Origin of the sequence: Actinoplanes sp. NPDC051861, assembly GCF_040681145.1 — a bacterium.
Classification (GTDB): domain Bacteria; phylum Actinomycetota; class Actinomycetes; order Mycobacteriales; family Micromonosporaceae; genus Actinoplanes.
Genome location: NZ_JBFAYE010000001.1, coordinates 277195 through 334012 on the forward strand (window position 1 = coordinate 277195; position 56818 = coordinate 334012).

54 protein-coding genes, 2 tRNA genes and 2 pseudogenes (1 of these 58 cut by a window edge) are annotated in these 56818 nt (G+C 69.7%); 40 read left to right on the top strand and 18 right to left on the bottom strand.

Annotated elements, in window-relative coordinates; translation table 11 throughout:
* Both AB0M02_RS01505 and trxA read right to left on the bottom strand, forming a co-directional pair.
* Window positions 1–1029 carry the 5' portion of an intein-containing Rv2578c family radical SAM protein gene (locus AB0M02_RS01505; RefSeq protein ID WP_364219709.1) on the bottom strand. It extends 966 nt beyond the left edge of the window, so the window shows 1029 of its 1995 coding nt (coding positions 1–1029); the start codon lies at window positions 1027–1029; the stop codon falls past the left edge of the window.
* A 278-nt stretch (window positions 1030–1307) separates the two neighbouring features.
* A pseudogene (trxA, locus tag AB0M02_RS01510) lies at window positions 1308–1655 on the bottom strand (thioredoxin); the annotation flags it as partial.
* A gap of 453 nt (window positions 1656–2108) precedes the next feature.
* Between trxA and AB0M02_RS01515 the strand changes: the two are divergent.
* The 7 genes from AB0M02_RS01515 (at window position 2109) to AB0M02_RS01545 (ending at window position 7008) form a co-directional block, all read left to right on the top strand.
* Entirely contained in the window at window positions 2109–2741 is a 633-nt protein-coding gene (locus AB0M02_RS01515) for an RNA methyltransferase (protein WP_364219712.1), read from the top strand.
* A gap of 78 nt (window positions 2742–2819) precedes the next feature.
* Window positions 2820–3482: a DUF6758 family protein gene (locus tag AB0M02_RS01520; RefSeq protein WP_364219715.1), complete on the top strand. Its 663-nt coding sequence runs from the start codon at window positions 2820–2822 to the stop codon at window positions 3480–3482.
* A 131-nt stretch (window positions 3483–3613) separates the two neighbouring features.
* Window positions 3614–3772: a hypothetical protein gene (locus tag AB0M02_RS01525; RefSeq protein WP_014447648.1), complete on the top strand. Its 159-nt coding sequence runs from the start codon at window positions 3614–3616 to the stop codon at window positions 3770–3772.
* 10 nt (window positions 3773–3782) lie between these two features.
* Entirely contained in the window at window positions 3783–4544 is a 762-nt protein-coding gene (locus AB0M02_RS01530) for a PH domain-containing protein (protein ID WP_364219718.1), read from the top strand.
* A gap of 19 nt (window positions 4545–4563) precedes the next feature.
* Complete coding sequence (locus tag AB0M02_RS01535) at window positions 4564–5424, top strand: PHP domain-containing protein (protein WP_364219721.1); 861 nt, start codon at window positions 4564–4566, stop codon at window positions 5422–5424.
* Window positions 5425–5475: 51 nt separating this feature from the next.
* Entirely contained in the window at window positions 5476–6093 is a 618-nt protein-coding gene (locus tag AB0M02_RS01540) for a MarC family protein (RefSeq protein ID WP_364219724.1), read from the top strand.
* Window positions 6094–6183: 90 nt separating this feature from the next.
* The gene (locus AB0M02_RS01545) at window positions 6184–7008 is read left to right on the top strand and encodes a PD-(D/E)XK nuclease family protein (protein WP_364222461.1); all 825 of its coding nucleotides are present in this window, start codon (window positions 6184–6186) and stop codon (window positions 7006–7008) included.
* Window positions 7009–7401: 393 nt separating this feature from the next.
* Here AB0M02_RS01545 and AB0M02_RS01550 read toward each other — a convergent pair whose 3' ends face one another.
* Together AB0M02_RS01550 and AB0M02_RS01555 are read right to left on the bottom strand one after the other, a co-directional pair.
* Window positions 7402–8256, bottom strand: a complete 855-nt coding sequence (locus AB0M02_RS01550) for an oxygenase MpaB family protein (protein ID WP_364219727.1) — start codon at window positions 8254–8256, stop codon at window positions 7402–7404.
* A gap of 207 nt (window positions 8257–8463) precedes the next feature.
* Window positions 8464–8898 carry a Fur family transcriptional regulator gene (locus AB0M02_RS01555; RefSeq protein WP_364219730.1) on the bottom strand — a complete coding sequence of 145 codons (435 nt, stop codon included), beginning with the start codon at window positions 8896–8898 and terminating at the stop codon, window positions 8464–8466.
* 154 nt (window positions 8899–9052) lie between these two features.
* Here AB0M02_RS01555 and AB0M02_RS01560 point away from each other — a divergent pair, with 154 nt between their 5' ends.
* Entirely contained in the window at window positions 9053–9532 is a 480-nt protein-coding gene (locus AB0M02_RS01560) for a DUF2231 domain-containing protein (protein WP_364219733.1), read from the top strand.
* A 169-nt stretch (window positions 9533–9701) separates the two neighbouring features.
* Here AB0M02_RS01560 and AB0M02_RS01565 read toward each other — a convergent pair whose 3' ends face one another.
* Window positions 9702–10034, bottom strand: coding sequence for a translation initiation factor 2 (locus tag AB0M02_RS01565; RefSeq protein ID WP_364219736.1), 333 nt, complete (start codon window positions 10032–10034; stop codon window positions 9702–9704).
* A gap of 64 nt (window positions 10035–10098) precedes the next feature.
* Between AB0M02_RS01565 and AB0M02_RS01570 the strand changes: the two genes are divergently transcribed.
* Window positions 10099–10278 carry a hypothetical protein gene (locus AB0M02_RS01570; RefSeq protein ID WP_364219739.1) on the top strand — a complete coding sequence of 60 codons (180 nt, stop codon included), beginning with the start codon at window positions 10099–10101 and terminating at the stop codon, window positions 10276–10278.
* Between the two features lie 931 nt (window positions 10279–11209).
* Window positions 11210–11389 carry a hypothetical protein gene (locus tag AB0M02_RS01575; protein ID WP_364222627.1) on the top strand — a complete coding sequence of 60 codons (180 nt, stop codon included), beginning with the start codon at window positions 11210–11212 and terminating at the stop codon, window positions 11387–11389.
* Window positions 11390–11403: 14 nt separating this feature from the next.
* Here the strand turns inward: AB0M02_RS01575 and AB0M02_RS01580 are convergent.
* Both AB0M02_RS01580 and AB0M02_RS01585 read right to left on the bottom strand, forming a co-directional pair.
* Window positions 11404–11574: pseudogene (locus tag AB0M02_RS01580) on the bottom strand (FmdB family zinc ribbon protein); the annotation flags it as partial.
* Between the two features lie 37 nt (window positions 11575–11611).
* Complete coding sequence (locus AB0M02_RS01585; RefSeq protein ID WP_364219742.1) at window positions 11612–12394, bottom strand: 5-formyltetrahydrofolate cyclo-ligase; 783 nt, start codon at window positions 12392–12394, stop codon at window positions 11612–11614.
* A gap of 81 nt (window positions 12395–12475) precedes the next feature.
* Here AB0M02_RS01585 and AB0M02_RS01590 point away from each other — a divergent pair, with 81 nt between their 5' ends.
* From AB0M02_RS01590 to AB0M02_RS01620, 7 genes are all read left to right on the top strand, one after another.
* A complete protein-coding gene (locus tag AB0M02_RS01590; protein ID WP_364219745.1) occupies window positions 12476–14443 on the top strand; it encodes a diguanylate cyclase in 1968 nt (655 codons plus the stop codon).
* 45 nt (window positions 14444–14488) lie between these two features.
* Window positions 14489–15397, top strand: a complete 909-nt coding sequence (locus AB0M02_RS01595) for a UTP--glucose-1-phosphate uridylyltransferase (RefSeq protein ID WP_364219748.1) — start codon at window positions 14489–14491, stop codon at window positions 15395–15397.
* Window positions 15394–16698 carry a gephyrin-like molybdotransferase Glp gene (gene glp, locus AB0M02_RS01600; protein WP_364219751.1) on the top strand — a complete coding sequence of 435 codons (1305 nt, stop codon included), beginning with the start codon at window positions 15394–15396 and terminating at the stop codon, window positions 16696–16698. Before AB0M02_RS01595 ends, glp begins: the two co-directional genes overlap by 4 nt.
* Window positions 16699–17334 carry a GNAT family protein gene (locus tag AB0M02_RS01605; RefSeq protein ID WP_364219754.1) on the top strand — a complete coding sequence of 212 codons (636 nt, stop codon included), beginning with the start codon at window positions 16699–16701 and terminating at the stop codon, window positions 17332–17334.
* 103 nt (window positions 17335–17437) lie between these two features.
* Window positions 17438–18190 (top strand): hypothetical protein, encoded by a 753-nt coding sequence (locus tag AB0M02_RS01610; protein WP_364219757.1) that lies wholly within the window; start codon window positions 17438–17440, stop codon window positions 18188–18190.
* Window positions 18191–18487: 297 nt separating this feature from the next.
* A tRNA-Ala gene (locus AB0M02_RS01615) sits at window positions 18488–18561 on the top strand.
* 336 nt (window positions 18562–18897) lie between these two features.
* A complete protein-coding gene (locus AB0M02_RS01620) occupies window positions 18898–20604 on the top strand; it encodes an RNA-binding domain-containing protein (protein WP_364219760.1) in 1707 nt (568 codons plus the stop codon).
* Between the two features lie 3 nt (window positions 20605–20607).
* On the opposite strand, the gene AB0M02_RS01625 is transcribed toward AB0M02_RS01620, so the two are convergent.
* A complete protein-coding gene (locus AB0M02_RS01625; protein WP_364219763.1) occupies window positions 20608–21123 on the bottom strand; it encodes a DUF2199 domain-containing protein in 516 nt (171 codons plus the stop codon).
* 136 nt (window positions 21124–21259) lie between these two features.
* Between AB0M02_RS01625 and AB0M02_RS01630 the strand changes: the two genes are divergently transcribed.
* Complete coding sequence (locus AB0M02_RS01630; RefSeq protein ID WP_364219765.1) at window positions 21260–22504, top strand: GAF domain-containing sensor histidine kinase; 1245 nt, start codon at window positions 21260–21262, stop codon at window positions 22502–22504.
* Window positions 22505–22560: 56 nt separating this feature from the next.
* Here the strand turns inward: AB0M02_RS01630 and AB0M02_RS01635 are convergent, their stop codons facing one another.
* From AB0M02_RS01635 to AB0M02_RS01645, 3 genes are all read right to left on the bottom strand, one after another.
* A complete protein-coding gene (locus AB0M02_RS01635; protein ID WP_364222464.1) occupies window positions 22561–24903 on the bottom strand; it encodes a bifunctional polysaccharide deacetylase/glycosyltransferase family 2 protein in 2343 nt (780 codons plus the stop codon).
* A gap of 71 nt (window positions 24904–24974) precedes the next feature.
* Window positions 24975–25667 carry a hypothetical protein gene (locus tag AB0M02_RS01640; RefSeq protein ID WP_364219768.1) on the bottom strand — a complete coding sequence of 231 codons (693 nt, stop codon included), beginning with the start codon at window positions 25665–25667 and terminating at the stop codon, window positions 24975–24977.
* Window positions 25668–26358: 691 nt separating this feature from the next.
* Window positions 26359–27942 (bottom strand): glycosyltransferase family 39 protein, encoded by a 1584-nt coding sequence (locus AB0M02_RS01645; protein WP_364219771.1) that lies wholly within the window; start codon window positions 27940–27942, stop codon window positions 26359–26361.
* Between the two features lie 57 nt (window positions 27943–27999).
* Between AB0M02_RS01645 and rsmI the strand changes: the two genes are divergently transcribed.
* On the top strand, window positions 28000–28857 hold the full coding sequence (gene rsmI / locus AB0M02_RS01650) for a 16S rRNA (cytidine(1402)-2'-O)-methyltransferase (protein WP_364219774.1): 858 nt from the start codon (window positions 28000–28002) through the stop codon (window positions 28855–28857).
* On the opposite strand, the gene AB0M02_RS01655 is transcribed toward rsmI, so the two are convergent.
* The gene (locus tag AB0M02_RS01655; protein WP_364219776.1) at window positions 28858–29685 is read right to left on the bottom strand and encodes a hypothetical protein; all 828 of its coding nucleotides are present in this window, start codon (window positions 29683–29685) and stop codon (window positions 28858–28860) included. It lies immediately after the preceding gene.
* A gap of 132 nt (window positions 29686–29817) precedes the next feature.
* Here AB0M02_RS01655 and metG point away from each other — a divergent pair, with 132 nt between their 5' ends.
* Together metG and AB0M02_RS01665 are read left to right on the top strand one after the other, a co-directional pair.
* Entirely contained in the window at window positions 29818–31620 is a 1803-nt protein-coding gene (gene metG / locus AB0M02_RS01660) for a methionine--tRNA ligase (RefSeq protein ID WP_364219779.1), read from the top strand.
* Window positions 31621–31771: 151 nt separating this feature from the next.
* Entirely contained in the window at window positions 31772–33088 is a 1317-nt protein-coding gene (locus AB0M02_RS01665; RefSeq protein ID WP_364219787.1) for a hypothetical protein, read from the top strand.
* Window positions 33089–33140: 52 nt separating this feature from the next.
* Here the strand turns inward: AB0M02_RS01665 and AB0M02_RS01670 are convergent, their stop codons facing one another.
* Window positions 33141–34175 (bottom strand): hypothetical protein, encoded by a 1035-nt coding sequence (locus AB0M02_RS01670; RefSeq protein ID WP_364219790.1) that lies wholly within the window; start codon window positions 34173–34175, stop codon window positions 33141–33143.
* Window positions 34176–34254: 79 nt separating this feature from the next.
* Here AB0M02_RS01670 and AB0M02_RS01675 point away from each other — a divergent pair, with 79 nt between their 5' ends.
* Window positions 34255–35142, top strand: coding sequence for a TatD family hydrolase (locus AB0M02_RS01675; RefSeq protein WP_364219793.1), 888 nt, complete (start codon window positions 34255–34257; stop codon window positions 35140–35142).
* An 8-nt stretch (window positions 35143–35150) separates the two neighbouring features.
* Here the strand turns inward: AB0M02_RS01675 and AB0M02_RS01680 are convergent, their stop codons facing one another.
* Window positions 35151–35573, bottom strand: a complete 423-nt coding sequence (locus AB0M02_RS01680) for a hypothetical protein (RefSeq protein ID WP_364219796.1) — start codon at window positions 35571–35573, stop codon at window positions 35151–35153.
* An 82-nt stretch (window positions 35574–35655) separates the two neighbouring features.
* On the opposite strand from AB0M02_RS01680, the gene rsmA reads away from it, so the two are divergent.
* From rsmA to AB0M02_RS01705, 5 genes are all read left to right on the top strand, one after another.
* Window positions 35656–36543 carry a 16S rRNA (adenine(1518)-N(6)/adenine(1519)-N(6))-dimethyltransferase RsmA gene (rsmA, locus tag AB0M02_RS01685; protein WP_364219799.1) on the top strand — a complete coding sequence of 296 codons (888 nt, stop codon included), beginning with the start codon at window positions 35656–35658 and terminating at the stop codon, window positions 36541–36543.
* On the top strand, window positions 36540–37115 hold the full coding sequence (locus tag AB0M02_RS01690) for a Uma2 family endonuclease (RefSeq protein ID WP_364219802.1): 576 nt from the start codon (window positions 36540–36542) through the stop codon (window positions 37113–37115). Before rsmA ends, AB0M02_RS01690 begins: the two co-directional genes overlap by 4 nt.
* The gene (locus AB0M02_RS01695; protein ID WP_364219805.1) at window positions 37112–38065 is read left to right on the top strand and encodes a 4-(cytidine 5'-diphospho)-2-C-methyl-D-erythritol kinase; all 954 of its coding nucleotides are present in this window, start codon (window positions 37112–37114) and stop codon (window positions 38063–38065) included. The genes AB0M02_RS01690 and AB0M02_RS01695 overlap by 4 nt, the downstream gene beginning before the upstream one ends.
* 224 nt (window positions 38066–38289) lie before the next feature.
* On the top strand, window positions 38290–40086 hold the full coding sequence (locus AB0M02_RS01700) for an ABC-F family ATP-binding cassette domain-containing protein (RefSeq protein ID WP_364219808.1): 1797 nt from the start codon (window positions 38290–38292) through the stop codon (window positions 40084–40086).
* A 79-nt stretch (window positions 40087–40165) separates the two neighbouring features.
* The gene (locus AB0M02_RS01705) at window positions 40166–40627 is read left to right on the top strand and encodes a DUF4383 domain-containing protein (RefSeq protein ID WP_364222466.1); all 462 of its coding nucleotides are present in this window, start codon (window positions 40166–40168) and stop codon (window positions 40625–40627) included.
* Window positions 40628–40651: 24 nt separating this feature from the next.
* Here AB0M02_RS01705 and AB0M02_RS01710 read toward each other — a convergent pair whose 3' ends face one another.
* Window positions 40652–41254: a TetR/AcrR family transcriptional regulator gene (locus AB0M02_RS01710; protein ID WP_364222469.1), complete on the bottom strand. Its 603-nt coding sequence runs from the start codon at window positions 41252–41254 to the stop codon at window positions 40652–40654.
* Window positions 41255–41362: 108 nt separating this feature from the next.
* Here AB0M02_RS01710 and AB0M02_RS01715 point away from each other — a divergent pair.
* The 9 genes from AB0M02_RS01715 to cysN all read left to right on the top strand — a co-directional run bounded on the left by AB0M02_RS01715 (window position 41363) and on the right by cysN (window position 50737).
* A tRNA-Gln gene (locus AB0M02_RS01715) sits at window positions 41363–41434 on the top strand.
* A gap of 85 nt (window positions 41435–41519) precedes the next feature.
* Complete coding sequence (glmU, locus tag AB0M02_RS01720) at window positions 41520–42962, top strand: bifunctional UDP-N-acetylglucosamine diphosphorylase/glucosamine-1-phosphate N-acetyltransferase GlmU (protein ID WP_364219811.1); 1443 nt, start codon at window positions 41520–41522, stop codon at window positions 42960–42962.
* Between the two features lie 113 nt (window positions 42963–43075).
* Window positions 43076–44056 carry a ribose-phosphate diphosphokinase gene (locus tag AB0M02_RS01725; RefSeq protein ID WP_364219813.1) on the top strand — a complete coding sequence of 327 codons (981 nt, stop codon included), beginning with the start codon at window positions 43076–43078 and terminating at the stop codon, window positions 44054–44056.
* A gap of 308 nt (window positions 44057–44364) precedes the next feature.
* The gene (locus tag AB0M02_RS01730) at window positions 44365–44982 is read left to right on the top strand and encodes a 50S ribosomal protein L25/general stress protein Ctc (RefSeq protein ID WP_364219816.1); all 618 of its coding nucleotides are present in this window, start codon (window positions 44365–44367) and stop codon (window positions 44980–44982) included.
* 69 nt (window positions 44983–45051) lie between these two features.
* Window positions 45052–45657: an aminoacyl-tRNA hydrolase gene (gene pth / locus AB0M02_RS01735; protein ID WP_364219819.1), complete on the top strand. Its 606-nt coding sequence runs from the start codon at window positions 45052–45054 to the stop codon at window positions 45655–45657.
* A gap of 139 nt (window positions 45658–45796) precedes the next feature.
* The gene (locus tag AB0M02_RS01740; protein ID WP_364219822.1) at window positions 45797–47557 is read left to right on the top strand and encodes a sugar transferase; all 1761 of its coding nucleotides are present in this window, start codon (window positions 45797–45799) and stop codon (window positions 47555–47557) included.
* 24 nt (window positions 47558–47581) lie between these two features.
* A complete protein-coding gene (locus AB0M02_RS01745; RefSeq protein ID WP_364219825.1) occupies window positions 47582–48466 on the top strand; it encodes a 3'(2'),5'-bisphosphate nucleotidase CysQ in 885 nt (294 codons plus the stop codon).
* Between the two features lie 61 nt (window positions 48467–48527).
* On the top strand, window positions 48528–49439 hold the full coding sequence (cysD, locus tag AB0M02_RS01750) for a sulfate adenylyltransferase subunit CysD (RefSeq protein WP_364219828.1): 912 nt from the start codon (window positions 48528–48530) through the stop codon (window positions 49437–49439).
* Window positions 49439–50737, top strand: a complete 1299-nt coding sequence (gene cysN / locus AB0M02_RS01755; protein WP_364219831.1) for a sulfate adenylyltransferase subunit CysN — start codon at window positions 49439–49441, stop codon at window positions 50735–50737. The genes cysD and cysN overlap by 1 nt, the downstream gene beginning before the upstream one ends.
* On the opposite strand, the gene AB0M02_RS01760 is transcribed toward cysN, so the two are convergent.
* The 3 genes from AB0M02_RS01760 to galE form a co-directional block, all read right to left on the bottom strand.
* Window positions 50734–51567, bottom strand: a complete 834-nt coding sequence (locus tag AB0M02_RS01760; RefSeq protein ID WP_364219834.1) for an ATP-binding protein — start codon at window positions 51565–51567, stop codon at window positions 50734–50736. The genes cysN and AB0M02_RS01760 overlap by 4 nt on opposite strands.
* A 110-nt stretch (window positions 51568–51677) precedes the next feature.
* Window positions 51678–52820, bottom strand: a complete 1143-nt coding sequence (galK, locus tag AB0M02_RS01765; protein ID WP_364219837.1) for a galactokinase — start codon at window positions 52818–52820, stop codon at window positions 51678–51680.
* Window positions 52820–53794, bottom strand: a complete 975-nt coding sequence (gene galE, locus AB0M02_RS01770; RefSeq protein WP_364219840.1) for a UDP-glucose 4-epimerase GalE — start codon at window positions 53792–53794, stop codon at window positions 52820–52822. The genes galK and galE overlap by 1 nt, the downstream gene beginning before the upstream one ends.
* Before the next feature lie 138 nt (window positions 53795–53932).
* Between galE and trpS the strand changes: the two genes are divergently transcribed.
* From trpS to AB0M02_RS01790, 4 genes are read left to right on the top strand one after another with little or no spacing between them, the layout of a single operon-like run.
* The gene (gene trpS, locus AB0M02_RS01775; RefSeq protein WP_364219843.1) at window positions 53933–54958 is read left to right on the top strand and encodes a tryptophan--tRNA ligase; all 1026 of its coding nucleotides are present in this window, start codon (window positions 53933–53935) and stop codon (window positions 54956–54958) included.
* A 5-nt stretch (window positions 54959–54963) separates the two neighbouring features.
* A complete protein-coding gene (locus AB0M02_RS01780; protein ID WP_364219846.1) occupies window positions 54964–55494 on the top strand; it encodes a 2'-5' RNA ligase family protein in 531 nt (176 codons plus the stop codon).
* A 21-nt stretch (window positions 55495–55515) separates the two neighbouring features.
* A complete protein-coding gene (locus AB0M02_RS01785) occupies window positions 55516–56436 on the top strand; it encodes a YihY/virulence factor BrkB family protein (protein WP_364219849.1) in 921 nt (306 codons plus the stop codon).
* Between the two features lie 14 nt (window positions 56437–56450).
* The gene (locus AB0M02_RS01790) at window positions 56451–56714 is read left to right on the top strand and encodes a hypothetical protein (RefSeq protein ID WP_364219852.1); all 264 of its coding nucleotides are present in this window, start codon (window positions 56451–56453) and stop codon (window positions 56712–56714) included.
* Window positions 56715–56818: the final 104 nt, after the last annotated feature.

Consider the following 56818-nt stretch of genomic DNA (forward strand, 5'->3'; position numbering starts at 1 on the left):
CATGTGCCGGAACCGCAGCGCGGCTTCCAGATGCCGCTCGGTCTCCACCCGGCCGACCGGCAACGAGGCCCGCGCGCCGGACGGAGAAGAGCCGGGCAGCGAAGATCTGGACAGGGAAGCGGCGCGCAACGAGGCCGGTGCCGGAGTCCGTGAGGCCATCCCGAGGTGCGCCAGCGCCTCGGTGATCCGCCGCAGATAGGCCTGGTCGACGGTCTCGAAGACCACGGCCAGCCGGTCCGTCCTGCCGACCGCCCCATACGCCCCGGCGAGAAATCCCCGATACCAATCCGGGGTCGGCATGTCCGGCCAGCGCAGCGCGTCGGCGAGCGAGACGTCGTCGAGGTAGCCGTCGGCGCGGATCCAGGCGTCGCCGTCGCGGGCCGCGCCGCTGCCCGCCGCGTCGCCGCGCAGCAGCCCGCAGAGGAACCCGGTCTGGTAGTCGGGGGACTCCTTGGGCGGCTCGGCGAAGTGGCCCACCCCGAACATCAGGTCACCGACGGCGAGGGCCGGCAGGTGCGGCTCGGTCGGGCTCACGTGCCGCCAGCCGCGGTCGGTGAGGAAGCGGTGGTCGCCGCTGGAGACGAGCCGGGTCCCGTCGGTCAGCGTGACCCGGAACGCGGGCTTGCTCGTGGCCCAGTGGTCGAGCACAGTGGTCGGCACGTAACGACGGTGTGCCCCGGCGCCCATGGTGCCCATCACCGAGTCGCCGGGGCGGATCTGCGCGAGCGGGCGGGTGGACCCGTCGGCGAGCAGGATCGGGGTGTCACCGGCAAGGCAATACGTGCACGCGTGCGAGCAACCGCGGTAGGGGTTGACGGTCCACTCGAACGGCACCCGGGACGCGGACGGGACCCGGTTGATCAGCGATTTGGCCCGCACCTCATAGAAGGTCATCCCGGCGAAGCCGGGGGTGTCGAAGGTGCGGACGGTCGCACCGGGCAGCGCCAGCGGCAGGGGTGAAGCCGCGGGCGCCGCCCTGTCCGGGAGCGAGCCGTCGTCGGTGTGTGCCGACAGGTTGGACCATCGCATGGCGAGTATTCGAACACATGTTCTAGACCGTGTCCATGGAACTCGCCGACGGAAAATCACGGAACCCGCCGACGAAAAAAGGGCCCGCGATCACGCGGGCCCTTCGTTCGGTCCTGAGGTCAGCTGCGGCCTGCGGCCGCGGGCTCCTGCTCGGCTTCCTTCGCCTCGACCGGCTCGTCCTCCGCGGCGGGCTCCTCGGCCTTGGCCTCGGTCTTCGTCGCGGTCTTGGCCTCGACCTTCGCCTCGGTCGGCTCGCTGTGCGCGGCCTTGCGGTGCGCGGCCATCTGCTCGCGGACCTCGTCCATGTCGAGCTGCTCGACCTTCTCGATCAGGCTCTCCAGCGCGGACTCGGGAAGCGCGCCGGGCTGGGCGAAGACGACGACGCCGTCGCGGACCGCCATGATCGTGGGGATGGAGCGGATGTCGAACTTCAGCGCCAGCTCCTGCTCGGCCTCGGTGTCGACCTTCCCGTACGTGATGTCCGGGTGCTTCTCCGAAGACCGCTCGTAGGTCGGCGCGAACCGTACGCAAGGCCCGCACCAGCTGGCCCAGAAGTCGACCAGGACGATGCCGTCCTTGCCGGTGACCTCGTCGAAGTTCGCTGTGGTCAGCGTAACCGTCGCCATGATGCCTCCGTCTGCGGGAATCGCTTTCGTCCGGTGAAACTGCTGGTACCCACTCACCATTCCCGTTCCGGGCGCCTCGACACGTGGCGTACGGCACCTTCGGGTCCGGCCCGGCATTTCGGCCGAGGGCAACTCATGGTAACTGAAGGTAGGCGGACGGTGTCTGATTGCTGACTCGTTACGTCAGAGGAATCCGTCACCATCGCCCGGTATGAGTGCTTTGTCCAGCGAACGTGAAGATCGTGGGAGCGCGACCATCGGACACTTTAAACAGTTAAGAAACCTAAATGTGACCTGTGTCACATCCGAAAGACCTTCACATGGATACGGACGGTAAGGCAGACTCATAACCCAACAGAGCGTGGGCGGCGGGTGCCGGGGAGGGCCCCGCCGCTCATTGCGTCTCCAGCCGGAAATCGGCAGTCCCGCAGCGGATGAGTAGCCTATCGCCTCATGACCGCGGGCGAGGATCAATCTTTTGAAGTGGGCGTCGGCCCGTGGCCCGGCGATTGGCCCGTCGGCGATCACTACGACCCTGAGCTGCTGGCGGAGGGCGATCGCCGCAACGTGGTGGACCGATACCGGTACTGGAGCCGGGAAGCGGTGATCGCCGATCTCGATTCGCGCCGGCACGATTTCCACGTCGCCATCGAGAATTGGCAGCACGATTTCAACATCGGCACGGTGGTTCGCAACGCGAACGCTTTCCTCGCCGCCGAGGTGCACATCGTCGGGCTGCGCCGCTGGAACCGCCGCGGGGCCATGGTCACGGATCGTTATCAACATGTGCGGCACCACCCCACGATCGAGGAGTTCGTCGCCTGGGCGGCCGCCGGCGACCTGCCGGTGATCGGCATCGACAACCTCCCGGGCTCCAGGCCGATGGAGACCGTCACCCTTCCGCGCCGGTGCGTGCTGCTCTTCGGCCAGGAGGGCCCCGGGCTCTCCGACGCGGCGCGGGCCGCGTGCACGGAGATGTTCTCCATCGCCCAGTACGGATCGACGCGCTCGATCAACGCCGGTGTCGCCAGCGGCATCGCGATGCACGCCTGGATCCGCGCCCACGCCGGTTCGCCGCCCGCCTGACCTGGATCGGCCCGTCTTCTGCCGATTCGCTTGACGGGGGCTCGCGCGACCCGCACGGTATGGAGTGTGGGTGTCACGGTGAGTTGCCCCAGATGTGCCGCTCAGGTCCGCAGGCCGGACCTGATGCACAGCAACTGGCGGTGCGACAACTGTGGCGACGTTCCGCCGTTCCACGTCGCCGAGCACATCAGTGCGGAGATCGTCGGAACGGTGCTGCGGGAGTCGGCGTCGAGCGCGGAGCGGATACCGCTCTGGTGCCCATGGCCGCTGCCCACCGGCTGGATGGTCACCGGTGTCGCCTGGTCGGGCGACGAACGGTTCGGCGTACGCGCGACGGCTCTCGCCTGCAGCGGACCCGAGCCGCTCGGCGGCGGGCCGGCCGACCTCGTCCTCATCGCCGAGCAACCCGGCGTCGGCCTCGGTACCCGGTTCGCCGGCATACCCGGCATCGACCCCGGCCACCTGCTCTCCGAGGCGCTCGCCGACCGGGGCTCGCACGCCGGTCCACACGCGAAGATCAAGGCCGCGGGGCATCCCACTCCACTGTGGTGTGTGAAGTCACCCGAAGATCGAAGCGCCTACGTGAGTGAGGCAAAAGGAATGTGGCTCTATGCGGTAGCGTGGCCCGCAAGCGCGGGCTATCTCCTCGCGGAGCATGTCGTCCTGCACGACCTCTCCGAGGGAGTGCCGCCCGAGCTCGTGTTCGGGGCGCCGTCGCCCTACCTGCACGGTCGTGCCTAACCCCATCGGGTGTGACCTGCGGTGATGGCAATCGGCTTTCCGGGCACTTTGTTCACACGAAGCGACGAAGCTGATACCGTCAGTACTGCCGCGGCGCTGAACGTAACCCGCACCGGAGGAGAAGGCCCGCCATGATCAAGAAGGTCCTCACCTGGCTTGGTATTGCATTCTTGATCTTCTTCATCGCCTTCAACCCGAGATCCGCCGCGGCGGTCTTCGAGTCGCTCGGAGGCACGATCGCCGACATCGCACGAGGCTTCGGCACGTTCTTCACCGACCTCGTCGCATAGCATTCACCACATGGATCCTGGTGAGCCGCGCGATCCGCGAGGTGAGGGTGCCCGACGCCCTCGGGATGACGACGACAGTTTCGGGTTCGACGACCCGGCGTTCGACGACCCTTACGGTCAGCGCCGCGACATGTATGACGAACCCGATCAGTACGAGCCGCCCAGCTTCACCGAGGAGGAGCTGGAAGGTCTCGACCGTGGCGGCGGCCCGCGCCGGTTCCTGCCCCTGGAGGACGAACCGACCACACTGGTCGCTCGCTACCTGTTCCCCACCGAGCGTTACCGCGGCGAGTGGAAGCGCCACTGGATCCATCTCTCCGGCCCGCTCGCGATCGGTGCCGGCGCCACGCTGGCGCTGGGATACCTGGCCGGCTTCCTGACCCGCCAGGACGTCGACGGGCTGGTGACCGTCGCGGTCCTCGTCTGGCTCGGCGTGATCAGCTGGGTGGCGTGGAAGGTCTTCGACTGGTACTTCGACCGGTTCATCCTCACCAACAAGCGGGTGATGGTCGTCAACGGCATCGTCACGCGCAAGGTGGCGATGATGCCGCTGCTGCGGGTCACCGACATGAAGTACGAGCAGTCCGCCCTCGGCCGCATGCTCAGCTACGGCACGTTCGTGCTGGAGTCGGCCGGTCAGGATCAGGCGCTGCGCGAGGTCAAGCACCTGCCCAACCCCAACGAGCTCTACCTGCGAGTGGTCGAGGAGATGTACGAACCGCAGGCAGTCGAGGCGCGGCTGGGCAAGGACGACGAGGGAGACGACGCCTGAGCTCCCGCGCGGCGGTAGCGTGGCAGCGGTGACCAGAATCGACCTGCACTGCCACTCGACGGCCAGCGACGGCACGCTCACCCCGGCCGAGCTGGTCCGGGCGGGCGTCGCTGCCGGGCTCGACGTCATGGCGATCACCGATCATGACACCACCGGTGGATGGGCCGAGGCCGAGGCGGCCCGGCCCGAGGGGTTGCGGCTGGTTCGCGGTGCTGAGCCGTCGTGCCGGTGGTTCGGCAGTCAGCCGGCCATCCCGTTGCACCTGTTGGCGTACCTTTTCGACCCGGCGGAACCGGTCCTCGCTGCCGAGCTGGCCCGGCTGCGCGAGGACCGGGAGCAACGCGCCGAGAAGATCGTCGAGAAGCTGCGGGCGGACGGCGTACCGATCACGTGGGGCGAGGTGCACGGGTATGCGGCGGGCGGGTCGGTCGGGCGGCCACACATCGCGCAGGCACTGATCAGGGCCGGACTCGTCCGGACGACCGATGAGGCGTTCGCTTCCTCGTGGCTGGGGTCGCGTTACTTCGTACCCAAGTCTGATCTTGATGTTTTTGCTGCTGTGCGTGCTGTGCGTGCGGCAGGCGGTGTGCCCGTGTTCGCACACCCCCGTGCGACCAAACGCGGTCGTGTGGTGCCGGACGCGCTCATCGCCGACCTCGCGGACGAGGGTCTTTTCGGCCTGGAGGCCGACCACGAGGATCACACGCCCGCTGAGCGGGCACAGATGCGGGCCTTGGCGGATCGGCTCGGCCTTGTCGTCACCGGATCATCCGATTTTCACGGTACGCACAAGACAGTCGAACTGGGAGCGTTCACCACCGCACCCGAGGCGTTCGAAAAGGTCGTCTCGGCCGCGACAGGCGTCCCGGTCCTGGGGTGACGCTCGCCTCGCAAGCCTGCGCGCGGGAGTGCCGAGCCCTACCTTGATCGGGTGAATGTCAAGCTGTTCGGCGAGGTCTTCGTGACCCTGCTGGTGATCGTCGACCCGCCCGGCATGGTCCCGGTGTTCCTCGCGCTCACCGGAACCCTGCCCGCCAAGGCCCGCCACCGGGCCGGCACCCAGGCCGTCCTGCTCGCGCTCGGGGTGATCGTCGGGTTCGCCGTGGCTGGGCAGACGCTCCTCGACTACCTCCACGTGCAGCTGCCCGCCCTACAGGCCGCCGGTGGCCTGCTGCTCGTCCTGGTCGCTCTGCAACTGCTCACCGGCAAGACCGACGCGCCCGAGGAACAGGCCGGCACCAGCAACGTCGCCCTCGTCCCGATCGGCACCCCGCTGCTGGCCGGACCCGGTGCGATCGTCGCCACCATGCTCTTCGTCCAGCGGGCCGAGAGCACCGACGAGTACCTGATCATCGCCGCCGCGATCCTGGCCGTGATGGCCACCGTCTGGGTCGTGCTGCGCTTCTCCGGAGTCATCGTCCGGCTGCTGCGCCCGGCCGGCATCGAGGTGCTCACCCGCATCGCGGGCCTGCTCCTCGCCGCGATCGCCGTCCAGCTCATCGCGGACGCCATCTTCGCCTTCATCGAGCTTTACGCGCCGCGCCTGTAGCGAATTCCTGTCGGGGGGTGCTGGCAGGATTGCCGTGTGCCCCCCACCAGAAACCGCGCCGCCGTCCCCGAGCAACTCGGCTTCGCAGGCATGCCCGAGCGGCTCTTCGTCTGCACACCCAGCAAGCTGGGGGCATACCTCGACTGCCCCCGTCGCTATCGATATTCCTACGTCGATCGCCCCAGCCCGCCGAAGGGTCCGCCCTGGGCGCACAACTCGCTGGGCGCGAGCGTGCACACCGCACTGAAGAACTGGTTCGCGCTGCCGGCTGAGCGACGCGCCGCCGGCTCCCTGCCAACCCTTCTCAAGGCAACTTGGGTACGGGAGGGCTACCGCGACGTCGACCAGGAGCGCGAGGTTTATCGGCGGGCGCTGGAGTGGCTGGAGTCCTACGTGCCGGCCCTCGACGACTCCGAGGAGCCGCTCGGCGTCGAGCGCGTCGTCGCCATCAAGACCTCGGTCCTCGCCCTCAACGGCCGCGCCGACCGCATCGACTCCCGCGTCGGCCCCGAGGGCCCGGAGGCCGTCATCGTCGACTACAAGACCGGCCGGTCCGGCTTGGACACCGACGACGCCCGAGGCTCCCAGGCCCTCGCGCTGTACGCGTTCGCCGCCCAGCGCGTCTTCCGCCGCCCCTGCCGCCGGGTCGAGTTGCATCACCTGCCGACCGGGACGGTGGCCGCGCACGAGCACACGGAGGAGTCGCTGGCCCGGCAGGTGCGGCGGGCGGAGGAGACGGCGCTGGACATCATGGCGGCGGAGAAGGCGGTCGCGGGTGGCGCTGATCCGGACGAGTCGTTCCCGGTGAATCCCGGGGCGCTGTGCGGGTGGTGCGATTTCCGGAAGGTGTGCCCGGCCGGGGCGGGGGTGCAGGCGAAGGAGCCGTGGACGGCGGTGGAGCACCTCGCGGGGTGAGGCGCGGTTTCTTGGGAAGGCGCTGCCTGGGCGGTCGCGCTGTCTCCTGCCGCGTGTGTTGGGTTTGGGCCGCGCGCCGCCCGCCGCCCGCCGCCCGCCGCCCGCCGCCCGCCGCTCTCCGCCCGCCGCTCTCCGCTCTCCGCTCTCCGCTCTCCGCTCTCCGCTCTCCGCTCTCCGCCCGCCGCTCTCCGCCCGTCGCTTTCCGCCCGTCGCTTTCCGCCCGTCGCTTTCCGCCCGTCGCTTTCCGCCCGTCGCTTTCCGCCCGTCGCTTTCCGCCCGTCGCTCTCCGTCTTTCCGGCGCGGTCGCGTTGCCTCCTGTCCGGTGCGTTCAGCGAGGGTCACCTTGTCTGGCGTGGCTTTTGCGCGGATTTGTCGGTGCGGCCGTGGGATCGGCTAGGCGAGGCCGGCTCGTTGCAGGGCGGCTCGGCGCAGTGGGGCTACGCGGTATTCCTTGGGGAGGGTCGTGAGGATTCCGGTCAGGAGGGCGCGGAGGCTGCGGACGGAGAGGCGGGCGGCGAGGTCGGTGGAGGGCCAGCCGGGGCCGCCGTACAGCTTGCGGGCCCACGGCGGCAGCAGGCCGATCGCGGTGCTCGCGACGCCGAGGTAGGCCCAGCGCGGCGGTCCCAGCGTGAGGCCGAGACGCAGAGCGCGGCTGCCCCACGTCTCCGGGACGGGCGGGACCGTGAGGAAGAGGGCGGCCTCGGCGCCGTCCTTGGTGAGGCCGAGCTCGGGGCGGATCGCCTCGAAGTACTCGGCGACCTCGGCGGCGGTCCCGGGCACAGTGGACGGGTCCAGTCCGACCAGTTCGGCGGCGCGCAGCTGCTCGGTGAAGTAGGCGTCGATCTCGTCGTCGGTGAGGCGTACGCCGGCGTGGACAGCGGTGCTCAGGAACGACTCGACCTCGGCGACGTGCACCCAGCGCAGCAGGTCGGGGTCGTCGATCCGGAACTCCTCACCGGTGCGCGGATCGGTCGCGGTCATCCGGGAGTGGAGACGGCGCAGACGGCTCGCGGCGGCGTGCACCTCGGCGGTGGTGCCGTAGACGACGGTCCCCACATAGTTCGACGTGCGGATCAGGCGGCCCCAGGGGTCGGCACGGTATCCGGAGTTCTGCGAAACCCCGGCGACCGCCCGAGGGTGCAGCGCCTGCAGATAGAGCGAACGCAACCCGCCCAGCAACAGGATCGGCTCACTGTGCAGCTTCCAGGTGACCGATCCCGGCCCGAAAAGCCCGACGTCTCCAGCCATGCCAACCAGCGTGCCACGATCTTCCACATCCCCGCCGCGCATGGCCCCCATCCCCAGACGCCGCCGACGCCCGGCCATGAGCTGGTGTGTGGAGTTGCGGTGCGCAGCGGGGCGCAAGTTCACACATGGATCGTTCAGGTGTTTGGGTGGTGTGGTGGTGTGTGGAGTTGGGGTGTGGAGCGGGGCGGAAGTTCACACGGGGTTGGGTTAGGCGACGGTGTCGGCGGTGCGGCGGGTTTGGCAGGAGGGGCAGAGGCCCCAGAAGGTGACTTCGGCCTCGTCGACGGAGAAGCCGTGTGTGGAACTGGGGGTCAGGCAGGGCGGCTCGCCGGTGGCGCAGTCGACGTCGGCCACCTCGCCGCAACCGCGGCAGACGATGTGGTGGTGGTTGTCGCCGGCCCGTGCCTCGAAGCGGGCGGGGCTGCCGGCCGGTTCGATCCGGCGCGCGAGGCCGGCCCGGGAGAGCGCGCCTAACACGTCGTAGACAGCCTGAGTGGAGACGGAGTCGAGCCTCGTCCGTACTCTCCGGGCGACCTCGTCGACCTCGAGATGCCCGCCCGCGTTGAGAACTTCGAGCACCGCGAGCCGCGGTCGAGTCACCCGCAAGCCGTGCGCACGCAGCAGTTCTTCACCGGTGGACATCGGTCCATGACAGCACGTGGGAACCGAATCACCAACCTGTGACGTCCCCAAGGCGCGACCATCGATCCAAAACCGATGCAGAGTTTTTGCCCTGACGGGATGTTTGCGCCGTCACACAACTCCTAAGCTTGCGCACACCCCGGATCGAGGAGGAATGGTGTTCGACCAGGTCAACGGCTTACCGGTACATGCACTGGTGCTACACGCCGCAGTAGTCTTCGTGCCCCTGCTGGCGCTGGGCGCGATCGTCTACGCGCTGGTGACACTCTGGCGCCCCAAGATCGGGTGGGCCCTCGGCCTGCTCGCCGTGATCGCTCCCATCTCCGCCCTCGTGGCCAAGCTCTCCGGCACCGAGCTCTACAACCGCCTGATCGACGAGGAGCGCGTCTCCCCGGCGGGCCGCGCGATCCTCGACCAGCACATGGACTACGGCTCCATGACCGCTTGGATCTCCATCGCCCTGGGCGTGGTCAGCCTCGTCCTCGTGGCCCTCACCTGGCGCAACCCGCGCGCCCTGCCCCGAGTGGCCGACCTGGCCTTCGCCGTCGTGATCGTGGTCCTGGCCGGCCTGAGCGCGTACTACGTCTTCAAGACCGGCGACTCCGGCGCAACCGCCGTCTGGGGCAGCTACTAGCGGTGCACCATCCGGGCGGGGGAGGTCAGGCACGCCTCCCCACCCGGCCCCACCACCCACAGCCCGTCAGAGGCCCACCGGCTCAAGCCCGCCAGAGGACGACGCGGGCGGCGAGGGCACGTCCCGCACCGTTCGTCAGAAACGACGCGGGCGCAGGGAGCGCTGTTGGTCAGAAGACGATGCGGGCACAGAGCAGGCACATGAGGACGAGGGCTACGGCTCCGGCCATCAGCCCGACTCCGTAGGTGACTGTTCGCGCGGAGCCCTCGGCCTCGTCGAGTGCGTCGATGTCCTGGGCGGGCATGCTTCGCGGGGGCGGGGGGTGGGCGATCGTCGGCGGGCGCCAGCCGGCGATCGGGGGTTCGGAATGAGGCGGTCCCGCGTAGCCGGGGGGCTCGGGCGCGGCGGGTTCGCCCCGGGGCGGCCGGCCGAGCGACTCGGCGGACGGGTCGGGCCGTTGCCAGAAGGCGTCGTCGTCCGGAGGGCTGGTGGGGGAGCTCACGTTCACCGACGGTACAGCTGGAGGGGGACGACGGCCGCGCCGCTGTCGGCTTACCCTCGTAGACGTGGACATCCTGGACGAGCCCGAGCGGGACCACGACGCCGAACGCGAAGTGGACTTCGAGTCGGAGGAGGCTCCGCTGCTGCCCGAGCAGACCCGTGACGACACCGAGCGGGGCTGGGGCGAACGCGGCCAGTCGAACGACGAGCGCCTCCTCGAAGACCGTCCCCCGCACTGGGACTGACCACTGAGTTGGACCCGCAGCGGCTACGAGAGGAACCCCGCGTAGCCGTCGGCAGGCGTGCCCGGTGTCAGCCCGGGCGGATCAGGACGGCGAAACCTCGGCCCGCGCCGGTCACGGCTCGTTCGGCCTGGGTGGGGGACAGGGCGAGCAAGAGGCCTCCGGTGAGCGGGTCGTCGGGGTTGGTCACGTCCAGGACAAGGACGTCGGTGGCTATCTGTGTGCCTTTCTGGTCGGCGTCCTCGTGCAGGCGGAGCAGGTCGACGCGATTGCCCGGGCGGACGATCGCGAGCGCTGTCGGGTCGGCGAGCCTGATGGGAAGACCGACGCTGCCCGGTGGGACCGCTGTGCCGGCCGGGGTGGGCGAGCGTGCGGAGCCTGGGCCCGGCGATCCGGAACCGCGTGCGAAGCCCGGATCATCCGGGAACCCGGGAAGACCGCCGGACCCGGGAAGGCCGCGGGAGCTGGGAAGGCCGCGGGAGCCGGGGAAGCCTGGGGGCCCGGGAGAGCCAGAAGCGCCCGGGGAGCCTGAATGGCCTGGGGATGGGGATCCGCCCGGGGGTGGGTTCACGGCGGGGAAGGTTGAGCAGGACTCGGTGGGGTGGATCCACAGGGTGGCGGCGGCTGTGATCAATAACACTGCGACCGTTGTCAGGCGGAGCAGAGAGCCGCGGGTGGGGCTGCGCCAGCGCACTGGGTCCAGGCGCTCGGCTGCCTTCTCGGTGGAACGGAACATCCGCGGCTCCTGACTCGCGCGCGTCGGTGGAAGAGGCCGACGCTAGGCGGTTGGAGGCGGCGGAGCCGGGGGCCCTGTGTACAGGGCGGGAATGTGGATTACCAGCCAGAACTCAGCAGATCTTGGTAACGACGACAAGCGCGCCGGGCCGTGGGGCCCGGCGCGCTTCGTGCGCTGAGAGGTCAGGACGCCGCTGCGGTGGCGGTCGACGAGCTCGACGGCGAGGACGAGGAGGTCGACGGCGAGGACGACGGGGTCGTCGTGGAACTGGTCGTGGAGGAGCTGGAGCCCGTCGAGTTCGACTCGGAGGTCGAGGTGGTGGAGCCGCTGCCCGACTTCTCGGCGCTCACGTTGCCGGAGCGGGAGTCGTTGCGGTAGAACCCGGAGCCCTTGAAGACGATGCCGACCGAGTTGAACACCTTGCGGAGCTTGCCCTGGCAGTTCGGGCACTCGGTCAGTGCGGGGTCGGAGAAGGACTGCACGGCTTCGAGCTGCTCACCACACTCGGTGCAGGCGTACTGGTAGGTAGGCACGGCCCCTCCGGATCGATCGGCTGCTGGCACTCGCCAACTCCGAGTGCCAATGTTGCGGCATCGGAGGTCAATTCGTCCACTCCGGGCCCGGCCTGAGGGAGAACCCGCGGGTGGGCGTGATCACAGCGTGGACCGGGCGGTCGTGGGGCTCGGCGGGTACCGAGTCGACATCCTCGCCGTCGTGGAGCAGAGCGACGACCAGCGGGCCCGGTTGCGGGAGGCGGGCGAGGACCCGGTCGTAGGAGCCTCCGCCCCGGCCCATCCGGATGCCGTCGCGGCCCACGGCGAGCGCGGGGACCAGCACGAGGTCGGCCTCGCGGATCGCGTCCACGCCCAGCCGCCGCCCGGTCGGCTCCAGCAGCCCCCGCGGCCCACCGGCAAGGCCGGAGGGCGGCGGCGCGGGAGAAGTGCCCGACAAGGAAGAAGAGGGAGATGGCGAGGAAGGGGCGGCGGCCGCGGGGGGAGGGGAGCCGAGGATGGGCGAAACGACCTCGGAAGAGGGAGAAGCGGCCCCGGAGAGCGGCGACCCGGTAGAGAGTGGAGTGAAGACCGCCCAGTCCAGGTCGCCGTCCGGAAGCAGAACCGGCAGCAGCAGCTGGCCCCCCGCGGGGAGGGCGGACGCCAGCAGCGCCGGCAGGTCGGGGCCGCCCGGTTCGGAGCCGATCGGGACGTAGGCGGCGATCGTGTGGGGGCGCGTGCGGCGTACCAGAGAAAGGGTTTGATCTTGAATGGCCGCGGCAGCGGCGGCGTGGGCAGCGAGAGCGAGTGATCGACGCGCCGTGAGCAGTCGTGCGCGCAGCGCGATCTTGGTTTGTGGTGATTTTTCGCCATCACCGGCTAAATCCGACATGCAACACCCCCTTTCGAAAAGCGGCAAACGGTGCACACTATGTCAGCATCGCTCCAAAGAGGGCCACTCCCGGGAGGATGTGTGACACTACGTGGCCGGCTCACCAGCGCGTTTCTGGTGGTCGTGCTCGGTCCGGTCCTGCTCGGGTCAATCTTCGTCGCGCTGACCGTCGGCGCCGTCAGCCGGGAGCGGACTGCCGAGCGCCTGGATCATGCCGCGACCACCGTGAGCGCGGCCGTCGGAGCGCTCTGCCGCCAGCTGCAGGCCGTCGCGGACGCCGTCGCGGTGGTGCCAGGTGAGAGTCGATCGCCGGTCGCCGACCAGCTGATCGCCCGCGGCCTCACCACGGACGTCCAGGTGAGCGAGGCGGTGCCGGCGGGGCGAAGCGGCGGTGACGCGTCAGGCCGGGAGGGCTGGGAGGACTGTGCGGCGCCTCGCGGGAACACCGAGGTGACGGCGCTGAGCGCGTCCGCGTACGCCTCAGAAGTGACCGTGATCGCCGCCCAGCGCATCGATCCCGCCCTGCTGGACCGGCTCGGTGAAGCCGGTGGGGTGACCGTCGCGCTCAGCCCGGCCACCCCCGGCCCGGACGGACCCGCGAGCGTGCACCTGGACGCCGGGCCCGGACGGCCCCTGCCGCTCACGCTGAGCGTGCCCGCCGCCGATCCCACCCTCTGGTACGCCATTCTGCTCCTGATAGTCCTTGCCACCGCGATTGCCGCCGTCCTGGCAGCCCGCTGGCTGGCCCGCTCCACCACGCGCCCGCTCGGTGATCTCGCGTGGGCCGCGGACCGGGTGGCCAACGGTGACCTGGACACCCGCGTGCCCATTCCGCGACCGGACGAGCTGGGCAGGCTGGCCGGAACGTTCAACCGGATGACCCGGGAGCTCCAGTCCTATGTGCAGGCGCTGACCGCCAGCCGCGATCAGCTCCGGCGGCACCTGGCGATCCTGGGCGACACCCTGTCGAGCACGCACGACCTGGACCGGATCCTGCCGGTGATCCTGCGTACCGCGATGACCGCGACCGGTGCCCGCGCCGGGCTGATCCTGCTGACCGACCCGTCCGACGGCCGGCTGGCCGCCCGTTGTGGCGCCGGGCTGACCGGTGACTGGGACCTCGCCGACGCCGATCTGACGAAACGCCGTCTGATGCCCGGCCGTGGCGTGCTGGGTACGGTCGCGTCGACCGGCTCACCTCTGCGGGGTACGAACAGCGCCGCCCTCGACGAACCCCGGTGTGAGTCGTATCTCGCCGTGCCCATCTGCGCCCCGCCCGACGACGCGGAGACCGACCCGGATCCCGGCGCGCTCGGTGTCCTGGCCCTCTACGACCGGCTCGGCGCGCAGGCCTTCGACGACGGCGATTTGCGAACAGTGCGCACTTTTGCCGGGCAGGCCGGTGTCGCCGTGCACAACGTCCGTGTTCACGAGGAGGCGCAGCGGCTGTCGCTGACCGATCCGCTCACCGGTTTGTGGAACTACCGTTACCTCCGCGAGGTGCTTCGCCGGGAGGTCGAGCGGGCCAGCCGGTTCGGCCGGATGCTCACCGTTCTCGTCCTGGATCTGGATCACTTCAAGGAAGTGAACGACACTTACGGGCACACGGCCGGCGATCAGGTGCTGAGCGAGTTCGCGAGGCGGATCCGGATCGGGTTGCGCGAGGTCGACGTGGCGTTCCGTCAGGGTGGGGAGGAGTTCGTGGTGCTGCTTCCGGAGACCGACGCGTACGGCGGGGCGATCGTGGCCGAGCGGCTCGGCTCCGCGGTGCGGGAGTGGCCGGTGCCGGTCGACCCGCGGCGGCCCGGCCTCGATGACCGGATCCCGATCAGCGTCTCCATCGGCATCGCTGTCTTCCCGGAGCACGGCAGCACCGCCCAGGAGGTGCTCGACGCCGCCGACGAGGCGCTGTACGCGGCGAAGAACGCCGGACGTGACACCTATCGCCTCGCCGAGGGGGTTTCCCGGGGCGTACCCGAGGGGCATTTCGATTCCACGGCGGCGGTCACCGGTGGGCCGCAGCCGCCCCGGCATGGTCGTGGCCGATAGTCTCGCGGCATGTCCGGGAGGAACCAGCGAAGGTGCGGTGACTGAATGACGACGAACTCGCAGGGCACGAGCAAGCGCGCGGTGAAGGCGGTGATCCCGGCGGCCGGGCTCGCCACGCGCTTCCTGCCGGCGACCAAGGCGGTTCCCAAGGAACTGCTGCCGGTCGTGGACCGCCCGGTGCTGCAGTACATCGTCGAGGAGGCCGCCGCGGCCGGGATCACCGACGTCCTTCTGGTCACCGGACGGGGCAAGACCTCGATGGTGGACCACTTCGACCGTCGCCCCGATGTGGAGCAGCGGTTGGAGGACAAAGGGGACCGGCGGCGTCTCGAGGCGGTCAGGCGAACCAGCGAGTTGGCGGACATCTACACAGTTCGTCAGGGCGAGCCGTTGGGTCTCGGCCATGCTGTCGGGACGGCCGCCTCACATGTCGGGCAGGAGGCTTTTGCGGTCCTCCTCGGCGATGAGTTCGTGGATGAGGAAGAGCCGCTGCTCCCGGCCATGCTCGACCTTCAGCAGGAGACGGGCGGGATCGTGCTCGCACTCCTCGAAGTGAAGCCTGAGGAAACTTCCCGATATGGCATCGCTTCAGTAGAAGCGACCGACAAATCGGATATTGTGCGAATTACCGGACTTGTCGAGAAGCCCTCTCCGGAAGAAGCCCCCAGCAACCTGGCGCTCATCGGCCGCTACGTGCTGCCGGGGAAGATCTTCGAGGCGATCGCGGACACCAAGCCGGGAAGCGGTGGCGAGATCCAGCTGACCGACGCCATGGCCACGCTGCTCGCCGACGGCACCCCGGTGCACGGCATCGTCTACCGCGGACACCGCTACGACACCGGCATGCCGCTCGGCTACCTCCAGACCGTTGTCGAACTCGCCGTCAAGCGCGACGACCTGGGCGACGAGTTCCTCGCCTGGCTGACCGAATTCGTCGGCGGTCGGAAGGGATGACCGCTACGGCCGATGCCGAGGCGGCCGCCAACGAGCTGATGCCTCTCGCCGAGTACCTGGGCAGCGTGCTGCGCAGGTTGCGGGCGCTGCCTCCGCTCGACCTCGACCTCACTCAGGCGCACGGGAACACGCTCGCGGCCGACGTGGTCGCACCGCACCAGTTCCCGGCGTTCGACCAGGCGGCGATCGACGGGTACGCGGCCCGATGGGAAGACCTGGCCGGCGCCGGGCGCATCGGATCGCACCCGTCGTTCGGCGGCGTCGACACCCGCTCGGTGCGGCTGAACGTCGTCGGTGACCTCGGCGCGGCCAGCTGGCGGCCGGTCCGGCTGACACCCGGCACCTGCTTCTCGGTGGCGGCCGGCGCGCCGCTGCCGATCGGGGCGGATGTGGTCGTCCCGGTGCACTGGACCGATCAGGGCATGGCGGCCGTGGAGATCATGCACGCGCCGAAGCGGGGATCCGGCGTACGGCGTGCGGGCGAGGAGCTCGCGGTCGGCCAGTTGCTCGCGTCCGCTGGCTCGTACGTCACCCCGCCCATGGTGGCCGTCTTCGCCGCCGCCGGGATCGGGCACGTGCTGGTCCGGCCCAGCCCCCGCGTGGTCGTGGTGGCCACCGGCGACGAACTCGTCGACGTCGGCCGGCCCAGCCAGCCCGGCCAGGTCGTCGACGCCAACTCGCACGCGCTGACCGCCGCGGCCGTGGAGGCCGGCGCTCTGGCGTACCGGATCGGCATCTGCGACGACGACCCCGAGGGGCTGCGCGGGCTGCTCGAGGACCAGACCCTGCGCGCGGACCTGATCATCACGACCGGCGGCACCGGCACCGGGCCCGGCGACATGCTGCGCCGGGTGCTTTCGCGTCCCGGCACCGGCCGTGGCTCGGTGGAGTTCACCAACGTCGCGCTCTGCCCCGGCACCTCGCTCGGTTTCGGCACGGTCGGCGGCGAGGAGGTCCCGGTGGTCTGCCTGCCCGGCGAACCCGGCGCCGCCCTGATCGGCTTCGAGGTGCTGGCCCGTCCGGTGATCCAGCTGCTCGCCGGTGCCGAGCCGGTCTTCCGGCCCAGCGTCAAGGCGCATCTGCTGGAAACCGTCTCCTCCCCCGGTGGCCTGCGCGAATTCCGGCCGGCGCACGTCGCGGAACGCCGTGGTGGCGGCTACACCGTGCAGCCGCTCGCCGGTGGGCCTTACACTCTGTCCGGTTTGGCCGAGGCCAACGGTCTGCTGGTGCTCGGTGAACGGGTCACCACCGCGGCCGCCGGCTCGACCGTGGACGTGTTGCTGCTCGACCGGAGGCGATGAATGCTCGGGGCCACGCCCGGATGGCCCGCCGTCCTGGCGGATGGTCCGGTGCTGCTGCGCCCGTACAAGCGGGGTGACGCCCGGGCCTGGTCCGAGGTGCGTGTCGCGAACCAGGCGTGGCTCGCGCCGTGGGAGTCGGCGCCACCGGGGCCGTGGGCGGAGATGAACTCGCCCCGCGCGTACGGCTACGTCTACCGCGACATGAAGCGCGCGGCCCGGCGAGGCGAGAGCATGCCGTTCGCCGTCTGCCTCGTCGAGCACGGCCGGGAGCGACTGGTCGGGCACGTCAACCTGGGGAACATCGTGCGGCGGGCGTTCGCTTCGGCGTACGCGGGCTACTGGGTCGACTATCGGGTGGCCGGGCGGGGTGTCATACCGACCGCGCTGGCGCTGGCAGTGGACCACGCGTTCGGTCCCGGCGGGCTGCACCGCATCGAGGTCAACATCCGGCCGGAGAACGGCCCGAGCCGTCGCGTCGTCGAGAAACTCGGTTTCCGCGAAGAGGCGTACCACCAGCGCTACATGCACATCGACGGCGGTTGGCGCGATCACCTCGGATACGCCATGACCAGCGAAGAGATCGTCGCCGAGGGCGGGCTGCTGTCGCGCTGGAAACGCGTACGCGCCAGCCAGTGATCTTGAACGTCGCGACGCTACCGGCGCGGCGCGCGAATTTCTCCGGCTACCGCCCGTAACCTCGCATTCGTCGTTTCATTTTCTGTCGTGGCGGATCGAAGGAGTGAGGGTGCCGACGTCGGTGCTCCTCGCCGTCCTCGCCGCGGCCGGGTTGCTCGCCCTCGCCCCGGCGCTGGTGCGCCGGTACGACGCCACCGAGCGCCTTGCCGCGGAGCGGGCGTCGTCGACGGCGCGCGTGCTGCAACGCCGGCGCCGTCAGCGCACCGTGCCCGGACAACGACCGATCAACCCCGCCCGCCAGGTGACGGTTACGCTGCCCGCCCCATCGGGTGATCCCTCCGCCAAGCCGGAGCGCCGTCTCCGCCTGGTCACCGGCAGGCGCGCGCCTCGCGTACCCCGCCGCCGCGGCACCCCCGCGGTGGTCCGCCGCCGCCGTGTCTTCGCCGCCCTGGTCCTGCTCAACGCCATCGAACTGGTCGGCGTGCTGGCCGTCGGCCCCGGCTTCTGGATCAGCTTCGCGGTAACCGGCACCCTCCTCGGCGCCTACCTCATCCACCTGCGCAACCGCGCCATAGCCGACCGCCGCCGCCGTCGCATCCAGGCCCGCGAGGCAGCCTGGCTCGCCGCCCGCCAGGCCGAGGTCCGCCGCGAACAGGCCCGCCGAGCCGCCGCCCGCCGCGAAGCACAACGCCGACTCGCCGCCCAGAAGGAATCGGTCCGACGAGCGGCGATGGGCCTGGACCGGGAACCCTCGGACCTCCCCCTGGCGGCCAACGGGGGCTCAGTCTCCTACCGCCGCCGCGGCGGGCTGCGTGGTCGCCCTTACGAAGCGGGCGGACGCCATCACACAGCCTGACCCCTTTTCGGTACGTGTAACCGACAGGTCCCGCAGACTCCAGGCGACCACCTGCCACGTGCGGCCATAGCGCCCCTCTCGCGCCACGTCCCCCAAGATCTCGGGCGTCCGAGCCGCTCAGGACCGGTCACGACGCCCAAGGTCGCGACGCCTCCCGACATCGTGGGCGCCTGAGCCGCGGGCAGCCGGCCGGCGCGCCCAAGATCTGTGGCAGAGGGAGGGGCGGTTCGCGGGGTTCCCGGGCGACCTGTTAGCCTTGCTGCGGTTCCACGGTGAGGAAATCACCGGGGGATGTAAGGGGCTGTGGCGCAGACTGGTAGCGCACCTCGTTCGCATCGAGGGGGTCAGGGGTTCAAATCCCCTCAGCTCCACCCACAAATACGACGGCCGGCCGAAACGCTGGCCGTTGATCTTTTGGGGCCAAATCCGGCACAGATCAGGACTGGATCAGCTTCGCAATCGCCGTGCCACCCCTGTCAGCCACGTGCCTGGGTGCCCTCTGTTCACGGCGTGATGGGCACCTCACCGAACTGTCCAGGTCACCTGGACGGTCCAGGTGACCTGACCGTGCTTGGTTCGGCGCTGCTCAGTTTCTGACCTCGTTCTCTTGCCTTGCTTTTGCGCGCGGCGCGCAAAGTTATGCGAACATCAAGCGCTAGGTTGATGGTGCGCATAACTGCGCATAATCTTGGTCAGGGAGGCCGGTTGTGACGGCATCGGGCGGCGAGTGGGGTGATCTTGCCGCTCAGGTCGTGCGCTGGGCGGCGGCGGGCGAGCAATACGACGTCGAGTTCAAGGGCGAGCAACGAGAGCGACTCAACGACCGTGATCTGCTCGAGTCGGTCGTCTGCCTGACGAACGGCCGAGGAGGAGTGCTTCTGGTCGGCGTGGAGGACGACGGCACGGTTACGGGCGCCCGGCCCCGTCACGAGGCGGACAGGACGGATCCTCTTCGCCTGCAGGCTTTCATCGCGAACTCCACCCAGCCCCCGCTCTCGGTGAAGGCGGACGTCGTCGAGGTCGACCGGAAAGAAGTCCTCGTCGTCCAGGTCCCGGACAGCACCCGGGTTGTCGGCACGGCCAAGGGCACCTACGTGCGCCGCGCCATCGGCGGTGATGGCCGACCCACCTGTCTGCCCTACCACGCGCACGAGATGTTGGCCCACGAGGTTGATCGCGGGGCGGTCGACTGGGCGACACTCGGGGTCGGCGGCGCCACGTGGGAGGACCTCGACCCCCTTGAGTTCGAGCGTGTTCGGCGCCTGACGGCTGCGTCGGGTGCTGCCGCGGACCGGGTGCTCGCGACACTGTCCGATCGAGAGATTGCCAGCGCTCTAGGCGTCACGAGGGCCGATTCCACCGTGACCACGGGTGCGCTTCTCCTTTTCGGCAGGGTCGAGGCCATCCGCGACCACCTACCAACGCATGATGCGGCCTTCCAGGTTCTGCGAGGGCTCGACATCCAGGTGAACGACTTCCTGCCGTTGCCGCTGATCCGGCTGGCCGAGGAGCTTTTCGCCCGCTTCAGGGCCCGCAATCAGGACGAGGAGCTGCAATTCGGCCTCCTCCGAGTCTCCGTCTCGACCTACTCGGAGGCGGCGTTCCGCGAAGCGCTGGCGAACGCGCTGATCCATCGGGACTACACCCGGCGCGGTGCCGTCCACGTGCAGTGGACCGAGGATCAGTTGGAGATCTCCAGCCCGGGGGGCTTTCCGTCCGGCGTACGGCTGGACAACCTTCTGGTGGCGCCGCCGCACCCTCGTAGCCCGCTGCTCGCCGACGCCTTCAAGCGAATCGGTCTGGTCGAGCGGACCGGGCGCGGTATCAACCGCATGTTCGCCGAGCAGCTGAGACTCGGCCGGCCCGCACCCGACTATGGCCGAAGCTCGGACGATCATGTAGTCGCCGTTCTTCCCGGCGGCCCCGCGAATCTCTCGATGACGCGATGGGTGCTGGAACAGGAGAACCAGGGAGCGCCTCTCAGCCTCTCCGAGCTTCAGGTTCTGTCGGAACTGGAGCAGGAAAGGCGGGCAAGCACGGGAGCGCTCGCGCGGGTGCTGCAGCGGACCGACGCGGAGACGCGAATTCTTCTGACGCGCATGGTGGAGCGGGGGTGGGTGGAGGCCCGCGGTGAAGGCAAGGGGTGTAGCTGGCACCTGTCGGCCGCAATGTATCGCGCTCTGCAAGCTCCGGCCGGCTACGTACGGATCCGCGGGTTCGAGCCGATGCAACAGGAACAGATGGTGCTGCGGTACGTGGATGCGCATGGCCAGATCAACCGCTCTCAGGCTGCTGATCTCTGCTCGCTCAGTTCGGACCAGGCGAGCCGGTTGTTGAGGCGCCTGGCGCGGGAAGGAAAGCTCGAGGCGCGAGGGGAACGGCGAGGGGCGATCTATCTCAAGCCCTCGGAGTGACCCTCAGGGCTGTGGGGTGGCGTGGAGGTGGAAGGCTGCTATCTCCTCCACCCGGGCCAATGAGATGCCGATGTGCTGTTCCACCGCGAGGGGATGGGTCGTGGGCTCCAGTTCGATGTACGGCAACCGCCCTACCTCCCGCGTGTGCACATTCGTTCGCAGGTTCAGTGTCGTTGGCTCGTACCCTGCGATGGTGTTGGAAAGCCAGCCGAAGTAGGGCGGTTCGTTCTCGCGGCCGGTGTGTTCCCAGACGTCGACGGCTCGGGTGAAGTTTTCGCGGCTCAGGGAGACCCACATGCTCCAGGTGAAGGGTTCGCCGGTTTCCCAGACGGGTAGTTCGATCAGGCCGCGGAGGAAGAAGTGTTCGCCGCTGATGACGCAGAGGTCGGCGTCGAGCAGGCAGCCCTCGTCGTCCGCCATCTCCGGGCGCCAGAAGTCCGGTGCCGGTGCGGCGAAGCTGAGCGGTGGGCCGCTGTGCACGGAGCCGCAGGTGCCGCAGACGAACTGGTCGGTGCTCACGGCTGCGAAGCATACGACCGGACGTATAAGTCTTTCCCCGTCCTGCCCGTTACGTCACACCAGGGGTATGCATGTAAAAACACGAAAATAGCTACTTTCCGGTGGTATCTCTGGAGCAAGTCTCGGAGGTGACACCATGAAAGCACCCCTGCCCGACAACGAGATCGAGCGGCTGGCCGCGCTCTACTCGCTCGACATCCTCGACAGCCCGCCGGAGAAGGACTTCGACGACATCGTCGCGCTGGCCGCCGGCGTCTGTGAAGCACCCATGGCGATGGTCAGCCTGGTCGACGCCGACCGGCAGTGGGCCAAGGCCAGGACCGGCGCGGAGCTGGTGGAGACCTCGCGGGACGTCTCCTTCTGCGCGCACGCCATCCTCGGCCGCGACCTGCTGCTGGTGCCGGACACGCGGGAGGACTCCCGGTTCGCCGACAACCCGGCGGTCGCCGCGGCGGACGGGGTTCGCTTCTACGCCGGCGCGCCGCTGATGACCACCGACGGGTTCGCGCTCGGCACGCTCTGCGTCCTCGACACCGAGCCGCGGCGTCTCGACATCGAGCAGCAGCAGGCGCTGCGCGCGCTCGCCCGCCAGGTCACCGCCCAGCTGGAGCTGCGGCGGTACGCCTTCGCACTCGCCAACACCACGGCCCGGCTGCAGGAGCTGGAGCGGCGCAAGGACGACCTGGCCGGACTGGTCGGCGGGGAGCTGCGGTCGTCGCTGCGGCTGATGTCGTCGTACCTGGAGCGGCTCGGTGACACCGGCTTCCACGACATGGAGATGGCGGATCTGGTCGGCCGGGCCACCGCGGCGCACGTGCGCGGGTTCCGTGAGCTGATCGACCACCTGACCTCGATGGCCGACGCCGGTCTCGGCGGGGAAAGCCTGCACATGCGGCAGTGCGACCTGACCCGGGTCACGCAGCGCGCGGTCGAGGCGGTGCGGCCGATCGCGGCCAGCAAGCACATCTGGATCCTCAACCAGGCCGGCGGCCCGTCCCTGCCGATCATCGCCGATCCGGTGCGGCTGGAGCAGGTGCTGACGCATCTGCTGTTCGCCGCGGTGAAGTACACCCCGGAGGGCGGCCGGGTGCGGGTGGGCACGGAGATGGAGTCGGGCCCGACCGTGCGCCTGGACGACATGGACCTGCCGGACGGCATGCGGCCCGAACTGTTCCCGCACCTGTACTACGGCGCGATCGCGAACCCGGCCGACGTGCCCGGACCGGACCGCGGTCTGGCGGTGGCGAAACGGATCCTCGACGCGCATCACGCCACCGTCGCCCTCTCCGACCGCCCCGGTGACGGAACCTCGCTGCATGTGGTCTTCCCTTATGCCGACATGTCGCCCACAGAGATGATTCGAGACCTGGCGATAGCCTGACAAACCGCCGGCCCGCGCCCCGAACGGCTGCACGAACGGGGCACGGGCCGGCGCGCTCACCCGGCACGCACCGAGCCGGAATCCCCGGAACCGCCGGAAAGTGAGCCGAGCGAGTCAACTGATGAGGGCCTGGGCTGCATGGGTACGGCCGGAGGCGCCACCGCCCGCCCCACCGGCAACCCGGCCGACGGGTCCGGCAGGCCGTCCCGCGCAGGCGGCCAGGTATCCACCACCGGCGCCACGGCCGTGCCCGCCGGCACCGGTTCGGCGCCGGAAGTTCGTGGCACGAGCCCGGCCCGGTTGAGCTTGTGCCAGCGCAGCCGGCCACCGGTCAGCGCCGTGGTCGCCGACTGGATCAGCACCAGGTACATCAGCTGCCGGTACGCGAACTGCTGCAACGGCAGGCGCAGCAGTGGCCGGAAGGACTCGCGGTCGAAGCGGAACGCCACCGCCGCCGTGAACATCTGCAGCGCGAGCATGCCAAGCCAGGCGACGACGGTCTCGGTGAGCTCCCAGAACACCAGCCCGTAGATCAGCATGATGTCGACGACCGGTGCGAGCATCGGCAGCGCCACCCCGAACAGCGCGAGGAACGGCAGCCCGACCCGGCCGAACCGGCCCGACGGCCCGGACTCGAACACCGCTCGGCGGTGCTTCCACATCGCCTGCATGGTGCCGTAACTCCAGCGGTACCGCTGGCGGTAGAGCTGCTCCAGTGTGGTCGGCGCCTCGGTCCACGCCTTGGCATGCTCCTCGTAGACGACCCGCCAACCGGCCCGGCACAGCGCCATCGTGACGTCGGTGTCCTCGGCCAGGGTCTCGTCACTCACCCCGCCGACCTCGGCGAGCGCCTCGCGCCGGAACGCCCCGATCGCGCCGGGGACGGTCGGCATGCAGTTCAGGACCTCGTAGAGGCGGCGGTCGAGGTTGAAGCCGATCACGTATTCGATGTGCTGCCACAGCGCGACGATGCTCGTACGATTGCCGACCTTGACGTTGCCGGCGACCGCGCCCACCGACGGGTCGGCGAACGGCTGCACGAGCCGGCGGATCGAGTCCTCCTCGAAGATGGTGTCCCCGTCGACCGTGACGATCAGGTCGTGCCTGGCCAGAGCGACCCCGGTGTTGAGCGCGTTCGGCTTGCCGCCGTTGGGCACCCGGACCACCCGCACGTTCGGCAGGCACAGCCGGTCCACCAGGTCGGCGGTGCCGTCGGTGGAGCCGTCGTCGACCACCACCACCTCGATCTCCGGATGGTCGCCGCAGGCCAGCGACCGGACGGCGGCCTCGATGCCCTCCTTCTCGTTGTAGGCGGGCACGATCACCGACACCGGGTCGGTCACCGGTGGGCCCCAGCTCCAGTCCGGCTTGCGGCGCTGCCGGGCGTGCCGGGTCGCCAGCACGAGCATCAGTACGGTACGCCCGATCGTCAGCAGCCCGACGATCACGAAGAGTGCCGCGATCACGGTGACCATGCCGTCCGCGAGCCGTACCGTCCCGATCAGCGCCAGTCCGCGCCACTCGTCGGCGTGCGGTGCGTCGGGGTTGACCGGCAGTTGCGCGATCGCCTCGGTGCTCTCGGCCCGGTCGCCGCCGGCCGCGGCCTGCTCGGCGATGCCCAGGTTCAGCCCTTCGGTGACCGTGGTGAACCGGTAGCCGCGCTCCTTCATCATCGGGATGAACCGGGCCAGCGCCTCGATCGTCTGCTGCCGGTCACCGCCGGCGTCGTGGAACAGGACGATCGCCGAGCTGTCCCCGGCCGGTGTGGCGTGCTTGATGATCTGGTCGACGCCGGGCCGCTGCCAGTCCTCGCTGTCCAGGTCGTTGACCACGACCAGATAGCCCTGTGCGCCCGCCTCCTTGACGATCTTCCAGTTCAGCTCGTCGATCGCCGCGTTCTTGGACGAGTAGGGGAACCGGGCCAGGTTGGTCCGGATGCCGGTGGCGCGCGCGATGGCCACCTGGTTCTGCGACAGCTCCAGCTCCCGCCGCCACGGGGCGAGCCGCTGCATGTTCGGGTGGGTGAACGTGTGCAGGCCCAGCTCGTTGCCGTCCGCCACGACCTGCTTGGTCAGCTCGGGGTGCCGGGCCACCTGTGACCCGACGACGAAGAAGGTGCCGTGTGCGCCGTTGTCCCGCAGCACCTTGAGCACCTTCGGGGTCCACGCCGGGTCGGGTCCGTCGTCGAAGGTGAGCGCGATGGTGCGCTCCGGCAGCCGGCTGGTGCTCTCCTGCCCGCCGGTGGTGTTGATGACCGGTCCGCCGGCGCGGATCGATATCGGCACCGCGGACTGGTCGCCGACCTCGGTCTGCACGTGGTCGCTCTTGAACTCGGCGTTGATGTACGCCTGCACGACGAGCACGGCGACGAAGAACCCGATCAGCAGGCTGCCGAGCATGACCCGGGGGCGGGGCAGGATGCGCCGCCGGCTCCGTCCCCGGAGACGGACACGGCGAACGGGTGCGCCGGTCACGCGGAGGCCCTGGGGGACGGCGCAGCGGTGTCCGCGGGATCGTCGTCGACCGGCGGCATCGACGGCGTGGAGGTGCCGGCGACGGTCGGCTCGGGCTGTTCCGGACCGTCGACGGCGCTGCCGCCACCGCTGCCGCCCGGTTCGGGCGCCGGGGGTGCCGGCGGAACCGGCGGCACGGGTTCGACCGGGCCCTCGACCGGCGGGGACGTCGTGGTGGGCGTCGGCTCCGGCTTGGTGGTCGACTCGGTGGTCTTCGTCGCGGTCGGCGTGGGCGTCGGCTTCCGGGTCGCCGGCTTCCGGGTGGGCGACGTCACCGGTGTGCCGGTGGACCGCGACGCCGACGGCGAGGTGCGCTGCCGCTGGGCGTCGTCGACCCGGCGCTGCACGGACTCCGCGAGGTAGTGCTGCTGCTGCGGGGTGGTGCTGGGCACCGGTGTGGGGCTGGGCCGCGGCGGTTGCGGCGGCGTGGTGGCCGGGTCCCGGTCCTTCTCCTCGAAGCCGGGCAGCGGCAGCACCGCGCTCGAGTTCACCGGGCCACCGGCCAGGCTGACGCTGAGCAGGCCGCCGTAGGCGACGACGAGGACACCGAAGGCCAACGCGATGCGCCGGAGCAACCGGCTGCGCCGGCCGGTCGAGTCGACGAACACCGGAGCGGGCGCCGAAACGGCGATCACTTCCGTGTCCGGCATGTGGGTATCGGCGGTTGGCGGGTTTTTGGGTTCCTGCGAAGTCACGCGGCGAGCTTAAGAACATTTACCGCGATCTTGGCACGTATCACTCACAAGGGGGACGACCGACCGAACCCCGGAAAAGGGACGAAATGATGAGCCCGGTGATTTGACCCGGTGGGGCGCGTCTGTCCGAGTTACCCGCGCATTTCGCTGAGCTGCGGTGCGGCCCGCGGGCAAAAGACGTTACGTGGAAATCCGCATCAATTTGCTGTCGCATTCCCGACTGCATAATCGAGCATTCTTCGCGAACCGATTAAACCCATAAGACCATTAAGAGGCTAATGTCCGAATCGCTGTGATGCTCGGAGCGACACGCCAATCTTGTCGGGGCACCCGTTGTGCGGGCCATCGGACGTCGTTAAGCTCCTTCTTGCGCGCCCCAATCGCCCGCTTCCCCCGTGGCAGGCGATCGGGGCGCGCCCTTTATGTATGCAGGGGTTTCACTGTCCGATCCGCGTCCGGTCCGCCGGCGACGACAGCCGTGGCGGCCCGGCGAGCGGGCCCGGCCGGTCCGCGAGGCGGCGGGGGCGAGCCGGGTTCCCGGACCTGATCCGTCGTCGTCGATCCGAGGCGCGCTGGGAACGGCGCCGGCCAGGCCGGCGCCGTCGAGGGCTCTTGTGTATCAGGGCGAAATGTGCTTGCGGGATCGCTAGATCCAGCGGCTTCCGAGCCACATCCGGACAGACCAGTCCTCATAGGGCATCAGCTGCCCCACGAAAACCGGATAGAAGTAGGCAAAGCACAGCGCCACCAGCACCACGAATGTCGCCGCCACCACGGTGCCGACCATCTGGCGGTCCGACTTCGCCGACCCGGAGGTCATCCCGCCCGGTGGCGTCATGATCGACCCGAGGACGTACACCACCGCCAGGATCAGGAACGGCAGCGCCGGCATCGCGTAGAAGGCGAACATCGTCCGGCCGTCCGCGACGGCGTAGTAGAACCACGGCAGCAGGCCCGCCGCGGCGCCCGTGAAGATCGCGTACGCGCGCCAGTCCCGCCGCGCGATGCCGAACCAGACGAGCGCGCACAGGGCCGGCAGGAACGACCACCACAGGATCGGCGTACCGAGCAGCAGGATCTCGGCCGCGCAGCTCGGCGCACCGCAGTTGCCGTTGCCGCTCCAGTAGAACGCCACCGGCCGCCCGAGCAGCAGCCACTGCCACGGCCAGGACTGATACGTGTGCTTCTCGGTCAGGCCGCTGTGGAAGTCGTACGCCTGCGTGTGGTAGTGCCACAGGTTCAGCAGCGCACCGATGACCGGCGGCTCGCTGATCCCGTTGTCCGCCCGGTAGTGGCGGAAGTAGCCGGTGTCGGTGACGAACCAGCCGGTCCAGGAGGCCAGGTAGACCAGGATGGTCAGGCCGAAGGTGAGCAGCAGCCAGCCGAGGTCACCGATCAGCCCGGCGACGACCGGGCCGCGGATGCCGGCCGAGCGGCGCGCCTGGATCCGCCAGGCGATCACCAGCCCGGCGAAGAACGGCGCGAAGAACAGCGCGTTCCACTTGACGCCGCAGGCCATGCCGAACGTGATCCCGGAGACCAGCAGCCACCACGGCACGAAGCGTGGGATGGTCGGTGTGGTCGACGGGTCGTAGCCCCGGTCGAGCGCCCTGCGCCAGCTGCGCCGGTAGTGGTCCCGGTCGAGCACCATCGCCGCGAAGGTCATCAGGATGAACAGCCCGATGAAGATGTCGAGCAGCGAGGTGCGGGACAGCACCAGCTGGAAGCCGTCCAGCGTCATCAGCAGGCCGGCGGCACCGGCAAGCACGATCGAGTGGAACAGCCGGAACGCCACCCGGATCAGGATGAGGACCATCAGGGTGCCGGCCAGCGCGGTGGAGAACCGCCAGCCCAGCTCGTTGTTGCCGAAGATCTGCTCACCGAACGCGATCAGCCACTTGCCGAGTGGTGGGTGCACCACGTACGCGGGACCGTTCGTCTTCTCGTCCCACTCGACACCGTGCTGCAGCATGTCCCAGGCGTCGGTCGGGTAGTACACCTCGTCGAAGATGTACCCCTTCGGATTGCTGACGCCCGCGAACCGCAGGATCGCCGCCACCGTCACGATGACCGCGGTCACTATCCACGAGTAGGGGTTGAAGCGCTCGTCCAGCGTCGACAGGCGTCGCCGGACGAGGTCGGTCACTCCACGCAGGCCGGGGGACGACTCCGCTGTGGTGGGGGAGTCCGCGGTGGTGGGGTCAGTCTCAGCTGTCGCCGCCGTCGTCACTCCGCGATCGTAGGGGGTAAGCCTAGGAAGTGATGCCCACCATCGCCGGGTTCTGTCATGTGGTGGACTTTTCGGGTGGTTGACGAAGGACGGGTCGTTCTGGCGGGTGCGCCGCTGGGCAACATCGGAGACGCATCGACGCGCTTGCGTGAGGTGCTGGCATCGGCGGACGTGATCGCGGCGGAGGACACTCGCCGGCTGCATCGGCTCGCGCGTGACCTGGGGGTGACGGTGCGCGGCCGGATCGTCTCCTACTTCGAGGGGAACGACGAACGCCGTACCCCTGAATTGGTCGAGGCTCTCGAAGCCGGCGCCGTGGTCGCCGTGGTGACCGACGGCGGCATGCCCAGCGTCTCCGACCCCGGCTTCCGCCTCGTCCGCGCCGCGCTGGACGCCGGCTTCCCGGTGACCGCGGCGCCCGGCCCCAGTGCGGTGACCACCGCACTGGCCCTCTCCGGCCTGCCCAGCGACCGCTTCGTCTTCGAGGGATTCCTGCCGCGTTCCGGCTCGGGACGCCGCGGCCGCCTGCGCGAACTCGCCGCTGAACCGCGCACGCTGGTGCTCTTCGAGGCGCCGCACCGGATCGCCGGTGCGCTGGAGGACCTGGCGGCGATCTTCGGCGCGGACCGGCCGGCCGCGGTCTGCCGGGAGCTGACCAAGACCTACGAGGAGGTGCGCCGGGGCGGGCTGGGCGAACTGGCCGCCTGGGCCGCCGCCGGCGATCCGCGCGGCGAGATCACCCTGGTGGTGGGCGGTGCGCCGGCCGGTCCCGCGGAACGGCCGGGCGACGACGAGCTGCGCGAGGCGGTGGCGCGGCGCGAGGCGGCGGGCGCCTCACGCCGGGACGCGATCCAGGCGGTCGCCGACGAGTACGGGCTGAAGAAGCGCGACGTGTACACGCTGGTGCACAGCTGATCAGTACGCCGCTATCAGAAAGCCGCCGAGCAGCAGGAGCGGGCCGGCGAACCCGGCGATCACGGCGCGCTTGCGGGTGCGGCGGTTTCCCAGCCGACGCGCGCCGGTTGCTTCGGTTATGCCGTACCCGCACACCAGCACCAGCAGGAAGCCGAGCACCCAGCGCAGGTGCATGAGCGGTCCGGCGGGCGCGGTGTAGGCCTGTCCGCTGCCGGGGCTGACCATCCGCGCCGGTGAGATCGCGCCGGCCTGGCGGCCCTCGCCGGAGACGCCGAGCAGTGTCACCCGGGCCACGCTGAACTGGCCGTCCGAGGTGGCGAACCGTCCGGTGCAGCGCTGGGTCAGCCCGTCGCCGCGGCAGTGGGTGGTCGTCGCGTACCCCCGGTCGCCGTGACCCACCGCCAGCCAGAACGGCTCCGCGCTGACCCAGCCGAAGAACGCCGCCAGCAGGCTCAGCGCGACCAGGGCCACCAGTGCGCCGGCCGGGTTGCGCGCGGGGGGTCTGCGTCGCCGGCCGGGGCGTCGGTCCGGCTGGGCGGCGGCTCTCGCGGCGCGTTCCTCCTCGCTCAGCCAGAACGGGTGGTTCTCCATCCGCTCCCGGCGGGCGTCGGCATGCGGGGTGAGGGCCACGGTGGGCCGGTTCCGCGCTTCCGTCTCGACGCTCTGCAACTCGCTCGGTGTGGCCAGCCGGGAGCCCTCGGCGGGGGTGTTCTCCGGTGGCTCCCCTTCGGTCTCGCCGCGCCACCACGGCGTGTCGGGGTCGGCGAACGTCCACGGGTTGCCCTCGTTGCGAGGTGTTTCCCCTGGTTGCGGCGAGTCTCCGGTCACCCGCCCATTCAACGACGGACCCGTCCGCCGAGCCCGCCAATGATCGGGCGTGTCGGGACAAATCGGCATACCGGCGCGCGCGGTGGCAATCCGTTCGCGGCGCACCGGAGGAGGTCACTACGCTGGGACACCATGAGTCACGTTCTCGCCGCGGTCGCCTGGCCCTACGCCAACGGCCCGCGCCACATCGGTCACGTTTCCGGCTTCGGGGTCCCTTCCGACGTTTTCAGCCGGTACATGCGGATGGCCGGCCACGACGTGCTCATGGTGTCCGGGACCGACGAGCACGGCACGCCGATCCAGGTGCAGGCCGACGCGGACGGGGTGACCCCGCGTGAGCTCGCCGACCGGTACAACCGGGTGATCGTGGAGGACCTGCACGGGCTCGGGTTGTCGTACGACCTGTTCACCCGGACCACCACCCGCAACCACTACGCCGTGGTGCAGCAGCTGTTCGAGGGGCTGCACAGCAACGGTTACATCGTGGCGCGGACGACGCTGGGCGCCATCTCGCCGTCGACCGGCCGCACCCTGCCGGACCGCTACATCGAGGGCACCTGCCCGATCTGCGGTTATGAGGGCGCGCGCGGCGACCAGTGCGACAACTGCGGCAACCAGCTCGACCCGGAGCAGCTGATCAACCCGCGCTCCCGGATCAACGGGGAGACGCCGCAGTTCGTCGAGACCGAGCACTTCTTCCTGGACCTGCCGGCCTTCGCCGAGGCGATCGGTCACTGGCTCGACGCCCGGGAGAACTGGCGGCCCAACGTCCTGAAGTTCTCCCGCAACCTGCTTGACGACCTGCAGCCGCGGGCGATCACCCGTGACCTCGAGTGGGGCGTGCCGATCCCGCTGGACGGCTGGCGCGACCGCGCCGACAAGCGCATCTACGTCTGGTTCGACGCGGTCATCGGCTACCTCTCGGCCTCGATTGAGTGGGCCCGGCGCACCGGCGACCCGGACGCGTGGCGGCAGTGGTGGTCGGCGGACGCGCAGGGCAAGGACGCGTCCGGCTACTACTTCATGGGCAAGGACAACATCGTCTTCCACTCGGTGATCTGGCCGGCGCTGCTGCTCGGCTACTCCGGTGAGGGCGACAAGGGCGGCGAGGCCGGCGAACTGGGCAAGCTGAACCTGCCCACCGAGGTGGTCTCGAGTGAGTACCTGACGATGGAGGGCAAGAAGTTCTCCTCGTCGCGGCGCGTGGTCATCTACGTCCGCGACTTCCTGGAGCGCTACGACGCCGACGCCCTGCGCTACTTCATCGCCGCGGCCGGCCCGGAGTCCAACGACACCGACTTCACCTGGGCCGAGTTCGTCCGGCGCAACAACGACGAGCTGGTGGCCGGCTGGGGCAACCTGGTCAACCGATCGGTCTCGATGGCGGCGAAGAACTTCGGCCAGATCCCGGCGGCCGGCGAGCTGACCGCCGAGGACGAGGCGCTTCTCGCGGTCGCGAAAGCCGGATTCGGTACGGTCGGCGAGCTGCTCGGCAAGCACCGGCAGAAGGCGGCGATCGGCGAGGCGATGCGAGTGGTCGCCGAGGCGAACAAGTACCTGTCCGAGCAGGCGCCGTGGAAGCTCAAGTCCGAGGAGGACAGGCCGCGCCAGGCGACCGTCCTGCACGTCGCGCTCCAGGTGGTCAGCGACGCCAACACGCTGCTCACCCCGTTCCTGCCGCACTCCGCGCAGAAGGTGTTCGAGCTGCTCGGCGGCGAGGGCGTGCACGCGCCGATGCCGGAGATCGTCGAGGTCGAGGACCTGGACGGCGGCCCCGGCTACCCGGTCCTGATGGGCGACTACACCGGCGGCGCCCGGTGGCGGTCGGTCCCGCTGGTGGCGGGCACCCCGCTGGCCGCACCGAAGCCGGTCTTCCGCAAGCTCGACCCGTCGGTGATCGAGGAGGAGCTCGCGCGGCTCACCGAGAGTTCATAAACGGGATTGATCAAAGTCACGGTGATCCGATACCGTTACGCCGCCACGGGGGGACGTGGGCGTTTCATCGGTACGGATACGTCTCGACGTAACCACGGTGCGTGACGCCCGCCCGTCCTTCGTGTGGATCAAACCCCTCGAAGGAGTTCCTGTGAAGCCACGCCTTTCGCGTCCCCTGGTGACGGCCATCGTCGCCGGCGCGCTGGTTGCAGGCGGTGCGGTCGTCACGTCGCCGGTCCAGGCCGCCGTGCCGGCCGCAGTGCCCGCCGCGACCGAGGAGCCGACGACTCCCACGGGCGAGCCGACCACCACGGCCCCGACCACTCCCACCGGTGAGCCGACCACGACGGCCCCGACCACGCCGACCGGTGAGCCGACGACCACCGCGCCGACGACCCCCACGGGCGAGCCGACCACGACGGCCCCGACGACGCCGACCGGTGAGCCGACGACCACCGGGCCGACGACCCCGACCGGTGAGCCGACCACCACGGCGCCCACCAACGAGGCGCCGACCGGTTCGTTCCGGCTCAGCCCGACGGCGATCTGGCTCGGCCAGAAGGTGACCTTCGGCCAGGCCGCGAGCGAGTTCGACGACGACACGACCGACAACAGCGAGATCACCCGGGTCGTGGACTGGGGTGACGGCACCACCACCACGCTGGGCGCCACCGAGTACGTCTTCACCAAGCTGTACGGGCGTACCGGCACGTTCAACGTCACCGTGACCCTGACCGACAAGGACGGCAAGGCGGCAACCCTCGCGCCGAAGGCCGTCTCGGTCACCAGCCCGGCCGGTGGCTACTACCTGAACAAGAAGTCGGTCTACCAGGGTGTGCCGTTCTCGGTGAACGTCACTAAGGTTCCGGCCGGCACGAAGAACATCCTGATCGACTGGTCCGACGGCTGGGTCGGCCAGTACGCCGCCCGTACCGGCGCGATCACCGACTACATCCTGTTCAAGTACGTGAACGGCAAGCCGACCTCCACCAAGATCAGCGGTGTGCGGACGATCCGTATCGCGTTCATCAACGCGAACGGCGCCAGCGTCTGGCTGAACGCCGGCAACATCAACGTGGTCAAGGACAGCTGGAAGCCGAAGCTGACGGTCACCAAGCCCAAGAGCGCCAACAAGGTCAGCTCCTGGAAGACCATCAAGGGCACCGTGTCCGACCAGGGCGGCGGCCTCGACGAGCCGTACGTGTGGGCCACCGTGGTCCGCGCCACCACCACCGGCAAGCTCTACTGCCTGACCCCGCAGAAGAAGTGGAAGCGGTTCACCACCGACTACCAGTACGGCGTCTACTGCTGGAACAAGGGCGTCCGGCTCAAGGTGACCAAGGGCAAGTGGTCGCTGAAGCTGCCGGCCGGCCTGACCAAGGGCCGCATCCACGTCGAGGTGTGGACCTGGGACACGGCCGTGAACTACGGCTACAAGATCCGCGAGGCGAACCTGACTCGCGCCTGAGCGACCTGATGTACAAGTAGGGGCCGGCGGATGCCGGCCCCTTCTTGCGTTCTCAGAGCTGGTAAGCGAGATCCGCGATGTGGTGATCCGCGAGCTCACCGACCGGCGCCCACACCTCGTACACCCCGCGCTCGTAACAGCGCGCCCCGGTCAGGTTGATCGAGTCGACGTCAGGGCGGAGCAGCCGCAGCCGGGCCCAGCTCTCGTCCCGTTGCAGCACCCAGCACGGCACCCGCCGCCACAGCGCCTGCTCGGCCCGCCGGCTCAGCGTCTCCACCGGATAGCGGGCGGCCCGGGTCAGCGCCCGCACCCGGAACTCGCCGGGCGGGTCGGCGACCGCCTCGTACTCCTTGCCGTTGATCAGGCCGACGAGCTTCGCGGTGCTGCTCGTCGTGCACGGCACGTACTCGCGGTCCGGGCTCACCCCGGGGATCTCGCCGAGCAGCCCCCGCCAGCGCGGCCCCGCCAACCGCAGCCAGCCGTTCTGCTCCGGCTGGTACGAGTACAGGATCACCTCTTCACCGCCCGGCATGTGCGCCAGCAGCTGCGCGTTCGCCGCCAGCGGCAGGTCGGCGAACGCGGTAGTGATGTACTCCGGGATCAGGTCGTCGGTGCTCGGCGTGAAGCCGGTACCGAGCACCATCGCGCCGATCCGCGAGTGCGCCGGCAGCGCGGCCAGCCCCGGCTGCGCGGGATTCGCCGGCACCTCGTAGTCCTGCGGGTCGGTGGCCCGCCACCGCAGCGCGAACGCGACGTTCTCGTCGGCGGCACCGTCGGCGCGCAGCAGCGTCAACTGTTCCGGTTCGCGCAGGTGGGCGATGTCGCAGGACCGGTAGCAGAAGCCGTACGGCAGCCAGCCGCCGAGATGCCCGGCCACCTGGGCCGCGGAGAGTACTTTCGTCATCCGGGTGCCGCGCTTGACCGCGGCCGTGGCCCGGATCCGGCGCAGCTCGGCATCGTCCCGATAGCCCGCGGACTGAGCCATCAGCTGAACCTGTGGCCAACTGAGGTCGCGCCGCAGAGGAGCCATCAGGGGCGGGTCGAGCGGATCGGTCCCGAGCTCACTGTCCTCACCGGTCACGGTCACGCGGCGCAACTTAAGTGATGGTGGTGGATACCGGATGAACGGGCGGTTACCGAAAAATGCGACGTGCACAATGTCTCACATGCCATCACCATCGGAATCGCGCCGTTCGAAGAGCTCCCGCCGCTCCGGGGAGTTCCCGCCGGCGCCCGAGCCGCTCGCCGTGCCGGTCTTCGACAGCCACACCCACCTCGACCTGACCGTGCAGGAGGCCGGCGTGCCCGGTGACGGCGCCGGCGACCCGATCGAAGCCCTGATCACCGCGGCGGCGAAGAGCGGCGTGGACCGGCTGGTTCAGGTGGGGGTGGACGTCGCCTCCTCGCGCTGGGGTGCCGAACTCGCCGCGCGGCACGAGTCGGTGCTGGCGGCGGTCGCGCTGCACCCCAACGAGGCGCCGCGGCTCTCCGATCTGGACAGCGCTCTGCGCGAGATCGAGGAGCTCGCCGCGCACCCCCGCGTTCGCGGCGTCGGCGAGACCGGGCTGGACACCTTCCGCACCGGCGACGAGGGCCGGGCCGCCCAGGAGGAGAGCTTCCGGGCGCACATCGCCATCGCGAAGAGGTACGGCAAGGCGCTGATCATCCACGACCGCGACGCACACGACGACGTGCTGCGGGTGCTCGACGCGGAGGGCGCACCGGACACTGTGGTGCTGCACTGCTTCTCGGGTGACGCCGAGTTCGCGGCCGAGTGCGTCCGCCGCGGTTACCACCTGAGTTTCGCCGGCACCGTCACGTTCGCCAGCGCGGCCAACCTGCGCGAGGCGGCGGCGATCACCCCGCCGGAGCAGATGATGGTCGAGACGGACGCGCCGTACCTGACGCCGATGCCGCACCGCGGCCGGCCGAACGCGTCGTACCTGATTCCGCTGACTGTCCGGGCGCTCGCCCAGGCCCGCGGGGTCGACGTGGACGAGCTCTGCGCCACCATCTCCGCGAACGGCGACCGGGTCTTCGGTTCCTGGCGCTGACCTGGCGCCTAGTCCAGCTCCACCCAGGCGGCCACGCCCAGCTCGCGGCTGAGCCGCTCCAACTGGGTCGCGAACGCGGTCGGTGCGGCGTGCAGCGGGCCGCGCGAGACCATCCGCACCGCCCAGCGGTGACCCGGCGCGATGTTGTAGATCCGCGTGACCAGCAGCGAGCCGCGCGGATCGGGCTCCACGGAGGTCACCCCGCGGTACCACCACTCGCCCTCCTGGGTCACCGAGCGGGCGGTGTGGTCGACGCGTACCGTGAGCTTGCTGCCGTCGTGCACCACCACGAACTCGTCACCGTCGGACTCCTCGATCGGCCCGTCGGTGGCGAGCGGCGAACGGCCACCCGGCCGCACGTCCAGCAGCACCCCGGCCACCACGTCCGGAGCCGCCTCCACCACGCCGCGCAGCACCAGCAACTCGGTCATGCCGTGCCTCCCCCGTCATACCTGACCCCATTCCTACCCGGCGGCGTCCAGCGGGGACAGCCCCTGGATCTAGGCTTCGGGGATGGCTGACGCACTCCTCGGCCCGGCGGAGATCCGGGAACTCGCCGCGCGCCTCGGTGTCGCGCCGACCAAGAAGCTCGGCCAGAACTTCCTGCACGACCCGAACACCATCCGGCGGATCGTGGCGGCGGCCGGGCTGCGTGCGGACGACGTCGCCCTGGAGGTGGGCCCCGGTCTCGGTTCGCTCACGCTCGGGCTGGTCGGGGCGGTTCGGCACGTACACGCTGTGGAGATCGACCGGGCACTGGCCGCAGCCCTGCCGGAGACCGTCACCGCGCCGCACCTCACCGTGCACCCGGCGGACGCGCTCAGGGTGACCGGCGACCGCTTCGACCCGGCGCCGACCATGCTGGTCGCGAACCTCCCCTACAACGTGGCGGTACCGGTCGTGCTGCACCTGCTCGCCGAGCTGCCCACCCTGCGCGGCGGCCTGGTGATGGTGCAGAAGGAGGTCGCCGACCGGCTCACCGCGGGTCCGGGCTCGAAGGTGTACGGCGTGCCGTCGGTCAAGCTGGCCTGGTACGCCGACGCCAAGCCGGCGGGAAAGGTGCCACCCGCGGTGTTCTGGCCAGTGCCCAACGTGGATTCCGGCCTGGTCGCCTTCACCCGCCGCGAACCGCCGGCGGGTGCCGATCGCGCCGCGGTGTTCGCGGTCGTCGACGCGGCGTTCGCGCAGCGGCGCAAGACGCTGCGGGCCGCGCTGGCCGGTTGGGCGGGCGGCCCGGACCGGGCCGAGCAGGTGCTGCGAGCGGCGGGCATCAGCCCGCAGGCAAGGGGTGAGTCGCTCACCGTGGGCGAGTTCGCCGCGATCGCGGCACAGGCAAAACTGTCGGGGTACGGCGGTAAGCTCAGCCCGTCCGACGCGGAGCCCCAGGAGGTGGACTCATGACAGCCGAACCGCACGGTCAGGTCATGTGGTCGCCCGATCCGATCAGGCAGCGCCTGGCCAACTACACGATCGAGGACGTTCGCGACCTCCCCGACGACGCTCCTCGCGTCGAGCTCTCAGATGGAGTCATGATCGTGGTCCCCTCCCCGACCTATGATCACCAGGACATTGCTGGTCTGTTGTGGGTCTGGCTTCGCAAGAACGCGCCGGAGGCGTTTCGGGCCAGCATGGCGACCGGCGTCGCGGTCTCGCTCGACACAACCCTCGAGCCGGATGTGCTTCTCGTGGACGCGGATGTCGCGGGCTCCCGCCACTACACCATCGCTGACAAGACCACGCTCGTTGTCGAGGTCGTCGCACCAGGCACGAGGAAGCGAGACCGATTCAACCAGCCGGGAGTATTCGCGGCGGCGGGGATTCCGCACTACTGGCGGATCGAGCAGAATCCGGTGCACGTCTATGCCTACGACCTGGTGAACGAAAGATATGAGCTGGTCGCCGACTCGGACACGGAGCTGGTGTTGAGCAGGCCGTTCGAGATCGTGCTGCCGATCGGGGACATCGCTCCGTGACCGAGGCCTGGGGACCGGACGACGACGAGCCGCGCCCGCACCACGGCCCGGTGAAGGTGCGTGTGCCGGCCAAGATCAATCTGCATCTGGGTGTCGGGCCGCTGCGCCCGGACGGCTATCACGAGCTGAACACCGTCTATCACGCGATCAGCCTCTTCGACGAGCTCACCGCCCGCCGCGGCGACACCCTCACGCTCACCATGGAGGGTGAGGGCACCGGCGAGCTGGCCCTCGACGAGACCAACCTGATCATCCGGGCCGCCCGGGCGCTCGCCGCCCGCGGGCGCGTCCCGGCCTACGCGCGCCTGCACCTGCGCAAGTCGATCCCGCTCGCCGGCGGGCTGGCCGGCGGCAGCGCCGACGCGGCCGCCACCCTGATCGCCTGCGACATGCTCTGGGGCCTCGGCATGTCCCGCGACGAGCTCGCCGAGGTGGGTGCCGAGCTCGGCTCCGACATCCCGTTCCTGCTGCACGGCGGCACCGCCCTCGGCACCGGCCACGGCGAGGCGGTCAGCCCCATCCTGGCCCGCCCCACTGCCTGGCACTGGGTCGTGGCAATCGCCGACGGCGGCCTCTCCACCCCCGCCGTCTACCGCGAACTCGACACCCTGCGCGCCAGCTCCTGGCCCCCCGCCCCACTGGGTGGCCCCGACCAGCTGATGGCCGCCCTACGCCAGCGCGACCCCGAGGTGCTCGGCGCCGCCCTCGGCAACGACCTGCAGGCCGCCGCCCTCTCACTGCGCCCCCAACTCGCGGACGTCCTGAAAGCCGGCCACGAGGCGGGCGCCATCACCGGCATCGTCTCCGGCTCCGGCCCCACCTGCGTCTTCCTCACCGCCGACGCCCCACACGCCCAACGCGTCGCCGCCGGCCTCAACACCGCCGGCGTCTGCCGAGCAGCCATCACCGCCCGCGGCCCCCAACCAGGAGCCCGAGTCATCTCACCCTGACCCTCCACCCGCCCTCACCGACGCCCCGTGTGGAGTTGAGGCGCGGAGCGGGGCCGTTTTCCACACGCTGTCCGAGAGCGGCTTTCGTGTGGAGTTGGGGTGTGGAGCGGGGCCGATTTCCACACGCTGGCTGGGAGTGGGTTTCGTGTGGAGTGGGGGCGAACTCCACACGGGTGGTTGCCGGGCGTGGGGGTGGGGTGGGGCGCGGGTAACCTAGGGGCATCGTGGCCAATATCATCAACCTGGACCGGGTCAACAAGGGTTACGGCGCCGCCGGTCAGTTGCTTACCGACGTTTCGCTTGGGCTGGATGACGATGCCCGGATCGGGATTGTCGGGCTCAACGGAGCCGGCAAGAGCACGCTTCTGCGATTGCTCGCCAAGAGTGAGGAGCCTGACTCGGGGCGGGTCACGCATCGGCGTGATCTGCGGGTCGCCGCTCTTCCGCAGAGTCTGGCTCTGGCGGCTGAGGCAACCGTGCGGGACGTCGTGCTGGGGACCGCCTGGCTCGCCGAGGGCATGGGTGCCGAGCACGAGTGGGCCGGTGACGCCGGTGTCCGGACGATTCTGAACGGTCTGGGCATGGGCTACCTCGGGCTGGACACCCCGGTCGGGCCGATGTCCGGTGGGGAGCGGCGGCGGGTCGCGCTTGCCGCTCTGCTGGTTCGGGAGAGTGATCTGCTGATCCTCGACGAGCCCACCAACCACCTCGACGTGGCCGGCGTGGACTGGCTGGCCAAGCACCTGCTGACCCGGCGCGGCGCGCTCGTCGTGGTCACCCACGACCGCTGGTTCCTCGACGCCGTCTGCACCATGACCTGGGAGGTCGTGGACGAGGAGGTGCACACCTACGAGGGTGGTTACGCCGCCTGGATCCTGGCCCGGGCGGAGCGGCAGCGGGTTGCCGCCGCCGTCGAGGCGCGGCGGCAGAACCTGCTTCGTAAGGAGATCGCCTGGCTGCGCCGGGGGCCGCCGGCGCGGACCTCGAAGCCGAAGTTCCGGATCGACGCGGCCAACGAGCTGATCGCCGACGTGCCGCCGGTCCGGGACACCGTCAGCCTGCAGCGGCTGGCCACCACGCGGCTCGGTAAGCAGGTGTACGACCTGGAGCAGGTCGCGCTGAACGCCGGGCCGAAATCGATCTTCAAGGGGCTGACCTGGCAGGTCGGGCCGGGTGACCGGATCGCGATCCTGGGTGCCAACGGCGCCGGCAAGACCACCCTGCTGCGCCTGCTGGCCGGTGTCACGAAGCCGGACGGCGGCCGCCTGGTCACCGGTTCGACGGTGCGGCCGGCGTTCCTGTCGCAGGAGCTGAAGGAACTGCCCGGCCATCTGCGCCTGCTGGAGGCCGTCGAGGAGGTCGCCAAGCGGGTCAAACTCGGCGACCGGGAGCTCTCCGCCGGTCAGCTCGCCGAGGTGTTCGGGTTCACCGACAAGCGGATCTGGACGCCGGTCAGCGACCTCTCCGGCGGTGAGCGGCGCCGGCTGCAGATGCTGCGCCTGCTCGCCACCGAGCCGAACGTGCTGCTCCTGGACGAGCCGACCAACGACCTGGACACCGACACCCTGGCCTCGCTGGAGGATCTGCTCGACTCGTGGCCGGGCACCATGGTCGTCGCGAGCCACGACCGGTACCTGGTCGAGCGGGTCACCGACACGGCGTACGGGATGTTCGGCGACGGTCGTCTCGTGCACCTGCCCGGTGGCATCGACGAGTATCTGGCTCGCGTCGAGGGTCCGAGTGCTTTGGGCGTACCCTCCAAAGGTTTTGAAGCGACGCAGAGCGCGCCCGGCCTCTCCGCGGGTGAGTTGCGGCAGGCTCGCAAGGATCTTGCCCGGCTGGAGCGGCAGATGGACAAGCTCGGCGAGCGAGAGGCCAAGATCAACGAGAGTCTGGCGCAGCACGGGAGCGACTACGACAAGCTGATCGAGCTGGAGGCGCAGCTCAAGGCGGTCCAGGCGGAGCGGGCGCAGACCGAGGAGGCCTGGCTGGAGCTCGCGGAGCAGGTGCCGGAAAACTGATCCGGGGGGTGTGCCTGCGCCAGTTGTCGGGGATACGCGAGAATCGGACCGAAGACACCTGACCTTGGAGACGGACAGCATGGCGCACAACCCGGTCAACCACCCCCTGCGGCCGATCTACCGCGTCGTCGGTTTCATCACCGGCGGGTATTTGGTGGCCTTCGGCATCCTGGGCCTGATCCAGACGGCCGGTGAGCCGTTCGCCAACGAGACCGGCATCCGGGTGCTCGGCCAGGAGACCAACATGCTCTGGTCGATCATCACGCTGGTCGTGGGCGGGCTCGTCCTGCTCGGCACCGTGGTCGGCCGCAACCTCGACGTGGCGATCGACAAGTACCTGGGCTGGACCCTGCTGGTCCTGGGCAGCTACTCGCTGGCGACCATCCGGACCGACGCGAACTTCTTCGGTGCGAGCGTCTCCACGGTGGTCGTGACGTATCTCGCCGGGCTGCTGCTGATCACGATCAGCCTGTACAGCAAGGTCGTCCCGGCGTCGCAGGCCGGCTCGCCGCGCCAGGTGCGCGAGGGCCGCACCGCCTGATCCGCCCGACCGTCGCCGGGTCCCTCAGCGGACCCGGCGGGTCAGCAGGCCCGGCTTGGTCTCCAGATGCGAGAGGCCGTTCCAGGCCAGGTTCACCAGGTGCGCGGCGACCATCTCCTTCTTCGGCTTCTGCGCCTCCTGCCACCACTGGCCGACCAGAGCCACCATCCCCACCAGCGCCTGTGAGTAGAGCTCGGCGAACTTCGGGTCGATGCCCCGGCTCTTGAACTCGGCGCCCAGGATGTGCTCGACCTGATGCGCGACATCGCTCATCACGCTGGAGAAGTTGCCACCCGCGGAGAGCACCGGCGACTCGCGGACCAGGACCCGGAAGCCGTGCGGCTCCTGCTCGATGTAGTCGAGAAGCGCCAGCGCCGCCTGTTCCAGCAGTTCCCGTGGATGACCGGCGGTCAGCGCCGTGGCGATCCGGTCGAGCAGCGCCCGCACCTCCCGGTCCACGACCACGGCGTAGAGACCCTCCTTGCCGCCGAAGTGCTCGTAGACGACCGGTTTGGACACCTTGGCCCGGGCCGCGACCTCCTCGACGCTGGTCGCGTCGAAGCCGCGCTCGGCGAACAGTTGCCGTCCGATGCTGATCAGCTGCTCGCGCCGTTGTGCGGCCGACATCCGTACCCGTGGCGTTCTGGACTCCCCGTGTTCCGTCACCCGCCCACGATAGGGTTCGTCCACTTATCGTGGTCGGGCGGCGGGACGCTAGGCTGTCTCCAGCAACTGTCGGCCGTGGTGTAATTGGCAACACCCTAGGTTTTGGTCCTAGTTTTCCGGGTTCGAGTCCTGGCGGCCGAGCAACTTCTGTGCACATGCCCGTTGGCTGTGGGCGGCGACAAGGAATGCCGCCCGCGGATGCCACTGCAAACGATGGAGTTGCCGCGTGAGCCAGGCCCCCAGCCGTACCGTTGTCGTCCTCGCCGCCGGTGAGGGCAAGCGGATGAAGTCCTCGACGCCCAAGGTTCTGCAGCCGCTGCTCGGCCGCACCCTGCTCGGGCACGTGCTCGCCGTCGCCGCGGACATCCACTCGGACCGCACCCTGGTCGTCGTCGGTCACAAGGCCGACGAGGTGGGTGCGTTCCTGGCCGAGGCCGCGCCGGACGCCACGCCGGTCCTGCAGGCTGAGCAGAACGGGACGGGTCACGCCGTCCGGATCGCGCTGGAGGCCGCGCCGGAGCTGACCGGCACGGTCGTGGTGCTCAGCGGTGACGTGCCGCTGCTGCGCGCGGAGACGGTGGAGGCGCTGCTGGCGGCGCACGAGCGGGCCGGTGCCGCGGCCACCGTGCTGAGCGCCGAGGTGGCCGAGCCGGGCGGGCTGGGCCGGATCGTCCGGGACACCGCCGGCAACCTGGAGCGCATCGTCGAGGCGAAGGACGCGTCGCCGGCGGAGCTCGCCCTCCGTGAGATCAACTCCGGGATCTACGCGTTCGACGCGGTGCTGCTGCGCGAGGCGCTCGGCAAGGTGTCCACCGACAACGCGCAGGGCGAGGAGTACCTGACCGACGTGTTCGGCATCCTCGCGTCGCAGGGGCACCCGGTCGCGATCGAGGTGGCCGAGTTCGCGTACGAGACGCTCGGCTGCAACGACCGTGCCGAGCTCGCCCAGCTCCGGGTGCTGATGCGCGATCGGGTGAACGGCGCCTGGATGCGGTCCGGCGTGCTGCTGCTCGACCCGGCGACGACGTGGATCGACGTGACGGTGACGCTGGAGCCCGACGCGGTCGTGGAGCAGAACTGCCGGCTGTCCGGGGCGACGACGGTGGCCCGCGACGCGGTGATCGGCCCGGACACCACGCTGATCGACACCACTGTCTCGGCCGGCGCCTCGGTGATCCGGACTCACTCGATCGGTGCGCAGATCGGTCCGGAGGCGACGGTCGGCCCGTTCTCCTTCCTGCGGCCGGGCACCAGGCTGGCCCGCAAGTCGAAGGTCGGCGGGTTCGTCGAGGCCAAGAACGCCGAGCTGGGTGAGGGCGCGAAGGTGCCGCACCTGTCCTACGTGGGTGACGCGACGATCGGGGCGAAGGCCAACATCGGCGCCGGCACGATCTTCGCCAACTACGACGGTGTCCGGAAGAGTCACACGACCGTGGGCGAGGCCGCGTTCGTCGGCTCGGACACCGTGCTGATCGCCCCGGTCGAGGTGGGCCCGGGGGCCTACGTCGCCGCCGGCAGCGCCATCGCCAAGGACGTGCCCTCCGGCGACCTAGGTGTCACCCGCGCCCAGCAGCGCAACGTCGAGGGCTGGACGGCTCGCAAGCGTCCCGGGACGGTTTCCGCGGAGGCCGCCGCCAAGTATGCGGATAACACTTCTGAGCAGGGTTGATCCAGCGGGGGTGAGCCATCCCACCTGACGGCCTGGAAACGTGGCGGTTACGTGGCCGACAGGGATACTTCACTCCGAACCCACCCCCCTAATCAAACGGGAGCAGCGAGTCGATGGGCAGCATCGTCGCCGAGAACCGTAAGAGTCTGATGCTCTTTTCCGGCCGGGGTTTCCCGGAACTCGCGGAGGAGATCGGCCAGGTGCTCGGTGTGGCGCCGACACCGTCGGACTCGTATGAGTTCGCCAACGGTGAGATCTTCGTCCGGTTCCGTGACTCGGTCCGTGGGTCGGACGCGTTCGTGGTGCAGTCGGTCACCGAAGGGGTGAACCGCTGGGTCATGGAGACGCTGATCATGATCGACGCGCTGAAGCGCGGCTCGGCCAAGCGGATCACGGTCGTCCTGCCGTTCTATCCGTATTCGCGGCAGGACAAGAAGCACCGTGGCCGCGAGCCGATCTCCGCCCGGCTGGTCGCTGACCTGCTGAAGACCGCCGGTGCGAACCGGATCCTCACCGTCGACCTGCACACCGCGCAGATCCAGGGCTTCTTCGACGGCCCGGTGGACCACCTGTTCGCGATGGACATTCTCGCGGACTACGTGCAGCGCAAGTTCGCCGGCCGCCCGATGACCGTGGTGGCGCCGGACTCCGGCCGGGTGCGGGTGGCCGAGCGGTGGACGGACCGGCTGGGCGGCTGCCCGCTGGCGTTCATCCACAAGACCCGCGACCCGCTGAAGCCGAACCAGGTGGTGGCGAACCGCGTGGTCGGTGAGGTCGAGGGTCGGGTGTGCCTGATCGTCGACGACATGATCGACACTGGTGGGACGATCACCAAGGCCGCGGACATCCTCTTCCAGGAGGGCGCGGCCGATGTGATCGTGGCCTCCACCCACGCGCTGCTCTCCGACCCGGCGACCGAGCGGCTGAAGAACAGCCGGATCAGCGAGCTGGTGGTGACGAACACACTGCCGCTCTCCCCGGAGAAGCGGCTGGACAAGATCACTGTGTTGTCGATCGCGCCGCTGCTGGCCCGCGCGATCCGTGAGGTGTTCGACGACGGCTCGGTGACCACTTTGTTCGGTGGACTCAGCTGACTGGTGTTTCCGCTGTGGTGCAAGTTGCATCCGAGGGGTGGATTTTTCGCGGACGCCGACAGCCCTGCCGGACCCGCTGACCGGTGCACGATCGTGGCAGGTAAGCTAGTGCGGTTGCCACGGCGAGGGTGCCTCGTGGGCTGTTGAGATTCGCAGTCCGCTCGAGGCGCCGTCATCGACGCGGTGCTCCGGGCCTGTGCCCAGCGCGCCCCCTTGCCCGGCAGCGCCACACATCACCGCAGCACTGCCGGATACCGCAGCCGCAGACTTAGACGCAGCCCGCATCGAAGAGTTTCAGGAGTTTCCCCGTGTCCGAGGTAAAGATCAGCGCCGAGCCCCGCACCGAGTTCGGCAAGGGTGGTGCCCGCCGCACGCGCCGGGCCGGTTTGGTGCCAGCCGTGCTGTACGGCCACGGCGAGAAGCCGCAGCACATCGCGCTGCCGGCCCGTGAGTTCGCAGCCGCCATCCGCCACGGCGGGCTGAACCAGGTCTTCACGATCGACATCGCCGGTAACGCGGCCGCCACCCTGGCGCTGCCGAAGGCGATCCAGCGCGACCCGATCAAGGACACGTTCGAGCACGTGGACCTGCTGATCGTGAAGCGTGGCGAGAAGGTCCAGGTCGACGTCCCGGTGACGCTGACCGGTGAGGCCGCCAAGAACACCCTGATCGTGCACGAGTCGAACACCGTCGCGGTGATCGCCGACGCCCTGCACCTGCCGTCCGAGGTCGAGGTTTCGATCGAGGGCCTGGAGGCCGGCTCGCACATCACCGCCGGCGACGTGAAGCTGCCGCGTGGCGTCGAGCTCGCCGTGGACGCCGAGACCGTCCTCGCGATCGTGAACGCGGCGCAGACCGTCTCGCCGGCCGACGACGAGGCTGCCGAGGGCGAGACCGCCACCGAGGGCGACAGCGCCGCGGAGTAAGTCTGACGCGCAGCAGCGGTAGACCAGAGCATCAGGGAAAGTGCCGGCCGGCACTTTCCCTGATTGTGTATGCGGGAGGCGGAGGTTTTGAGCGACGAGGCACCCTGGCTGGTGGTCGGCCTGGGAAATCCGGGCCGGGAGTACTCCGGCAACCGGCACAACGTGGGCTTTCTGGTGGCCGACCTGCTGGCCTCCCGCATCGGGGGCAAATTCGGCCGGGCGAAGCGCGCTCAGGGTGACGCGGCGGAGGGGCGGCTGGGGTACGGCGGCCCCCGGCTCATCCTGCTGAAACCGCTGACCTATATGAACCTGTCGGGCGCGCCGGTGGTGGCGTTGTCACAGTTCTTCAAAGTTCCCGTGGCGAATGTGATCGCGGTGCATGATGAGCTGGATGTGCCGTTCGGACAGGTTCGGGCGAAACGTGGCGGAGGCGAGGGCGGGCACAACGGGCTTCGTTCGATGTCGAAGTCGCTCGCGAGCAAGGAGTACGCGCGGGTGCGCTTCGGGATCGGGCGGCCGCCGGGCCGGCAGGACCCGGCCGACTACGTGCTCTCCGACTTCTCCGCGGCGGAGCGCAAGGAGCTGGACTTCCTGGTGGATCGGGCAGCCGACGTTGCGGAGGCGATAGTCCTCGAAGGCGTGGAGTGGGCGCAGAACAAATACCACGGGAGTTGATCTCCGGAGGGCAGAACAGGGAATCCGTTTGGGTCCTTTTGTCCGCCTAGCGGTCCCGTGACGCGCTCGCCGTCCGTCCGTTGGTCACTCGGACGCGCACAAATCGGGTGCGCTGGATGACGTGACGGGAGGTTCGAGGATGTCGCAGGACGTGTCCGAGGACCGGGCGGACGCGTTGACCGAACCCACGGCGATCCTGCCGCTGATCCGGCCTGAGTTCGGCACTGCGCATCATCCGCCCGACAACTCTGGACCGCAGCGTCCTCCCCGCCGGGACTCCGCTCTGAACAGGATTCCCGGCCCGGTGCAGGCGCCACTGAGCCCGCCGCCGGCCGGCGCCTCCGGTGTGGAAGCGCCCAACGCCGCCCCCCGTACGGTCCGCTCCGCCCCCGACCGGGCGCGCAACCTCGCCATGGAGCGGCACTGGTCCCGGCGGCCCAACCGATCCCAGGCCACGCGGCCGTTCGTCCGGGCTCGCGGCAGGCACGCCGCGCTGTCACGGCGCCAGCTCTGGGAACGCCGATACGTCTGGACGCTGGTCCTCACCGATCTGATCGCCGGTGTGGTCGCCGGCTCCGTGACGTTCGTGGTCCGGTTCGGCGAGGCGGTCACCCAGTACAACCGGGCCTATCTGGTCCTCTCCGCGCTGTTGCCGGTGGCGCTCCTGCTGGTGCTGGCGCTCTGCCGTGCGTACGAGCGGCGGTTCCTGTTCGTCGGCAGTGACGAGTATCAACGGGTGATCCGCGGCGGGGTCGGCCTGATCGCCGGCGCGGCCGTCGTCTCGTACGCCCTCGATCTGGACCTGGCCAGGTCCTACGTCCTGGTCGCCCTGCCGACCGCGATCGTCGCGGTGGTGGTGTCCCGGTTCGTGCTGCGCAAGCGGCTGCACTGGGCCCGCGCCCGCGGGGAGAACCTCCGTCGTGTGATCGTTGTCGGACACGAGCTGTCCGTCATCGGCATAGCCCGGCAGTTGCGCCGTGAGCGGTATCACGGTCTGGAGGTGGTCGGCGCCTGCCTGCCGCCGGGCGCCGACGGCATCGGGGTGACGGATCTGCCGGTGTACGGCACCTTCGACGACGTGGCGAGCGCGGTCGACGAGGCCGATGCGGACACCGTGGTCGTGCTGAGCTGCCCGGAGCTGGACGGCGCTGCCGTACGCCGTCTGGCCTGGCGACTCGAGCGGGACGAGGTGGACCTGGTGGTCGCCAGCGCGCTGATGGACGTGGCCGGCGCCCGCACCACCATCCGCCCGTTCGACGGACTGCCGATGCTGCACGTCGAACATCCCCGGCTGCACGGCGGCTCGCGGCTCGTAAAGGACCTCGTCGATCGGGTGGCGGCGTTCCTGCTGCTCGTCCTTTTCGGTCCCGTGCTGCTGACCGTGGCGCTCTGTGTGGGCCTCGGTTCACGCGGACCGGTACTCTTTCGGCAAGTACGTGTGGGACGAGACGGCCGGCAGTTCCGGATCTTCAAGTTCCGCAGTATGTATGTCGACGCCGAGGCCCGGTTGGCCGAGCTGAGGCACCTCAACGAGCACGACGGTGTGCTCTTCAAAATCCGCGACGACCCGCGGGTCACTCCGGTCGGGCGATGGTTGCGCAGGTTCTCGCTGGATGAGCTCCCGCAGCTGCTGAACGTCCTGCTGGGGCAGATGTCGCTGGTCGGTCCGCGGCCACCGTTGCCGACGGAGGTTGCCGCCTACGCCGACGACGTGCGGCGCCGGCTGGCCGTCAAGCCGGGGATGACCGGTTTGTGGCAGGTGTCCGGGCGGTCGGACCTCTCCTGGGAGGAGGCGGTCCGGCTGGATCTGCGCTATGTCGAGAACTGGTCACTGAGCCTGGATCTGGTGATCCTGCTCAGGACGGTGACCGCGGTGGTGCGGTCTTCCGGAGCTTACTGAGGGCCTAGTTAGGGAGCTAGAAGGATGAGCGAGCAGACGAAGACGTCCGCACGCATCGCGGGACAGCGCGAGGCCGGCGACCACGGTACGCCACCGGTCATCGACGCGGCCTTCGCCCGCTGGCTCGCGGAACGCGCCGGCCAGACGCTGCTTCAGGTCCGCGCCGAGATGGGCTTCGACGACCCGAAGGCACTCAAGGCCGCCGGTGACCAGGCCGCGCACGAACTGCTCCGGGCCGAGCTGGCCCGCTGGCGCCCGGCCGACGCGGTGCTCTCCGAGGAGGACGAGCACGCCCGGGTCGCCTGGCGTGAGGGCGAGGAGACGACCGTACGGCCGGACCGGCTCGGCGCCTCGCGGGTGTGGATCGTCGACCCGCTCGACGGCACCCGTGAGTTCTCCGAGGAGGGCCGCACCGACTGGGCCGTGCACGTGGCGCTCTGGACCGCCGACTGCTCGTCCCCGGCCTGTCTCGCGGCCGGCGCGGTGGCGATGCCCGCCCAGCACCGCACGTACGCCACCGACCAGCCGCCGGCCTACCCGCCGATGCCGCTGGAGTCGGCGACCGGCGGAGCCATTCGGATCGCGGCCAGCCGGACCCGTCCGCCCGCGTTCGTCACCGCCCTCGCCGAGGACATCGGCGCCGAGCTGGTGCCGATGGGCTCGGCCGGTGTGAAGATCGCCGCCGTGATCAGCGGCGAGGCGGACGCCTACGTGCACGCCGGCGGGCAGTTCGAGTGGGACTCCGCCGCGCCCGCCGCTGTGGCGTTGGCCACGGGATTGCACGCCTCCCGCGTCGACGGGTCCCCGCTTGCCTACAACCGGGCCGATCCGAAGCTTCCTGACCTGGTCGTCTGTCGCAAAGATCTCGCTCCTCGGTTGCTAGCTGCGCTGCAGCGGCATCTTCCGTAACAATGACGACTCGGCAAACCCTGCCCGGCCGATACCCCCGAAAGGTCTGGGGACTGAACCCATGAGCCAGACGAAGCCCTACCGCGTCTCGCATCTCGATGCTCTCGAAGCCGAGAGCATCTTTGTGATGCGTGAGGTCATGGCCGAGTTCGAGCGCCCCGTGCTGCTCTTCTCCGGCGGCAAGGACTCGATCGTGATGCTGCGCCTCGCCGAGAAGGCGTTCGCCCCGGCGCGCATCCCGTTCCCGGTCATGCACGTCGACACCGGACACAACTTCCCCGAGGTCCTGGATTATCGGGACAGCCGAGTGGCCTCGCTCGGCCTCAACCTGGTGATCGCCAGCGTGCAGGAGGCGATCGACACCGGCCTGGTCCGCGAGCTGCCCGACGGCACGCGTAACCGGATCCAGACCCCCGTGCTGCTCAACGCCGTGGAGAAGTACCGGTTCGACGCCCTGTTCGGCGGCGCCCGCCGGGACGAGGAGAAGGCCCGGGCCAAGGAGCGGATGTTCAGCTTCCGCGACGAGTTCGGCCAGTGGGACCCGAAGAACCAGCGTCCCGAGCTGTGGGCCCTCTACAACGGGCGCCACCACCCGGGCGAGTCGATCCGGGTGTTCCCGCTCTCCAACTGGACCGAGCTGGACGTCTGGCACTACATCGCCAAGGAGCGGATCCCGCTGCCGAGCATCTACTACGCCCACGACCGTGAGGTCGTCGAGCGCGGCGGGATGTTCTACGCGGTCAACGAGTTCATCCGGCTGCGCGACGGTGAGACGTCCGAGGTCCGCCGCGTGCGGTACCGGACCGTCGGCGACGCCTCGCAGACCGCCGCGGTGCTCTCCGACGCCGACACCGTCGAGAAGGTGATCGACGAGGTCGCCGCCACCCGGATCACCGAGCGTGGCGCGACCCGCGGTGACGACAAGGTCAGCGAGGCCGCGATGGAAGACCGTAAGCGAGAGGGTTACTTCTGATGAGTCAGGCTGTTCTCGAGCCGGACGCCGCGAACGCCCGCGGTATGGACCTGCTGAGGTTCGCCACCGCGGGAAGCGTCGACGACGGCAAGTCCACGCTCATCGGCCGGCTGCTGTTCGACACCAAGACGATCTTCGCCGACCAGCTGGAGGCCGTCGAGGCGGCCAGCGCGTCCCGCGGCGACGAGTACACGAACCTCGCTCTGCTCACCGACGGCCTGCGCGCCGAGCGGGAGCAGGGCATCACGATCGACGTGGCGTACCGGTACTTCGCCACACCCCGGCGCAAGTTCATCATCGCGGACACCCCGGGGCACATCCAGTACACCCGGAACATGGTCACCGGTGCCTCCACCGCCGACCTGGCGCTGATCCTGGTCGACGCCCGCAAGGGCCTGGTCGAGCAGTCCCGCCGGCACGCGTTCCTCTGCTCGCTGCTGCGGGTGCCGCACCTGGTGCTGTGCGTCAACAAGATGGACCTGGTCGACTGGGACCAGAAGGTGTTCGAGCGGATCGCCGACGAGTTCACCTCGTTCGCCGCGAAACTCGACGCACCCGACCTCACCGTCATCCCGATCTCCGCGCTGCACGGCGACAACATCGCCACCCGCTCGGAGAACACCCCGTGGTACGAGGGCCCGTCACTGCTCCACCACCTGGAGCACGTGCACATCGCCAGCGACCGCAACCTCGTCGACGTGCGCTTCCCGGTGCAGTACGTGATCCGTCCGCAGTCGACGACCGTCACCGACTACCGGGGATACGCCGGTCAGGTCGCCTCCGGCATCCTCAAGCCCGGCGACGACGTGATGGTCCTGCCCTCCGGCCTGACCAGCAAGATCGCCGCGATCGACACGGCCGACGGCGAGGTGGACGAGGCGTTCCCGCCGATGTCCGTCACGGTCCGGCTGACCGACGAGATCGACATCTCCCGCGGTGACATGATCTGCCGGCCGCACAACGCGCCGACGCCGGCTCAGGACATCGAGGCGATGGTCTGCTGGATGGACGAGACGGCCCCGCTGCGGGTCGGCGGCAAGTACGCCATAAAGCACACCACCCGGACCGCTCGCACCGTCGTCCGCGGCCTGCAGTACCGGCTCGACGTGAACACGCTGCACCGCGACGAGTCCGCCGCCGAGCTCTCGCTCAACGAGATCGGCCGGGTCAGGCTGCGCACCACCGTGCCGCTGCTGGCCGACGAGTATCGGCGCAACCGCACCACCGGTGGCTTCATCCTGATCGACGAGGCCACGAACCGGACGGTCGCGTCCGGGATGATCATCGAAGCCCGCTAGCGCGCCTCACGGCGGTCCGGGGTGCCCCGGACCGCCGCCCACACCACCTTGCCGTGCTCGGTCGGCACGGAGCCCCACAGGGCCGCTGTCTCGTGCACCGTCCGCAACCCGCGCCCGCGCACGTCGAGCGGCAGGTCCGGTCGCGGCCGGGTCAGCTGGATCATCGCCGGCAACCGGGGGTCCCGGTCGGCCACCGACAGGTGCAGCCCGGCGCCGCGCCGGGTCACCACCACCCGGATCTCGGTGCCCGCGTGCTCGACCGCGTTCGTCACCAGCTCGGACATCACCAGCCGGCTCGGATAGAGCAGGTGGACCAGGCCCCATGCCAGGCAGGCGTCGCTGACCAGGTTGCGCGCGGCGCTCGGCGCGTCCGGCTCGGGCGAGAGCGTGAGGGTCAGCCGCTCGGCGCCCGGCATCCGCCCGGCCAGGGCCACCCGCGCCTGACCCACCTTGGCGTAGATCGGCAGGAACCGGCCGGCGTCGAGGCCCTGCATCCGGTCGGCCAGCGGCAGCTCCGGGGGCACGCAGAGGGCCAGGTGCACCGGAGGCTCCAGCCCGGCGGCGGCGTGCCGTGCGGTCATCCAGGTGGGCGCGCTCTCGCTGTGCGGGTCGAGCAGGCCGGACAGGTCCACGATGAGCCCGTCGGGGTGCTCGGTGAAGCACCGGCGCAGCGTCGCCGAGGCGTTGAGGCGCAACTGGGCGTCCCAGGAGCCGCGGACCGTGAGCACGGAGACGGCAGCATCCTCGCCGTCGTCGGCGCGGATGGTGACACTTTGCTCGGTGTCATCTTGCTCGGTGTCATCGGAGAGATACGGCGGGCTGACCCCCATGCCGGACACCATAACCGCGTCGCGGTCCGCTGAGCCCCTGGTCTCGCTCCTGCGGGTGATCGGGCGAACGGGCTATCGCGACCCCCCGGATGGGGGGCCGCTCCACAGCGTCACAGCCGGGTCGCGCCCGGCCCCGCGACCGCCACCCAGCTGGTGGGTGCGGTGAACCCGTGTTCCTCGTACGCGGCCGCCACCGCCGCCGCGGTCGGTTCCGCCCGGTCGGCGTCCACCAGTGCCAGCACGCAGCCACCGAAGCCGCCGCCGGTCATCCGGGCGCCGTACGCCCCGGCCGCCAGCGCCGCCCGCACGGCCACGTCGACCTGCGCCACGGTGATCTCGAAGTCGTCGCGCATCGAGGTGTGCGAGGCGGTCAGCAGCGGGCCGATCTCGCGCACCCGGCCCGAGCGCAGCAGCGTGACGGTGTCCAGGACCCGCTGGTTCTCGGTGACGATGTGCCGGGTCCGGCGCCGCATCACGTCGTCGTCGAGCCGTTCCAGCGCCTCGGGCAGCTCGGGGACGGAGACGTCGCGCAGGGCCGTGACACCGAGGATCCCGGCGGCCGCCTCGCAGGTCTTGCGGCGGGCGCCGTACTCACCGTCGACGTGCTGGTGCGGCGCGTTGCTGTTGATCACGAGGATTGCCAGGCCCTCGGCGGCCAGGTCGAACGGGATCTGCTCGACCTCGTACGTCCGGCAGTCGAGGAACAGCGCCCGGCCCGGCTCGCACCGGATGGACGCGGACTGGTCCAGGATGCCGGTGGGCGCGCCGACGTAGACGTTCTCGGCCCGCTGGGCGATCGCCGGGCGGCGCTCCAGCGGCACGTCCAGGCCGCCGAGGTCGATCAGCGCGGTGAGCACCACCGACTCCATGGCGGCCGACGAGGAGACACCGGCTCCCAGGGGCACGTCGGAGTCGAGCGCGATCCGGACCGGGGGCACCTCGTACCCGGCGTCCTGCAGGGCCCAGACCACGCCGGCGACGTACGCGCCCCAGCCGGTCACCTCACCCGGTCCGGTGACGCCGAACGTCACCGGCTCGGGTGCCAGCGTCGAGCAGACCGACCACTTCCCGTCCGGCGCGGGCCCGACGGCCGCGACGGTGCGCTGCGGCAGGGCGAAGGGAAGCACGAAGCCGTCGTTGTAGTCGGTGTGCTCGCCGATCAGGTTGACCCGTCCCGGCGCGGCCCAGAGCCCCTCCGGCCCGGTGCCGTACGCCTCCCGGAACGCCGCCTCGGCCGTCGACGAGACGCTCATCAGGCGACGTGCTTCTGGTAGAACGTCCACGCGTCGCCGATCATCGCCTGCAGTGTGTTCTTCTCCGGCACCCAGCCGAGTTCCTCGCGGGCGCGGGCGGAGGAGGCGACCAGGGTGGCCGGGTCGCCGTCGCGCCGCGGTGCGATCTCCACCGGGATCTCCGCGCCAGTGACCTCGCGGGCCGCCTCGACGACCTGCCGGTTGGAGAACCCGTTGCCGTTGCCCAGGTTGTAGATCTTGTGCTCGCCGGCCGTGGTCGCGCCGAGCGCCAGCAGGTGGGCCCGGGCCAGGTCCTCGACGTGGATGTAGTCCCGGACGCAGGTCCCGTCCGGGGTGGGGTAGTCGTCGCCGAAGAGCTGCAGCTTGTCCCGCTTGCCGGCGGCGGCCTGCAGGGTGATCGGGATGAGGTGGGTCTCCGGGTCGTGCCGCTCGCCGATCTCGTGGCGGTCGGTGATGTAGGCGCCGGCCACGTTGAAGTAGCGCAGCGAGACGGCGGCCAGGCCGTGCGCGAACGTCTCGGAGGTGAGCGCCAGGTCGAAGGTCAGCTTGGTCGACCCGTACGTGCTGGTCGGCGCCTTGATCGAGGACTCGGTGATGGGCAACTCGACCGGGTTGCCGTAGACCGCCGCGGTCGACGAGAAGATCACCCGGGGGACCTTGGCGGCCCGGATCGCGTCCAGCAGAGCCAGCGACTTGACGACGTTCTCGTGCCAGTACAGTTCCGGCTTGGCCATCGACTCACCGGCCGCGATCAGCCCGGCGAAGTGCAGCACGGCGTCGAAGCCCGCGTCCGGCGTCAGCACCTGAGCCGCGTCGGCGATGTCCGCCTCGACGAAGGTGGCGTCCGGGGCGACCGCCTGGCGGAAACCGGTGCGCAGGTTGTCCAGGACGACGACCTCGTGTCCGGCGTCCAGCAGCAGCCTGCTGGTCACGCTACCGACGTAACCGGCGCCGCCGGTGACGAGCAATTTCACGACTCAGGCCCTCTCTGATGCACAGTCTGATCGATCACAGAATTACGTAGAAACGCTCATAAGTCAACAGGTTCGAACATTCGCCCGACCCGGTGGGGGATTCGCGGATAGCGGGCCGAGACTGACACAATGGCGCCCATGTCCGACGTTGCCCGCCGCCCGCGTGTGCTCTCCGGCATTCAGCCGACTGCCGACTCCTTCCATCTCGGCAACTATCTGGGCGCCGTCCGCAACTGGGTGGCCATGCAGGACACCCACGACGCGTTCTACTGCGTCGTCGACCTGCACGCGATCACCATGGGACACGATCCCGTCGCTCTCCGTAACCGTACCCGGGTTTCCGTGGCGCAGTTGCTCGCGCTCGGACTGGACCCGGAGCGCTGCACGCTCTTCGTCCAGTCGCACGTGCCCGAGCACGCGCAGCTCGGCTGGGTGCTGAGCTGCATCACCGGGTTCGGCGAGGCCGGCCGCATGGTGCAGTTCAAGGACAAGTCGGCCAAGGCCGGCCAGGACAGCACCACCGTCGGCCTGTTCACCTATCCGATCCTGCAGGCCGCGGACATCCTCCTCTATCAGGCCGACCAGGTTCCGGTCGGGGAGGACCAGCGGCAGCACCTGGAGCTCACCCGGGATCTGGCGCAGCGGTTCAACACCCGGTTCGGCCCGACGTTCACGGTGCCGTCGGCGTACATCGTCAAGGACACCGCGAAGATCACCGACCTGCAGGACCCGACGAGCAAGATGTCGAAGTCGGCCTCCTCGCCGAACGGCATCATCGAGCTGCTCGACGACCCGGCCCGCTCGGCCAAGAAGATCAGGTCGGCGGTCACCGACACCGGCCGCGAGATCCTCTACGACGAGGAGAACAAGCCCGGCATCAGCAACCTGCTGACGATCTACGCCGCGCTCACCAACCGGGCCATCGACGAGCTGCTCGAGGAGTACGACGGGCGCGGTTACGGCGACCTGAAGAAGGACCTCGCCGAGGCGCTGGTCGAGTTCGTCACGCCGATCCAGCAGCGGACGAAGGCGTACCTGGACGATCCCGCCCACCTCGACAAGATCCTCGCCATCGGCGCCGAGAAGGCCCGCGCCGTCTCCGCGACCACCCTCGTCGAGGCGTACCGGAACGTGGGCTTCGTCAGCCCGCAGCGCGGAGTCTGACCCCGGTGTCCGAACCATCCGTGACGCGCATCGGCGTCGCGATCGACATCCCGGAGCCCTGGGGATCGGCGCTCACCCGCCGCCGCGCGGAGGCCGGCGACCCCCAGGCCGCCTACACCCCGGCGCACGTCACCCTCCTCGGGCCGACCGAGGTGGCCGGTGACGCGCTGCCGGCGGTGGAGAAGCATCTCGAGGCGATCGCCTCGGCGCAGCAGCCGTTCACCATCCACCTGCGCGGCACCGGCACGTTCCGGCCGATCACCGAGGTGGTTTTCGTGACTCTGGCGATGGGCATCAGCGAGTGTGAGCTGTTGGCGGAGGCGATCACGCGCTCCGAGGACGTGCGGCGGGACACGCGGTTCCCGTACCACCCGCATGTCACCGTGGCGCAGGACGTGCCGGCCGACGCCCTGGACGCCGTCTTCGACGACCTGGCCGGCTTCTCGGCACGTTTCGAGGTCTCCTCTTTCACGCTCTTCTCGCACGGCGGGGAGGGTCCGTGGCGCCCGCGCCGTGACTTTCCCCTCGGCGGCTGAGACATCGGTTACGGTCGCCCGGTGAATGCGATCGACCGGGCGTACGACGCGAGCGCGTCCCGGATCATGACGTTGCGATACCGGTCGCCGTACTTCGATCACCTGTGCCGGGCGATCCTGCGCTATGAGGACGTCCAGGGTGGCCGGCTCGCCGCCGCGATCGCCTACTACGGGTTCTTCGCCGTCTTCGCGCTGCTGCTCATCGGCTACTCGATCTTCGGCTTCCTGCTCGCCAACCGGACCGAGCTGTTCGACCTGGTCGTCGACTTCCTCGCGAACAACCTGCCGTTCCTCGACATCCAGGCCATCCTGGACAGCAAGAAGACGGTCGGCATCGTCGGCCTGGTCGGCCTGACCTTCACCGGCATCGGCTGGGTCGAGTCGATCCGCTCCTCGCAGCGGCTCATCTGGCAGTTGCGCGAGCAGCCGGGCTACATCGGCGTACGCCAGGTGGTCGACCTGGCCGTCCTGATCGGCATCCTGCTCCTGCTGGCGCTCTCCCAGCTCGCCGTCTACGGCCTGGAGCGGCTCCTGCACTGGCTGGCCGGCGGCGGTTTCGCCACCACGCTCTCGATCGTCAGCTGGGTGCTGACGCTCGCGGTCAACATGCTGCTCGCCGCCGCGCTGCTGGCCGCCGTGCCCCGGCTGCGGATGACCGCCCGGCGGATGGCGCCGCCGGTGCTGCAGGTCGGCATCGGCATCATGCTGCTCAACACGGTCGGCAAGTCGTTCGTCGCGATCGTCGAGCGCAACCCGGCGTACGGCCTGGTCGGTTCCGCCGTCGGCGCCCTGGTCTACCTCTACGTCTTCAACCAGTTGCTGCTCTTCGGCGCGGCCTGGGCGGCGACCAGCCCGCACGGCCGCGTGGTCGACCTCTCGGCCGACGACAAGACCGCGCCGGTCGGCCAGAACACCTGGATCAGGCACGCCCGCCCGCAGTGACGGATACTGGCCGCGTGGTGATCTCTCGGCGGTGGGCGGCGTTCCTGATCGCGGTCGGTGTCTGGACCTGGCTCATCTGGCCGAGGTTCGGCGTCGCCATCTACCGGGACGACCGCTCGTTCGCCGACGGGACGCCGACCTCGTTCCTCTGGGTGCACGCTCTGTTGATCGGCGCCTCATTGGTGATCGGAACCACAGTGGGTGTCCTGGGTGTACGCGCCTTCCGGGCCGCAATTAACGGCAATCACGAGCAGAAGTCGAATCAGCACGAAAAATGAGGCCCTGCGGTAATTCGGCTCCGTACAACGTGATACAGAATCACCCCGTACGGGAGCTGGGATTGCAACCAGGTAACGGTGCGCGAACAGTCCGGAACGATCCC

Bases quoted from the DNA above. Each gene is read 5' to 3' on its own strand.
- AB0M02_RS01515 (WP_364219712.1), top strand. From the start codon at position 2,109: ATGACCGCGGGCGAGGATCAATCTTTTGAAGTGGGCGTCGGCCCGTGG.
- AB0M02_RS01525 (WP_014447648.1), top strand. From the start codon at position 3,614: ATGATCAAGAAGGTCCTCACCTGGCTTGGTATTGCATTCTTGATCTTC.
- AB0M02_RS01530 (WP_364219718.1), top strand. From the start codon at position 3,783: ATGGATCCTGGTGAGCCGCGCGATCCGCGAGGTGAGGGTGCCCGACGC.
- AB0M02_RS01545 (WP_364222461.1), top strand. From the start codon at position 6,184: ATGCCCGAGCGGCTCTTCGTCTGCACACCCAGCAAGCTGGGGGCATAC.
- AB0M02_RS01550 (WP_364219727.1), bottom strand. From the start codon at position 8,256: ATGGCTGGAGACGTCGGGCTTTTCGGGCCGGGATCGGTCACCTGGAAG.
- AB0M02_RS01555 (WP_364219730.1), bottom strand. From the start codon at position 8,898: ATGTCCACCGGTGAAGAACTGCTGCGTGCGCACGGCTTGCGGGTGACT.
- AB0M02_RS01560 (WP_364219733.1), top strand. From the start codon at position 9,053: ATGGTGTTCGACCAGGTCAACGGCTTACCGGTACATGCACTGGTGCTA.
- AB0M02_RS01585 (WP_364219742.1), bottom strand. From the start codon at position 12,394: ATGTCGGATTTAGCCGGTGATGGCGAAAAATCACCACAAACCAAGATC.
- AB0M02_RS01595 (WP_364219748.1), top strand. From the start codon at position 14,489: ATGACGACGAACTCGCAGGGCACGAGCAAGCGCGCGGTGAAGGCGGTG.
- glp (WP_364219751.1), top strand. From the start codon at position 15,394: ATGACCGCTACGGCCGATGCCGAGGCGGCCGCCAACGAGCTGATGCCT.
- AB0M02_RS01605 (WP_364219754.1), top strand. From the start codon at position 16,699: ATGCTCGGGGCCACGCCCGGATGGCCCGCCGTCCTGGCGGATGGTCCG.
- AB0M02_RS01630 (WP_364219765.1), top strand. From the start codon at position 21,260: ATGAAAGCACCCCTGCCCGACAACGAGATCGAGCGGCTGGCCGCGCTC.
- AB0M02_RS01635 (WP_364222464.1), bottom strand. From the start codon at position 24,903: ATGCTCGGCAGCCTGCTGATCGGGTTCTTCGTCGCCGTGCTCGTCGTG.
- AB0M02_RS01640 (WP_364219768.1), bottom strand. From the start codon at position 25,667: ATGCCGGACACGGAAGTGATCGCCGTTTCGGCGCCCGCTCCGGTGTTC.
- rsmI (WP_364219774.1), top strand. From the start codon at position 28,000: ATGTGGTGGACTTTTCGGGTGGTTGACGAAGGACGGGTCGTTCTGGCG.
- metG (WP_364219779.1), top strand. From the start codon at position 29,818: ATGAGTCACGTTCTCGCCGCGGTCGCCTGGCCCTACGCCAACGGCCCG.
- AB0M02_RS01675 (WP_364219793.1), top strand. From the start codon at position 34,255: ATGCCATCACCATCGGAATCGCGCCGTTCGAAGAGCTCCCGCCGCTCC.
- AB0M02_RS01680 (WP_364219796.1), bottom strand. From the start codon at position 35,573: ATGACCGAGTTGCTGGTGCTGCGCGGCGTGGTGGAGGCGGCTCCGGAC.
- rsmA (WP_364219799.1), top strand. From the start codon at position 35,656: ATGGCTGACGCACTCCTCGGCCCGGCGGAGATCCGGGAACTCGCCGCG.
- AB0M02_RS01690 (WP_364219802.1), top strand. From the start codon at position 36,540: ATGACAGCCGAACCGCACGGTCAGGTCATGTGGTCGCCCGATCCGATC.
- AB0M02_RS01705 (WP_364222466.1), top strand. From the start codon at position 40,166: ATGGCGCACAACCCGGTCAACCACCCCCTGCGGCCGATCTACCGCGTC.
- AB0M02_RS01710 (WP_364222469.1), bottom strand. From the start codon at position 41,254: ATGTCGGCCGCACAACGGCGCGAGCAGCTGATCAGCATCGGACGGCAA.
- AB0M02_RS01725 (WP_364219813.1), top strand. From the start codon at position 43,076: ATGGGCAGCATCGTCGCCGAGAACCGTAAGAGTCTGATGCTCTTTTCC.
- pth (WP_364219819.1), top strand. From the start codon at position 45,052: ATGCGGGAGGCGGAGGTTTTGAGCGACGAGGCACCCTGGCTGGTGGTC.
- AB0M02_RS01740 (WP_364219822.1), top strand. From the start codon at position 45,797: ATGTCGCAGGACGTGTCCGAGGACCGGGCGGACGCGTTGACCGAACCC.
- AB0M02_RS01745 (WP_364219825.1), top strand. From the start codon at position 47,582: ATGAGCGAGCAGACGAAGACGTCCGCACGCATCGCGGGACAGCGCGAG.
- cysD (WP_364219828.1), top strand. From the start codon at position 48,528: ATGAGCCAGACGAAGCCCTACCGCGTCTCGCATCTCGATGCTCTCGAA.
- cysN (WP_364219831.1), top strand. From the start codon at position 49,439: ATGAGTCAGGCTGTTCTCGAGCCGGACGCCGCGAACGCCCGCGGTATG.
- AB0M02_RS01760 (WP_364219834.1), bottom strand. From the start codon at position 51,567: ATGGGGGTCAGCCCGCCGTATCTCTCCGATGACACCGAGCAAGATGAC.
- galK (WP_364219837.1), bottom strand. From the start codon at position 52,820: ATGAGCGTCTCGTCGACGGCCGAGGCGGCGTTCCGGGAGGCGTACGGC.
- trpS (WP_364219843.1), top strand. From the start codon at position 53,933: ATGTCCGACGTTGCCCGCCGCCCGCGTGTGCTCTCCGGCATTCAGCCG.